We start from the raw sequence: 44806 nt of genomic DNA on the forward strand, positions 1-44806 counted from the left end.
TCACAGGTCAGCGTCCTCAACGCGCTGCAGGCAGCCGCGCTTGGCGGCGACGACCTGACGGCATTTTCCACCGAGCAGATCATCAGCCTGAGTTCGAGCGCGATCTCGGGATTGGGCACCGGTACGCTCGCTGCCCTGACGGCATCCCAGGCGGCAGCCTTCACACCAGGCCAGATCGCCGCCATGACATCGGCGCAGGTTACGGCCTTAAACAGCGCCAAGACCACCAACAGCTCTGTCCAGGATATCGCCTCCCTGATCTCAACCACCAACGAGACGACTTCGACCGAGGACAGCGCGACCAGCACCCCAGTGGCGGCTTCGAGTGAAACGCAGGAGACGTCTGACGTCGCTGCAACCATTTTGTCTTATCTGGACGTCTGATTTTAGCCTGCGAACAGGAAAATAACCGGGCCGGGATAGCTGCCGTCGCCCGATGGCAGCCGCCATTTCACCGGCTCACCAACCCCGCGTCAGGTTGCGATCAGACCGGGGCCGGGCTGCTCGTCGCTGGCGCAAGGTTCCGTGCGATCTCTCCGGCAACGAAGATCGCGTGCTCGGTAACCTGGGGCAGGCCCATCAGCTCACCGAAGGTTCCGCGCGCCAGCGGACCTCCGATCAGCAGCGTTTCAATGGCCTGGCCGCGGCTGTCGATGGCGCGGGATCGCTCGTCGCAGTGGATGCCCAGCCCCGTCGGGCAAAAGGTCAGAAGACCCGCCTGCTCCAGACCGGAAAGAAAAGCCTGCGATTTCAGAATTCCACCATGGGCGGGACCGGTTGTCACGACAATCGCATCGACGTCGAGCCGCGCGATTTCCCTTTTACCGCGAAACCGCAGATCGACATGCAACGAACCGTCTTCGCCAGCCTTTGCGGACACAAGCGACCCGGCGACGATCTGTAGCTGGCCCGAAATTATGGCCGCATCCAGAAGTTTCTCCACCTGCGGCGCGATCCTGAACCGGTGCGCGTCCCAGAAGGGCCGCAGCCACCGCACCACCCTGCGCTTTTCGATCAGCGGAAGGTTCCGCCATATGTCGCGTCCCTGCAGGCGAACGGCGTCCAGAACGCCATGCCAGCTCGCACCGCCCGCTTGCGACACTCGCACAGCCTCTCGAATCCGCCGCAATAGTTCCGACGCGCTTTTGGACGGCGGATCGACGAAATCGCCGTAGGGTTCCTGCGGCAAGGCCGGATGGCCACGCGACCGCAAACCGCGGCGCGACAGCGAAACGACCCGCGCGTGATGGCCGCGCCGGTGGAGCGCGGCAAAGGCATCAGCCGCGGTCAAGCCATTGCCGACGATCAGAATGCGGTCACCCGCGGCGATATTTTCCAGCGCGGCGTCCGCATTCAAGTCCGCCACCAGTTTCGGATGGCCGGCAAGCGGTTTCAACACCTGCGGAAGCGCCGGCGGCGGATGGCTCGTCGCAACCACCACGATGTCCGCGAAGTGGTTGTCGCCCTCTGCGGTTTGCAGCTCCCAGCCATCCGCATGGCGAGCCACATGCTTCACCGTGCTGCGCCTGTGCTCAACAATGCCCGCATCCAGCAAAGGCGCGATCTCGGCCGCGACATAGGCGCCGAAGACCCTGCGTTGCGGATAGGCCTGCCCATCGGGCAAAACCGCTGCTGCATCGCCCGCAAGCGCGTTCGACCTGTCGAGATAGTGGAGGAAATTATCCGGATCATCAGGATAAAGCGTCATGCGCCCGGCCGGCACGTTGATCCGGTTGGCCGGCTCCGGCGTGGAATAGGCAAGCCCCGCGCCCAATGCCGCTCTCGGTTCGAACACCACGATCCGCACATTTTCGAACGCCCCAGCGGCTCGATGGAGATGGAGGGCAATCGCTGCCCCGCTAAATCCACCGCCTATGATGGCGACAATGGCATTCTTCCGGCTCACTGACATTCCAACTCACGCGACCTCGACGGCTCGCCCCGAATAACGTCCAATTTTAGCAGCCCGGACGAAAAATTCACAGCGATGCGTGTCAGGCCGCGCAAGTTCGAACGCATGCGTCCCGTCCGGTCCGGCTGCGGCACTTTCGGCGGATGAGCGGCAAAGGCCGCCGCTCCACCTTTTCTGCCTGCGTTATTCGGCTGCAATCGCCGCGCTCTCCTCGGCCTCTTCGAGTGCGCGCACCAGCGGAATGACGTGCTTGCCGAAATACTCGACCTCCTCCTGGAAATGCAGGAAACCGAGCAGGATGAGGTCCGCGCCGGCGCGCTTCAGGCGCACGATGCGCTCCGCCACCTGTTGGGGGGTGCCGATGAGGTTAGAGCGGAAACCGTCATTGTACTGAACGAGATCCTCGAAGCTGGATTTCGCCCAGTTGCCCTCTCCTTCCGGGGAGGCCTTGCCGGCATTCTTCACTTCATGGCCAAAAGCGTTGACCGCTTCCGGATTGGCCTTCTCGATGATTTCGGCAAGCACGGCCTTTGCCTCTTCCTCCGTCTCACGCACGATGGCGAAGGCATTTACGCCGACCTTGACCGAATGATTGTTCTCAGTCGCCTTGGCACGGATGTCATCGACCTGCCTTGCAATTTCTTCCGGGGTGTTACCGTTGGTGAAGTACCAGTCGGAAACGCGGGCCGCCATATCGCGGGCTGCGCGCGAAGAACCGCCCTGAAAGATTTCAGGCTGCGGATCGATCGGTTTCGGCTTCAGGGAATAATTGTTGAAGCGATAGAAATCGCCGCGGAAGGTGAAGCTGTCTTCCGTCCAGATGCCGCGCAATGCACGGATGAACTCCTCCGAGCGGCGATAGCGCTCGTCGTGGTCGAGCCACGGTTCGCCGATGGCATGGAACTCGCCGCGAAACCAGCCGCTGACAATGTTGACCGCAACGCGGCCATTGGTGAGGTGGTTAATCGTGGCGATCTGTTTTGCAGCGAGCGCCGGGTTCCACGGCCCCGGCAGAATGGCGGCTATGACCTTCAGCGTCTTTGTCGACTCCAGCAGGGAATGGCTGAAAGACACGGATTCATGCTGGAACTCGGCGCCGTAACCGGCCGTGAATCGAATCTGGCTCAGCGCATAGTCAAAACCGCTCGCTTCCGCGATCTGCGCGAGCTTGCGGTTATAGTCGATTGTCCAGCTGGTGCGTTGCTCGATATTCGAGATGACAAGGCCACCGGAAACATTCGGAACCCAATAGGCGAATTTAACGGGCTCGGCTGTGCGTGCGGTCATGATAAATTCCTCTCAATCTCAGTTGGCAGCCGCTTCGCGTGAAACGACGGAAAGGGTCGGATGGTGATCGCCGCCGCCAAGCGCTTTGGCGGGTAAAAGCTCGAACAGATCGGCGACGGCGCGCTCAATGCGCGCTTCGACAGCCGGGTTTGAAAGCGTGTATCCGGTAAAATCCGCCTCGATGGCATAAACCGTCGTCGGCACGGTGACAGCGCCGAAGAAGCCGAACAGCGGACGGAACTGGTGTTCCAGCATCAGGCCATGCAGCGGCGAGCCGCCGGTCGCGGCAAGGATCACGCGTCGACCCTGCAGGGCACGAAAATCGACGAGATCGAATAAATGCTTGAGCGCGCCCGTATAGGACGCGCGATAGACCGGCGAACCGACGACGAGCACATCGGCAGCCTCCACGGCATCAACAATCGCACGCCCGGCCTCGTCGAGCTCATCTGCGCGCAATGCCCGAAATAGAACCGGGGCGGCATCGGCAAGATCGATGAGGTCGGTTTCAACCTTCGCCGTCCGCCCGATCGCGGCAACAATTCGTTCAACGACGTGCGCCGTGCGGGACGGCCGCTTCACACTACCGGAAATGCCAAGGATCTTCATATCCGTTCGCCCTTCTTTTGTGTGTATTTTCTATGTTTTTAATAGGCTATCAAAGGCGCTCATTCCAAAAGCCGCATATTTTGAGAAATGCTTTCGCGTATTTGGGCCGAAGCACGACTGGTTCACACAGGGCAAGGCGGTCGCTGCAAGCGCCGGAGCGGAAAGCCGCTCATGCCCTCAACGGGCGGATATCGCCCAAAAGCAGGACACCGGGGATCTCCGATCCCCGGTGTCAATATCTAGGGCGATGCTTTCAGCGCCTCAACCGAGCGCGACGTAAAGGCAGGGCAAGGATCAAAACTCCTCCCAGTTGTCGGGGGCGGTATTCAACGCGGCATTGCCTGAAAACGCCGCCCTTATCCTGCCGCCAAGCGCACGCGCGGGAGAGGCTGCGGGCCTGTCGGCGACCGATGCCGTGCGCACGGGCGCGGAGGCCTCGCCATAACCGCCTTCGGACAGTTTGAACTGTGCGATCAGCCCGTTCAGCGAAGACGCCTCGCGTGCAAGCCCGTGGCTGGCGGCCGTGCTTTCCTCCACCATGGCGGCGTTCTTCTGGGTGTCCTGATCCATCTGGTTCACGGCCGTATTGATCTGCTGAAGGCCGGAGGATTGCTCCTGTGCTGATTCCGCGATGGCGGCAACGTGCCGGTTGATTTCCTGCACCTCCGTCACGATCAGTTCCAGCGCCTTGCCGGTTTCACCAACCAGCTGCACGCCCTGCTGAACCTGACCGTTGGAAGTCGTGATCAGGTTCTTGATCTCCTTGGCCGCACCGGCAGAGCGTTGCGCCAGTTCGCGAACTTCCTGCGCGACAACGGCAAAGCCCTTGCCCGCCTCACCCGCACGGGCAGCTTCCACGCCGGCATTCAGCGCCAGAAGGTTTGTCTGGAACGCGATCTCGTCGATCACGCCGATGATGTTGGAAATCTCATTGGCGGATGTCGCGATCTGCTCCATTGCAGCGACGGCCTGCTGCACCACCTCTCCGGATTTTTCAGCGCCGACTTTTGCACGGCCGACGAGGTGACCCGCTTCCTGCGCCCGTTTCGTGGCGTCCTTCACCGTCGTGGTGATCTCTTCCAACGCAGCCGCAGTCTCTTCAACGGCGGCAGCCTGCTGCTCCGTACGCCTCGCCAGATCGTCCGCCGCAGACCTTATCTCGTTGGCGCCGGCGTCGATGCCGCGCGCGTTCTGCGCCACCTGGCTCAAGGTCGACTGCAACTGTTCCGCAGCCCGGTTGAAATCGCCGCGGATTCCGTCAAGACCGGAGACGAACGGCTGACCGATCCGGTAAGTAACGTCGCCCTGGGCGATCTTCGAAAGGGCCGTAGCAAGATTGTCGACGGCAAACTGCACGTCGGCAGCTTCCCTGGCCTTCTGTTTCTCGCGCTCGATCCGGTCCTTTTCAGAATTCGACCGGTTGGCCTCCGTTTCATTCTCAAGCCGGAGGCGTTCGATTGCGCTTTCGCGAAACGCCTGAACCGCAGCGGCCATCTGGCCGACTTCATCCCTGCGATCCATTCCGGAAATTTCGCTTACCGTATCACCGGCCGCGAGCGATTCCATACGCGCGCGAAGCCGCGCAATCGGGGTGGTGATGCCCCGGGAGGAAATGAGCAGGCCAAGTGCGATAACGGCCAGCGAAACGAGCGCGAGCGTAATCAGGCCCGTCCAGATCGTCGTATTGGTGCTGGCTGTAAGGCGTTCTCTCCCCTCATTCATCACCTGGATGAGCTGCTCATTGCCGGCGCTGATCTTTGGCGAGACTTCGGCAATTTTCCGAAGCACGTTGAGCGCCATCTGCTGCGCTTCGGCGCGTTGCCCTGCCTGCATGAGGGCGATGACCTGATTGCCGGTCTCCTCGACTTCGACAACACCCTTGAGGATATCGCGGGCGGCATCCGTGCGCGCCGGCACCAGTTCCATGATCTTGTTCTGGCGTTCCTCGAGCTGCTTACGGTCGGCTCGGAAGGTTTTGACGGCAGCTTCGAAATCAGCGCTGGCCGGGTCGTTAAGGCTGGCGCGAAGCATCTGCATGCCAAGTGCATTGAGGTTCCCGCTGGTTCTGGCGTTCAGAACCGCAGCAAGGGCCTCATGGCCGATGAAATCGCTATAGACGCTGTCGGTGCCTTTATATTGCAGGCTGACGTAGCTTATTCCGGAAAGCGACATCAGGCTCATCAACGAGATGACAAAAACGACCTTCGTTTTTATCTTGGTATTGTTCAGGAAAGACATGAATGGCCTCAAGGCAAGCACTCCTCCAGCCGCCCTCTCAGGAGGCCGGGGAATATATAATGAAACATCGCGGGTAGCTGTTGCCCCTCCTCATAGGGCGACAAGCGGATGCCTTTTTCGAGCCGCCGCCGGGCGGGTCGTCATGGGTCCGCTTGTTCTACCGGCTCCGCCGATGAAACCTTGGAACCTGCGTATTTTAGATTTCACAAAATCACTAAATGAAGTGTTACCCGGGATAGGCAAGTGCTGACAATTCGCCACGCCGCAGACCGGTTCGAGCTCGTCGGCAAGGGCGGGAACCTTGTCGGCCTCAAACAATATTCCATCCGAAACCGGTGGGGGCGGTACTGCCGCATAGGCTCGCAAGATCATCAGCCCGTAAAAGACCCATGACAGCGCCGGCAAGGCAAGAAGCACCAGCAACACAAGCAAAAGAGGCGACAGGATATCCACGCCGCCTTCCATCGACGCCTGCCCGCCGGGCCTTGTCGAACAGGGCTGGAAGCGAACGGTGCGCATCGACATCGATGGAGCCGGCGAATTCCAGGCAGCCCGGGTCCGAGGGTATGACGGTGGTGTCGAAATCAGCGTAGTAGATGTCCAGCATGTGCAATTTGTCCAGCGGATGGAAGTATTTGGACGTCCCCATTTCGCTTGCAAGGCTCAGCTATTTAAAAAGGGGCGATCACGGACCGCCCCAACGGAAATGATCTTGTTTCAGTCCGCTTATGCGGGACGCTCCTCGCCTGCATTGGGTCGCCAGGTAATCAACCTCTTCTCCGCAAAATCCAGAATGAGGTCAATAACAAGAACGAACACCGCCAGAATGATGATGCCTGCGAAGACGCCGACCGCATCGAAGTTGCCTTCCGAGCGGGCGATCAGGTAGCCGAGACCGGCGGAAGCTCCCAGATATTCACCGATGATTGCGCCGACCACTGCAAATCCGACGGAGGTGCGCAGCGACGATAGAATCCAGCTCGCCGCCGCCGGGAAATAGACGTGACGCAGCAGATCCGAACGCTTGGCGCCCAGAATGCGGGTATTGGAAAGCACGACCGGGTTCACTTCGCGCACGCCCTGCATGGCGTTGAAGAAGGTGACGAAGAAGACGAGCGTAACCGCAAGCGCAACCTTGGACCACAGGCCAAGACCGAGCCAGAGCACGAAGATCGGAGCCAGAACGACACGCGGAATGGCGTTCACGGCCTTGATGAACGGATCGAGCACCCGCGCGACGAAGGGGCTGAGGCCCAGCCAGACGCCGGCGCCGACACCGAGACCTGTACCGATGAGATAGCCCAGCACGGTTTCGCTCAGCGTGATGCCGACATGTTTGTAAAAACCGGCATCGGCAACCCAGTCAATCACCTGTTTGACGATGTCATAGGGTGCCGGAAAGAAGAAGCGGTCGATGGCGCCCGAGGTCACACCGAGCTGCCACCCGCCCAAAAGCACGACCAGAAGAGCGATCTGGATGATACGAACATTAACGGCTTGCATAGCTTTTCTCCACTTCGCCACGCAGGGACGCCCATATATCGCGATAGAGCGTCATGAATTTTGGATCGAGTTTGATTTCCGCGACGTTGCGGGGCCGCTCGAGATCGACAGGGAAGCTCTCGATGACGCGGCTCTTCGGGCCGGCAGCGAGAACGACAACCCGGTCTCCGAGCGCAATCGCTTCTTCCAGATCATGGGTGATCATGACCACCGCACGGCGGTCCTCCTGCCACAGGCGCAGTAACTCGTTCTGCATGAGGTGGCGGGTGTGGATATCCAATGCGGAGAAGGGTTCATCCATCAGGATGACCTTCGGCTCGGTGATGAGCGCCTGCGCCATCTGCACGCGTTTGCGCTGTCCGCCGGAGAGCTGGTGCGGAAAGCGGTCTCCGAAGCCCTTGAGGCCGACCTTTTCAAGCCAGGCCTGAACCTTGGCGCGCCGCTCATTTTCGGGAACGCCCCGGAACATCAAGCCAAGCTCGACATTCTGAAACGCGGTCTTCCAGGGAAGAAGCGCGTCCTGCTGGAACAGATATCCGATGTTGTTCTGTACGCCCTTAACGAGCGAACCGTCGATGGAAACCTTGCCCTGCGCTGGCTTCAATAGGCCTGCGATGGCGTTGAGAATGGTGGACTTTCCGCATCCCGTCGGCCCAACGATGGAGAGAAACTCGCCATCGCCGACCTTGAGATTGACGTTTTGAACCGCAACAAACGAACCGAACGCCATGGTCACGTCGTCGATTGCCACCATCGGCTGGGGTTCGAGTTGCGTCACGGGTTCTAGCTTTCTGGCTGGCGAAGACATGGCGGCCTCTCAGTTTGCGGCCTTCGAGGCCGCAGCCTCGACGAACTTGTTGGTGTAGGTGGTGTTGAGATCGATCGTCGCCTTGGCGACCGCATCATTGAAGCTTTTCAGAACAGCGAGCGGTGTTTCGAGATCCGCAGGCTCAAACTTGCCATCTTCGGAGAAGATCGCCTTGGCCGCTTCAACGGCCTTGATGTAGGTCTGCTTGTCGCCGGACACGAAATCATCGGGCAGCTTTGCGACGATTTCCTCCGCAGAATGCTGCTTCATCCAGTGCAGCGCCCGAACCGTCGCATTGGTGACCTTCTGGATCACTTCCGGATTGGCGTTGATATAGTCCTGCGTGGCGTAAAGGACCGAGGTGGGATAGATGCCGCCATAGACATCCCTTGCGCCCTGATCGCTACGGGCATCGATGAGGATCTTGCCCAGCCCGCGCTCCACGACGATGGTTGCGGCAGGGTCGTAATTGACGAGCAGATCGATCTTGCCCTGCTGCAGGGCTGCAACGGCCGCAGCGCCCGAACCGACGCCGATGATGGAGATGTCGTTGTCGCTGAGATTATGCTGCTTCATGTAATAGCGAATGAAGAAGTCCGAAGAGGAGCCGGGCGACGTGATGCCGACCTTCTTGCCCTTGATCGTCTCGGGCTTGGCCGGATCGAAATCCGTGTCGTTCTTGCCGGCGAGAACGAGGCCCGAGTTGCGGGCAAGCTGCACAAAGCCTACCACGTGCTTGTTCTGTGACTGCATCTGGATCGTATGATCGTAGAAGCCCACGGCAACGTCCGTGGAACCCGCGACAAGCGCCTGCAGAACCTTCGATCCGCCCTGGGCAAAGTTCTCGGTCGTTACATCAAGGCCCTCCTCCTTGTAGAAGCCAAGGCTCGCCGCCACGGGGAAAGGCAGGTTGTTGAGGTTGTACGAGCCAACGCTCATCCTGACGGATTCGGCATTGGCAGATGCCGCCAGCGCACAGAGCGCCGCGGTTGCAAGCAGATATTTACGCATAAGGGTCTCCTCCCGGTTTGACTATATTTTGCGCCACTATGGCCGCGTCTAGGCTGCGTCTTCAATCGCAGCGGTTGGTTTGGCGAAGGCAAAGCCTTCAAAAAGCCTGCGCGCCGTTCTTACGAGGCCGGCCGTTATTGCGCCGTTTCGCATCTCCAGCTGCACGTCGAGGCGGCCGGCGGGATGTTCGATGCGGATCTGGGTCGGCACCGAAAGGCCTCCGGCCACATCATAAGCGATGGAGCCTTTGGTGACAGCCGCGGTTGCGATGCCAACGGCACCGGTCGTCGCCAGTGCAGGATGACACTCGTTGGGCATGAAATACCGTACCGAAAGAGTGCCGCCTCTGCGGGCAGGTGCAATGAGCACCGGTTTCGGAATGACCATGTCTTTCACATCACCCATTCCCATCAACTTTCCGGCCTCGATGCGGATGCGGGTCATTCGTGCGATGAGATCCTCGTTAGCGCTCAGGGTTTGCGGATCCTCGTACCCCGTCACGCCGAGATCGGCTGCGCGGATGAGAACCATCGGAATGGCGCAGTCTATGGCCGTCACGTTGACGCCATCGATCAGATCGACCGGCTTTCCGGTGGGCAGAAGCTTGCCGGTTTTCGCACCTGCCGCATCCATGAATGTCAATGCGATGGGCGCCGCCAGACCCGGAACTCCGTCGATCGAGGCGTCGCCGAGATAAATAACCTCGCGGCCGCGTGTCGGAACCTTCGCCTCGATCAGCTTGCCGGTATTCACGTTATGGATTCGCACAAGAGTATCCTTGCCCTGCGCTTCGACAAGCCCCGCTTCGATGGCAAAGGGCCCAACGGCGGCCAGCATGTTTCCGCAGTTGGGCGAATAGTCGACATACTGCCTGTCGGTCCGAACCTGCGCAAACAGATAGTCGATGTCAGCGCCCCTGACCGTGGAAGGGCCGATAATCGCAACTTTGGACGTGACCGGATTGCCCCCGCCAATGCCGTCGATCTGCAACGGATGGCCAGACCCCATGATGGAAAGAAGGGCCGCGTCCCGGTCTGCTCGATCACGGGGAAGATCGGATGCGAGAAAGAACGGTCCACGCGACGTTCCACCGCGCATCAGCACACAGGGTATCTTCAGCAGATCGTTCATGGGTTGCCTCAATATTGCATTTGTCGGATCAATGCGCCGTGTTGTTGCAATATGAGCAAAAGAGTCTAATCTGTTAAATGCAATGTTTTGGAGTTTTATTGCGGTATGAGCATCAATTGTGAAATTCTGGATTTGCGGGCGTTTCAAGCGGTGGTTGAACTGGCCAGTTTCCACAGGGCCGCCGAGGCGCTGCATATCTCGCAACCGGCGCTTACCCGCCGTATCCAGAAGCTGGAGCAGGCCATCGGCGCGCCACTTCTGGAAAGAACGACGCGCCACGTTGCCCCCACCGCCATGGGACAGGAAGTCATGCCGCTCGTTCGGCGCATGCTCGAGGAGTTTGACGGATCGCTTTTTGCCATGAAGGACGGCGCGCAACGGCGCGGGCTTATCACCATGGCCTGCGTTCCCACCGCCGCCTTTTACTTTCTTCCCACCGTCATCAAGACCTTCAGCCAGCAGTATCCCCATATAAGGCTGCGGATCAGGGATCTGACAGCCAATGAAGGTCTGCAGGCGGTCGCCAGAGGCGAGGTGGAATTCGGCATCAACCTGATGGGCAATTCTGATCCCGAGCTTTCATTCGAGCCGCTCATCGATGACCCCTTCGTGCTGGCAATGAGGAAAGACCACCCTCTGGCAGCCTTCGAAACGATTGAGTGGGGCCAGCTGGAGGCCTATCCACTGGTCGTCGTGGACCGTTCGAGCGGCAACAGGACGCTTCTCGACAGCGCGCTTGCACGACACAATCTAAAATTGAACTGGTTTTATGAGGTGACGCACCTCAACACGTCGCTCGGTCTCGTCGAAGCCGGACTTGGCATTTCCGTCCTGCCGCGGCTGGCAACACCGCAGGACGATCACCCATTCCTTATCACCCGGCCAATCGTCAACCCGGTGGTCTCCCGTACGATAGGCATCGTGCAAAGGCGAAGCAGCGCTCTTTCCCCAGCCGCCGAAAAATTTGTGCGGATGCTGCTCGAGACCTGGAAAACACAGTGATCGCGCGAAAAAAATGGGCCTGCTACGGCCGGCAGCGGCGCGAACCGCAGGTGCCGGCAAACAGCCTTTGATTTGCAGATCGCTCGAATAAAAGAACTGCGTCAGAAGCTAAAGACGGGCCTCGATATCCAGCACCAGCTTTTTCAGCAGCGCCGCGAGGTTGTCGCGCTCGTCCGGAGTGAGCCCTTGCAGGAAACTCAGTTCGCTTTTCATGTCCTTACGAAACGCCTTTTCCGCCAGCTCTATGCCCGCCGGCATGAGGCAGACAACGACACTGCGCCCATCAAGCTTCGATTTTCTGCGCTCGATAAGCCCGGCCTTTTCCAATCGATCAAGCCGGTGCGTCAGGCCGCCTGAGGAGAGCATCAGCGTCGTATACATTTCCGTCGGCGTCAGCTGGTAGGGCGGTCCTGACCGGCGCAATGTTGCGATGACATCGAACTCGCCGCGGTCGAGACCGAAACCGGCAAATGTCTCCTCGATTGATGGCGCCAGAAGGTTGCTGAGCCGCTTGGCGCGCCCGAAGATGGCCATCGGTTCTGTGTCGATATCAGGCAGTTCCCGCACCCACTGGCCACGGAGACGGTCGACATGATCTTCCCCGTCAGCTTCCATCGTCCGATCGGTCGTTGTCTCCGGCATCGCCTGCTTCATCTCATCACCCCATTGCCACGTCGAAAACCATATACGGCTTTGCCTGCTTCGTGAATATATCTTTGCGAGAAGATAGATATCTTGACAGGAAGATAAATTGCACATATATCTTCTCGCGAAGATAGTTTTGTCTCAGGGAGGAGACCAGATGTTTTTCATACGCCGCCACCAGGAACCGAACCCCGGCCAGAGCCGGACGGTGCGTTATGAAGGATGCGAATACGGAAGCGCCGTATCCATCTTTCTCGTCAATGCCGATCCGGGTCGCGGCCCTGATCTGCATGTTCATCCCTATGCCGAAACCTGGGTGGTGCGCAAAGGCGAGGCCGAGTTCACAATCGGCGATCAACGGGCGCGCGGCTCGTCGGGAGACATCGTCGTTGGGCCTGCCAATATCCCCCATCGCTTCGAAAATATCGGCACTGACCGGCTGGAGATCATCTGCATCCATCCGAGCGAGACCTTTCAGCAGACTTTTCTGTAACCCCGTTCCACCATGAGGAGAAAGACAATGGCCAAGATGATTTTCCTGAACCTGCCGGTGAAAGACCTGACCGTTTCGACCGCCTTCTATGAGGCAATCGGCTGCGTGAAGAACGAAGAGTTTTCCAACGAAGACGCAAGCTCGATGGTGTGGTCGGAGACCATCACCTTCCAGCTTCTGCGGCACGATTATTACAAGACCTTCACCGCCAAACCGCTCGCCGATGCCCATACAACAAGCGGCATGCTGATCGCTCTTTCGCGCGACAGCCGCGAAGAGGTCGACGCCATGGTTGACGCCGCGGCAAAAGCGGGTGGGCAAGCGGATGTCCGCGAACCCCAGGATCTGGGTTTCATGTATCTCCGCACCTTCGCCGATCCCGATGGCCACGAATTTGAACCCGCTTACATGGATTTAAGCAATGCGGGCTGACGTCATCATTCACGCACGTGGCGAGGGGTTGTTCCCATGAGAACGGCCTCCCGTCACAAGCTTGTCCTTGGCTTTCTCGCGATCCTGCCGCTTACGGGATATGCAAACGAGAATTCACTGACGGCCCGGCAGATGCGGGAGGATTTGTCGGCGCTTAAACAACAATGGGCGCCCCTCGATAAAAGCTTCAGCCCGGATCAACGGCAGGCATTCGAGCGCCATGTCAGCTCTATCGAAAGCGAAGTTGATCGCTTGAGCCCGGAAGCTTTCGCAATGGAGATCATGCGATCTGTCGCGATTGCCCGGAACGGCCATACGAACGCCAATATCGGCGCTTTTCTGGGCGGCGACCTGCCCATTCGCCTGTGGTGGTTCGCCGACGGCCTCTATGTCGTAAAGGCCCATCCGTACTATGCGCATCTGCTCGGTGCACGTATAGAAAAGATCGGCTCGCTCACGGCAGCAGAGGCGGAAAACCGACTCAAGCCCTATCTTGCGGGCACAGATCAGAGAATCCACTTTCTCAGTCCCGGTTATCTGGTAACGCCGAGGGTGCTGCGGCATATAGGCGCCATTGACGACACCGCGAAAACACCGCTGACGCTGAATCTGGGCTCCGGAACGCTGGAGACGGTGGATTTGCCTGTTGTAGCGAAAGACCCGGGCGATGAGCGCAGCACCGGGCTAAACAGAGGCTATGCGGTTCTCGTCCCGGATGCGGAAGGGACCGCAGGACGCTGGCCGCATGTGCTCGATCAGCTAAAAGAAAGGCCTCGCTTATACAGCAAACGAAGCGATGTAACCGCGTCTTTTCTCGATGACGGAAAAACCACGCTCTACATTCGAAACGATACGGCGCGGAGTGTCGACGATAAGCCGCTCGTCGAAAAATTCGGCGGCATCATTCACAAAGACATCCTGCCTTTCCAGCCGAGGCACATCGTCGTCGATCTCCGTTTCAACAACGGCGGCGACTTCTTCAACAGCATTCTCTTTGCACAGGCACTGCCACGACTTCTCCCTGATAAGGGGCGGATTTCTGTCCTTGTGGGACGCGCGACCTTCTCCGCCGGCATCGTCACCGCAGCCTTGATAAAGGGAAGCGGAGGCGAGCGGGTATCTCTGATCGGCGAAAAAATGGGGGATGGCGGCAGGTTCTGGGCGGAAGGCAATAAAATAACGCTGCCAAACTCAGGGATAAGCGTCCGATATAGCTCCGAATTCGAAGACTACGAGCAAGGCTGCAGCGATGTCCGAACCTGCTACTGGGCGACCGTCGCATTTGGGCCCCGCAATATCTCCCTTTCACCCGAAATCTCTGTTGATCTCAGCTTCGACGATTATATGCGCGGTCGTGATCCGGTGCTGGAAAAGGCATTGGAGCCAACGCGATAGGTAGCCGGCGAACTTAATGACGGGCTGGAGCGGAAATACCTAAAAGCGGCGGAGAACCGCTCCTCAACCTAGTCGCCGGTGCCCGATACGGCTGCGGCCAGGGCTCTGATCGCCGATGCATGCGCGGGCGTTCTTGCGCGGGAAAGAAGAACGATATCGGAAGGCGGCAACGAAGGCAGCCCCAGTTCCACGCCCCTGTCAGGCAGGCCACGGGCGCTAATATCGCCCATCGGCGCGACGCCCGCACCTGCAAGAATTCCTTCATGGAGCACCGAACAGCTTCCGGCGGTGAAAGCATCGCGCCACTCCACGCCGGCTCTTCTAAGCTCCGACACCGCAATTTCCCGGACACCACACCCGGACCCCAGCGACACGAGCGGAATGGCGCTGTTTGAGCGTGGCCGCCAGCCCGGGGCGACCCGCCATCCCAGCCTGTCGGTCCGCAGGATTTCGCCGTCTGAGCCGCCGCCGTTACGCCGGATAATGGCCGCGTCAGCCTGTCCGGACGCGAAACTTTCCTTCACGTGAAGGGAAAAGCCAATATTCACGTCAATCACCGCATTGGCGGGGAGTGCCGCCCGCATCGCCCGTATGGCCGTCGAAAGGCGGCCCCCGATCGCGTGGTCACTGGCGGCCAGGCTAAAGTGCAGCGGCGATTCATGACCGAAGGTCAGTGCTTCCTCGTGTTTGGCGAGTAGCTCGCGAGCCTTCGGTAGGAACACCTGGCCATCCTCCGTGAGCCGCAGATGCCGTGGCGAACGGTCGATCAGCCGCCGGCCGACACGCTGCTCCAGCATCTTCAATTTTTGGCTGACGACCGGTTGCACGGTTCCTGCCGCCTCCGCCGCCTTTGTCAGGCTGCCGAGCTCTACGGAGAAAATGAACAGGCGAACGCTTTCGAGATCAATCATATAAAATCGCTATGTATGGAATATTCAATACCATATTCTCATTATGAATAAATTTGCGCAAGGTGTCTCGGCAACAAGGAGACAAGACCATGCCCATGATCAAAGCGCGCTACACCAAACCCCGGAATGGACGCGACCCAAAGCTGGAAGTCGCGGCTCTTCTTTCTCGCCTCACGGCGGAAATCCTGCAAAAGGACCCGGCTGTCACCGCGGTTCTCGTCGAGAGCGCCGATCCCGATGACTGGATCATCGCCGGATCGAGCGTCGCCGACCAGAAGGTCGGAAGCTTCTATGTCGAGGTTTCGATTACGGAACACACCAACATAAAGGACGAGACGACCGAATGGGTCCGGCGGGTCTATAGCGAGATGAACGCCCTGCTGGGCCCCGTGCACGAGGCGAGTTATGTGCTGGTTCACGCCGTCGATGGCGATGCCTATGGTTATGGCGGGCAAACCCAGAATCTGCGGTGGGCAGGCAAGCGCGGCTAGTATCTATCGGCAGGCGTCAGGCGAAACCGCCCGACGCCGCTCGCCCAGGGATATTTGCTATGCCTGGATCAAATCCGCGCACCGCCTGTCGCATCAATCATCTGTCCAGTCGTCCAGCGGGCATCGTTCGAGGCAAGGAATGTGATGACGTCCGCAATATCGTCGGCGCGTCCGACGCGCGAGAAGACAGAGAGGGCTTCAGCACCGGCACGGGCCTCCGGCGCTGCCAGCCATTCGGCGTTCATGTCGGTTTCAGTGACACCCGGCAGCACCGAATTGACCGTAATTCCGCGTCGGCCGAATTCCGGGGCGAGCGCCAGCGTCAATGTCTCAAGCGCACCCTTGGACGCCGCATAGGCGGGGTGCGTCGGCGCCGCGATGCGCGTGAAACCGGTCGAGACATTGATGATGCGGCCATTGTCGCGGAGATGATCGGCAACGGCTTGAATGAGAAAGAATGGCGCCTTGAAGTTGATCGTCATCAACGCGTCGAACGCGGCTTCCGTTGTTTCTTTCAACGATGTCGCCGGGGCAATGCCCGCATTATTGACGAGAATATCAAGCGATGGCGAGCCGGTGAAAGCGACCGCGGCTTCCCTGAACTGCTCCCACAAGCTGTCCGTCGCCGCTTTCCCGGCCCGCAGATCGGCATTGAGAGCGACCGCCTTCGAACCGAGAGCCTCGATCTCGCGGATCGTTGCCTGCGCCGCATCGGGGTTCGCACCATAATGGACGCCGATAAGACCGGCGCCCTCTTTCGCAAACGCCAGGGCCGCCGCACGGCCGATACCGCGGGAACTGCCCGTTATGAGGGCGACTTTGTTCGATAGTTTCTGAGACATGGATCACTCCGTTGCGATTTAACTAGCGATCGTTATAATAAAATCCGACCATGATCTGTCAATATTTTTATAGTGATCGATACAAAAATGTCTGAAACGACGCGAAAACAACGCGGTAGACCGCGCCTGCTTGATCGGAATGCCGGGCTCGATGTCGCAGCCCGGCTGTTCTGGGAACACGGCTATGAGGGAACCTCGATAGCGGACCTCACCCAGGCGATGGGCATCACCCCGCCGTCCCTCTACGCGACCTTCGGTTCAAAAGAAGAATTATTCCGGCTGGCGCTCGATCATAGCATTGCGCAGCAAAGCGAACGCCGCGCCGAGGTGCTGCAGGCGCAAATACCCGCCTACGAGGCGCTCGCCTCTTACCTTTACGATATTGCTGAAGGACATACCCAGCCCGACAAACCGCGCGGATGCATCGTTTCCACCGCCGTTCTCCAGCATTCAGAAGCAAACGCCTCTGTCGCCCGCACAACGGCAGGACTGCGCGAGGCGGCAATACAGATTCTCAAGACGCGGTTCGACCGCGCCGTCAGCGAGGGCGAACTACCCACGCAAACCGACACGGATACGCTCGCCCGCTTTTACGGCGCCATCATTCAGGGCATGTCTGCGCAGGCTTGCGACGGCGCATGTACGGCCAGGTTAAAGGCTTTGGTCGACGTCGCGCTGACAGCCTGGCCCGGAAAGCGTGGGGCCGCCGGCCCTTAAGGTTAAATCGGAAGCTCTTGAACAGGGCCGTCCGAGGACCGCCTGCCCCGCAAGCTTCAAGGAACGAAGGGCCGGGCGAGTAAAACTCCTGACCTGAGCTGGCGACCGCCAACTGCCGTCACAATCTGTCTCATGGTGGTTATGGGACGAAAGAATTCTTGATGTACGTGCCCACAAAATCCGACACGAACGGTGCTGCTTTCGTCCCTTTCCGGATAGCAACAGTTTGCGGAATCTCAAGAAACGTGTCCTCTAATGTGCGCAATCGCTCACCTTGCACTGCAGCGTCCTGGAGGAAATCTCTTAATCCCGCAGCCGCATCGCATCCTCCAGCCTTCAGCATTTCAATCGCAGCGGTTGGGCTTTCAGTATAAACGATTGCGGCATGCCTAAGCAGCCTTTCAAGCTGCTTGGTATACGCCGCCTCCCCTGCCGCCGAGATTCGGCAGCCGGGAACGTCGACTTCAGCGACCGAGTAAATATGAGAATCTCGTAGGACAAGATAGGTTGCGGCGACGAACGCGTACGGCGGCGAGAAATCAAAGCGGTCTGCGCGCGATGGATCAGCCGCAATGAATGCTATATCCCAGTCATTCCGTTCGTATGCCGCCATGATCGCCGCGGCAGACGGGTATGCTTTGACCAAAAGCTGGCAGCCGATTTCGGCCGCCAACGATTTCGCAAGATCGACGCTTGGTCCTGTCAGTTCGCCGGTTCGCTCCTCGAAACGAACCAGAGCGGCATTTGCGATGTTCACAGCCGCGCGTATCGACCCCGTCGGGGCGATCTCGCCGATATCGAAGGCGAGAGCGGGCATATTTACGTTGTCCCCACAAACCGGCCCGCCAGCTTCTCCGCACCGCGAGCAAGGAGGGCGACGTCGACCCCGACTGCGGTGAACAGCGTTCCCAACTCAATGCAGCGGGCTGCAAAGGTCTCATCAGGCGTGAGAATACCGGCCGGGACCCCGAGGCGCTTCAGCTTGGCGATCGTCGCTTCGATCGCAGCGACCACTTCCGGGTGACCGGGTTGGCCCGGGTACCCAAAGCTCGCCGCGAGATCGGCCGGGCCGATGAACACGCCATCGACGCCGTCAACCGAGGCTATGGCCTCGACGTGCGCCAAGGCTTCCCGTGTTTCAACCTGCACAAGAACACACAGCTCCTGGACGGCATTCTGCGCGTAGTTCTTGACCCGCCCAAAACGCGTTGCTCGCGTTAGAGCCGAGACGCCGCGAATACCCGCAGGCGGATAGCGCGTGCTATCCACGGCGGCTCTAGCTTCCTCCGCGTTCTGAATATAAGGGATCAGGAGCGTCTGGACGCCGATATCGAGGAAGCGCTTGATCAGCACCGGATCGTTGACCGCGGGCCGCACCACCGGCGACACCTGATAGGGTGCCACCGCCTGCAACTGGGGAAGCACCGTCAGTACGTCGCTGGGGGAGTGCTCGGTATCGAAGAGGAGCCAGTCGAAGCCGGCCGGTGCGACGATCTCTGCCGCGTAGCTTCCTGGGAGCCCGCACCACAGTCCGATTTGACTTTTGCCTGCGCGCAGCTTCGCCTTGAACTGATTGACAGGAAGTTCCATTTTCAACCTCACACGAAAGAAACACCGATTGAGCCAACAGGACCATAGTCGGCCTGGATGACATCGCCCTTGAGGATATCGACCGGCCGGGTAAACGAACCCGCAAGGACGATTTGCCCCTTTTTCAAGCCGCCGCCAACGGCGTGCAATTTGTTGACCAGCCAAGCGACACCCGCGGCAGGATGACCCATGATCGCCGCCGACACTCCGGACTCTTCAATGATCCCGTTTTTTGAAAGCGTTGCCCCGACCCAACGGATATCGATATCCATGGGGCGTATCACGCGCCCGCCGACGACAATTGCTCCAAAGGCGGCATTGTCGGCGATCGTATCGGTGATGGCGCGCGGCACCTCAGTCCGGTAGTCGATAATCTCAAGCGCCGGCACGATGAACTCCGTTGCCCGCATGACGTCGTAGATACGGGTGCCCGTGCCTTCAAGGTCTTCACCCATGATGAACGCCAGCTCGACCTCCAGACGCGGCTTGATGAACAGGTCGGACCTGATTTGAGATCCGTCGTTGTAAAGCGCGTCGTCTAGAATGACACCATAATCGGGTTCGGTCATCTTCGACGCCATCTGCATGGCGCGCGAAGTCAGACCTATCTTATGACCAATAATGCGTGCGCCGCGAGAGACACGCGACTGTGCCCAGAGCGCCTGGATGCGGTAAGCATCTTCCAGATCGAGGTCAGGATAGGACTTGCTCGGCTGGACGATCGGCTTGCGATCGGTCTCTGCCTTCAATATGGCATCTGCCGCCGCCTGGCGCAGGTCTTCGCTGATCATGATGAGACTCCAGAAACAATATCTATTTGATCGGTGGGCGCGGCAAGACACCTTCACCGGGCTCCATCACATAGGTGTAGTCGAGCGAGAACCACGGCCTCTCAATGTCTTCATCCGTGGGATGCGGTTCGTCATGGCGGACGAAATCACCTGTCAGCGCCGAGGTGACCCCGAACTGAACGTCGGACTCGATGTTGGGGTCGCTCGGATCGAAGACCTGCGAGATCAGCGTTTTGTAACCGTGCTTGAAAATCAGTGCATGCAGATGCGCCGGTCGATAAGGATGGCGACCCTGAGCCTTGAGAAGACGCCCGACGACGCCGTCCACCGGGATCGGATAACCGACCATCTTCACGGTTCTGAACCAGAACCGTCCTCGTTCGTCGGTCATAAACTTTCCGCGAAGATTCATCTCCGCCTGGTCGGGATCCTGGTTTTCATAGAGGCCGACTGGAGACGCATGCCACACATCGACCTCCGCTCCCGGAATCGGCCTGCCTTCGCGATCAATCACGTTCGCTCTGACAAACAGCGGTGCGCCGGGCGTGTCGGAGCGAATAATGGTCCCGCCATTTTCGACCCGAGGAGAATTAAGGCGCCAGAACGGGCCGAGAAGCGATTGCGAGGTTTCGGTCTGCCCCCTGTCGCCGTTGTTAAGAAGGCAAACAAGAGAAGACACGCCAAGAGAGCCGGACATCAAAACGAATTCGTTATGGCTGTCGGTCTGCAGCTGGCCGATCTCGTTCAGGATGGCGGTTGCCTCCCGGAATTCAACTTCGGTCAGCCGCACTTCCCGCACAAACGCATGGAGATGTTTCACCAGCGCCGTCAGGATTTCCCGGGCCCGCGGATCGGATGTCTGTTCCATTACTGCCAGCACGGCAGGAGTCACGTCGCTCTCAGTCTTGATTACCATTGGCGCACCTCCACGACGGCATCGATACTTTGATAATCGATTATCCGTCAAGACACTTTTGTCTTTGGTGAGAGATCTCCACCAATCTGAATGAGATGAGTATATGTAACTATATGGTATAGCAGATAAAAAATTTCGACACCGCCTCACTTCCGAGGCGTAGGCAGAAATACAGCTCGCTATCGTTGACATAAATAATCGTTTATCGTAACGATCGTCGATGACGCGCGAATGTGTCTGGGAGGTTTTATGACGCAGGCTGAGGCCCCAAATTCGCTAAACGAGCAGTCCGGAAACGGTGGCTTCTCCGATGACGGGAAGAACACGATCGGCAGCCAGCTGGCATTTCGATTGCGGGAAGCGATCATCTCGGGTGAACTTGAAGCCGGCAGCAAGATCCATCTCGACAAGGCTCGACAGTCGTTCAATGTCAGTCTCAGCCCTCTGCGCGAAGGTCTTGCCCGGTTGATTTCCGACGGCCTTGTCGAGTTCGAGGACAATCGCGGTTATCGCGTGTCGCCGATTTCGCTGGCCAATCTCGAGGAGATCACCAGCCTGCGCGAAGAGCTGGAGGTGTTCGCCCTGAGGGAATCTATCCGGGTCGGCGACGTGGAGTGGGAAAGCAATGTCATGCGTGTGCTCCACAAGCTCAACCGCACGGAACGAGATGCCAGCAGACCGGAGACGCTGGAGCATTGGGAGGCGGCCCATCGCGATTTCCACCTCGCCCTTATTTCAGGGTGCGGGAAGCCTCTTCTGCTGCACTTCTGCAAAACGCTCCTCAACCTTAACGACCGCTATCGCCGAATATTCCTGACGCAGACGTCGGGCGACCGAAACGTCGGCCAGGAACACAGCGAAATCGCCCAGGGCGCGGTCGCGAGGGACCTCGATTATGCCACGGACAAGCTCCGCCAGCACATCCATCGCACCGGTAAAAACCTGCTTGAGCATCTCGCGCGGACAGGGGTCGTGCGATGAACAATCTTTCCGACATGGAAAGAGCTCCAATCGGGGTCGCGCACTTTTCCGCGATTCAACTGCCTCCGGTGCAATTCGTGGAGCAGGCTGCAGCAGCAGGTTTCAACGCGGTCGGGCTTCGGCTTCACCCCGCCTTTCCCGGGGCACCTTTTTATGAATTGCCGCAAGGCAGTAGGGCCGCATCAGAATTTCGGGCCGTACTCGACGGCGAAGGCATGAAAGTCTTCGATATCGAATTCTTTATTCTCGGGGCGGATTTTAACGCGGCCTCGGTCGAACACATCGTTGCGGCTGCGGCCGATATCGGAGCCAAGCGCTTGAGTGCTTGTGGCGACGATGGTGACCACGAACGTTTGATCGGCAACCTCGTCGCGTTGTGCCAACTGGCCGCCCGTTACGGCATGGGGGTCGATATCGAAAACATGGGCTGGCGCACGATCAATACATATGCTCGCAGCGCTGCACTGGTCGACGGTTGCAAGCAAGCAAACGCAGGAGCTTTGGTTGATGCCATCCACTTTTTCCGGAACAGTGGGAACGTCAGCGAAATCAATGCTGACATCGTGAACCACCTGCAGCTCTGCGACGTGACGGGTCCAGTCCCCTCGCGGCCCGAAGACATGGTGAATGAAGCACGGGCAGGTCGGTTGGCCCCAGGCGACGGCATTCTTGCGCTCAAAGACCTGCTTGCCAAACTTGCCGGCAAAGCTGCGATATCAGTGGAGGTTCCGCTCGTGGGCGACGTCACTCCGCTGGCACATCTGAGAGATCTGAACTTGAAGACGCGGAGAGTTCTGCAGTCGGCAAGTGGTTGTCGTGATGCTGGTCGGCGGGCCCGAGCAAAGAACGCTTCCCCGCGAAATGTTTTCCGCCGTTCGTGAGAACTTGTCGCCCACGATTGCAGCCGCCGCAACTGTCATGACCGTACTTGCGATCATACTTGTAATTTGGGTCCAAATTCTTCGCCGTAAACATGAATAGAAATTCTGTTCAACCGAAGCAATGATCCGTTATCAATGGTCTTTTTTGAACCCTATTGAACCTGTAATAAGTAGTCTTCCTACACCCAATCCAAGGCAAAGTTCCGACGGCAACCTTCACCAGCGCGAGCAATTGGTTGATGCTGGCAAACTTGCCCACTTCGCGACGAAGTGGCCTACGGCCTCACGACATGAGGTCATGTACAAAGGCCTTCTGTTCGAGCGTAACAAGGCCGAGCAGTACGGACTCATAAAACTCCAGTGATCCACCACCTCATTCCCGGTCACGCATCCGGGGATACGGCAAGCCGTGTCTTTAATTGCTCACACCATGAACCGATCCATCAGCAAATCGGGACGAACACCATATCCGGCGGCAATCTCAGCCAGATCGACCTCGGAGTTTTCTGCCAGGATGCCGGTCCTGACAAGGCAAGAGGTAAGGCTCGCACCGGAGGCTCCGGCAATGTCGTGTTCAAGGCTGTCACCAATACACACAATGCGACCAGGAGACAGGTCACCTAGAAGCCCCTGCGCATGTTCGTAAATCGTGGGATAAGGCTTGCCGAACCAGCGAACTGAACCGCCAAGCTCCTGATAGGCAAGCGCGATACTACCGGCGCCCGGCGCAACACGTCCGCCAGCCGTGAGCTTGTGGCGATCAGGATTGGTGCAGTAGCACGGCACATCGCGCCGTGCGGCCGGTTCGAGCCTTGCGCGGTAAGCCGAAAGCGGGATCGTTTCGGCTTCGCTTCCGGAAATAACCACAATGTCGGCGATTTCAGCATCCTCGACACTTTCGAAACCGAGACGGTCAGCGAGATTGCGGTCGAAGCCACTGGAAATGGTAAGGCAGCTTATGCGCCCGGACCGCCCCGCGGCTTCCCGGGCCAGAACATTATGGGCGACATCGCCAGAGGTCAGGAAATGATCGAAACCCGCGCGATCAAAACCAAGTCTGACCAGCCGCTCCGCGTTGTAATCTCCGCTCCGGCCGGAATTCGAAAGAATGACGACGGCCTTCCCCAAAGATTTCAGGTAAAGCAGTGCATCGTTGGCACCCGGATAAGCGCGCTCGTCATCCCGCAACACGCCGAACTGATCGATGAGGAATGCATCGTAGCGGGCAGCCAGTGCAGCGAGAGTCGTATATGGCGCAATGCTCATGACCAGCGGGCCTTTCCGGCGAGGACCAGCGAAGCGGTGCCGACGGCAGCCTCCGCCGAGCGAGAGGGGAGAAAGGGCACGCCGAGCGCATTTTCCCGCAGGCGGGTCCAAGCCGGGTTTACCGCGCCGCCGCCAACCGAGCGCACGGATCGCACGGCGGGGCCGCCAAGCGCCGCCAGCCGATCGTAGCCCGACTTTTCGATGGCGGTGATGCCTTCCAGGATAGCCTGAAAGAAAACGAGATCATCGCCCGGGCGCGGTTCCAGTCTTGGCGGATGGGCGGCATCGTTTACCGGGAAACGTTCCCCCGGCTTCAAAAGCGGATAGTAACCGAGACCCGTCGGCTCATCCGGCCGAAGATGCGGCGTCATCACTTTCAGCTGCGCATTATCGAAGAAGCTTCTGATGACCGCACCACCGGAATTGGAAGCGCCGCCCGCAAGCCAGAAGTCGAGAATGCGATGCGAATAGATGCCATACTCCGCAGCATTGATGGGCCGGGAGGAGGCAAGCTTGACAACCAGGGTCGAACCGAGCGCGGTGACACCATCGCCCGTTGCGGCAGCACCCGTCGCAAGGAAGGAAGCACAACCGTCCGTCGTGCCCGCATGATAACGGCAGCCAGAGGGTAGACCGAGGGATCGCCCCGTCGCGCCGACCTCCGACAGCACCGCGCCCGCGCGCCGGACCGTCGGCAGAAGGGCGATATCCATACCACAGGCTTCCAGCCATTGAGGCCAGACCTCGGCAGTGAGGTCGTAACCGGTTTTGAGCGCATTGTTCTCGTCGCTCGATGGCACATGGAGGCCGAGTTGCATGAGAATCCAGTCGGCTTGATGCACGATCGCGCACGCGCCCGGTCGCCGCGAAAGGTGAATGGCGCGAGCAAGCGCCGATGTCGCTCCCCGCGCAGGGCTGTCGTCCGGCGCATACCTTGCAATTCTGTCCACGATACTAGCATCCGGACAAGCGTCGTTATACATCAGGACATCGCCGACAGGCGCGCCCCTGGCATCCACCGCAAGCACTGTGCCCGAGGTGCCGTCAACCGCAATTCCCTCCACATCAACAAGGGAGAGGCGTGAAACAAGTTCGGTCAGACAGGTCCTTACGCCGTACCACCAGACAGACGGCAAGCGGGCAGCCACGGCGTCGGGAAAGGCAAAGGTAACCATCTCCAACGGCGTTCCATCGGCTGCGAGCGCCGCAACGCGCACCCCGGATGTGCCGATGTCGATCCCCAGAGCAACGGCGGATTTCAGCGCTCGGATCATGCCGTCCGACTCGCCTTGCGGTCGAGCGCCTGACGGTACTGCTCGGCCTCCCAGTGGGTCAGTTCATGCTCCTGGGCGGAATCCAGATACACGACAGGCGCACCCTCAGGGATACGGGAAACCACTTCGGCGAGACAACGCGCCATCACACGTCCGCCATTCGTCAACGCGTTGGATAGCAACACCCCCTGCCCCGGCGCGAGCAACATCTTGGGAACGGCAAGGCCCCGCAAACGGCGTTGACCGACATAGATAGCGACGGTCTCACTCTCGGCAAGAACGCCAATTTCCGTACCGAGAAAAATGATATGGTCAGGGTAAAGCGAGCCGGCGGTCGCGATCGTCACGCTTGCCGGATTGAGCGCCGTCTTGTGGCTCCCGGCATCCTCGGCCGCGTGAAAATCAGACCCGGCGGCCATTGCTTCAAGTCTCACCGTGTCGACTGGCGTCGAGGGTCGCTCTTCCACGCGAAGCGCCGCCATCACCCTTTCGACGCGATCCCGCACCTCCGCCACCGTCTCTCCCGTGACGATAATGCCATGGTTGAACAGGATCAGTACATCCGGCCTGCTTGCGGCAACACGGTCGATCTCATGGGCGAGCGGAGTGCCTGGGCGGCGGTAGGGTATTGTGACGAAGGTGAGATCGGGCAAGGCCGCCATCCGCTCCGCAACAACACGCTCGCGGTCCTCCAGCACGGAAAGCGCAATCGCCTCTACGCAATGATAATGGGCAATCACTGTCTGCGGCAGCACAGCGTGAAAACTCGTCTCGATCGATGGACGCAGGCCCGATGTATTGAGTTCCGCCACAACAAAATCGGTTGCCTTCTCGGCGGCCGGATTGCCTGACCGTAGTGCTTCCACCAGGGGGGCTACCCTGACAGGCACCATGATATCCCGCTGCCCTGCTTGGGCGAGCCACGTACCGGAAGCCTTAACCCACATCACCCCATCGCGTTTGAAGGACGTGTTGCCGCCGGCCCCTTGCGTTTTCAAAATATCGCTGCCTATCGCCCTTGAAAGCGCGAGAAATGCTTCAAAGGCAGAAACATCTCCCGGCGATATATCGGAATCCATGGCTGCATCCTCCAAATGCCTCTTCAGCTCGCTACATTTCGCGAAAGAGATGAGCTAACTTTTACAAAAAATGTATTACCATGATTAAATTACGTCAATAATGAAAATTTATTCTCGTTATATTGACATAAATTGCGCATCATGAGCATTCTTCCTCATCGGCACGGGAGAGCCGGAAGAGGAGCAGAGATGAACGACACCGAGCGCCAGAAGGCCATTGTCGAGCTTTTGCGCGAAACGCCATTCGCATCGGTTCGCGATCTTCAGCAGCGCCTCGAGGCATCTCCGGCCACCATTCGCCGTGATATCGAAAAGCTGCATGAGTTCGGCCAGGCCAGAAAGGTCTATGGCGGCGTTTCGGCGCTCGAGACTGGCGACAGCGCGCGGCTTTCAGCGCGCCCCTATGACGAGAACCGCGACATCGCCGTCGAGGCCAAACGGGCGATTGCCGCGAGGGCGGCTGAACTGGTGCGGGACGGCGACGCCATCATCGTCAATGGCGGCTCCACCTGCTACCAGCTCGGCACGCTGCTGGCCCGGCGAAATGTTCGCATCTGGACCAACTCCATGCCGCTCGCCGCCTATCTTGGCGAACACGGCACCTGTCAGCTTTCATTGGCCGGTGGCGCGCTCCATCGCGAGCCCGGCATCATTCACGATATTGCGGCCAGTTCGCCCGGCTTCTTTGCCTCGCGCTTCTTTGTCGGTACGCAGGGCATCAGCGGCAAGGGACTGCTCGAGTCCCATCCCCTGCTCGTCAAGGTCATCGGTGAACTTGCGGCCTGCGCCGACGAAATTGTGCTGTTGGCCGATAGCCGGAAGTTTTCCATCCAGCCGCGCAATATTGCCCTGACGTTGTCACGCGTCGGTACCATTATCACCGATGACGGGTTGACCGACGCCAACGCCAGGATGCTGGAAGAGGCAGGCGTCACCATCACCATCGCCACCGTGGGAGGAGAAAAATGACTCACTCCCCGATTGCCGTCTTCGATCTCGGCAAGACCAATTCAAAACTCTTTGTTCTTTCGCCGGAAGGCAGGCTCATCGACGAAGCGCGAACCCGGCCGGCATGGCTGTGGAATGGGGACCTTCAGGTTCTCAACGATGAAGCCCTCTTTGCGTGGACGAAGGCCGAACTCGTTCGCGTGGTGTCAGCGCACAGCGTCGGTCGCATCGTTTTTTCCGGACATGGCTGCACCTTCGCACTGACGGCCGGCGACACCCTCGTTCATCCGATTCTGGACTACGAACAGGAACCACCTGCCGAAATCGCCGCCCGCATTGACCTTCTGGCGCCCGACTTTCGCGAGACCTTTTCGCCGCCGCTCCCATTCGGATTCAACTACGGTCGCCATCTTCTTTGGCTGAACGAGCGCGATCCGGCACTTCTCGGGCGGACCGAGGCCATCCTCGCCTATCCGCAATTCTGGAGCTGGAGGTTCTCAGGCCGCAAGGTTTCCGAAGTTTCCTATCTCGGCTGCCATTCTCATCTCTGGGCGCCAGTGGATGACGACTATAGCAGTCTTGTCGATCGTATGGGTTGGCGCAACAAGATGCCGGCGTTCGAGCGGGCAGGCAGCGTGATCGGGACGCACGGCATGTCGCTTGCCGACGGACGGACCGTGGATATCGCCGTTCACAATGGCGTGCACGATAGCAATGCCGCTCTCTATTTCTACCGCTCGCTCGGGTTCTCCGATTTCACGCTTATCTCGACTGGCACCTGGGTGATCATCTTCAATCCTGCAAGCCCGCTTGGAAGCCTCGATGCCGGACGCGACATGCTGGCCAACGTCACCGTAGATCGCCAGCCGGTCGCGACCATCCGCTTCATGGGCGGCCGGGAATACGACCTTGCAAGCGGCGACTGGAGCATGCCCGTTTCCGCACAGGCGATTGCTGCAGTCATCGCCAAAGGCAGCTTTGCCTTACCATCCTTCGCCGCGGGCGGCCCGATGCAAGGCTATGTAGGGCGTTTCGTCGGACCGATGGTCACCGGCGAGGAGCGTGCCGCAGTGGCCCTGCTTTATGTTACATTGATGACCGATTTCTCACTCGACCTCATCGGCTCGCAAAACACGATCGTCATCGATGGTGGCCTGGTGAAGACAGGCTTTTATGCCTCGATACTCGCAGCGCTGCGACCCAGCCAGACGATCCATACCAGCGCCAATGCCGAAGGCAGCGCCTTCGGTGCTGCGGCACTCGTTTTCGATGAAACGGGTGGCAACCCGTTTGTCAACGATTGCTCGATAGCGCAACCGGCAATCATTGCCGGGCTAGATACCTACAGGAACGCGTGGCGACAACAGGTGGACACGATGGCATCAACAAATAGCGAATATGGGGAGGCGGTTTGATGCAGCCGGTTGTTCAGCTCAGCGGTCTTGGCAAGTCTTTCGGTGGCGTCAGGGCATTGAAAAATGTGGGCCTGGAAATCTACCCGGGCGAGGTGCACGCGCTGATGGGGGAAAACGGTGCCGGCAAATCGACGCTGATCAAAATTCTCTCCGGCCTCTACGCCCCGGACGAGGGCACGATCACCGTCAACGGCGGAGCAGTCACGTTTTCCTCGACGCGAGACGCCAATGCCGCCGGCATCGCGACCGTTTACCAGGAGCTTCTGCTGTTCCCGGAGCTTACCGTCGCCGAAAACATTTTTCTCGGCAATTATCCCCGGCGGGCAGGCGGCATGATCGACTGGCCGGCAGTCCGCGCGGGCAGCCGCAAGCTTCTCAAAGAACTCGACACGCATGACCTCGATGTCGATGAGAAAGTGGCCAACCTGTCGGTCGCGCAGCGCCAGTGCGTGGAGATCGCCAAGGCACTGTCAAAAAACGCCAAGGTTCTGATCATGGACGAGCCGACCGCGTCGCTGGTCGAATCGGATGTGCAGCGCCTGCTCGATATCGTCAGGCAATTGCGCGCGCGCGGCGTCGGCATTCTCTATGTCAGCCATCGCATGCCGGAGATTTTCGCTGTATGCGACCGCGTGACCGTTTTGCGCGATGGAGCCTACATCGCAACCAAAAACATCGATGAGGTCGATGAAGCCGCCTTGGTATCCCTGATGGTAGGTCGCGCCATCGAGAATCTTTTTCCCAAGGTTGACGTACCGATCGGCAAACCTGTCCTTGAGGTTGCAGGTTTGAACCACGGCAAGCGCGTCAGGGACATTTCATTTACCGTACGGCAGGGCGAAATTCTCGGCATTGCCGGGCTTGTCGGCAGCGGGCGAACCGAACTTGCGCTCACACTTTTCGGCATGACGCCGGCCACATCTGGCGAAATCCGCATCGACGGCAAGGCGGTTGCAATCACATCGCCTTCGCAGGCGCGCAACCTCGGCATTGCCTATGTGCCCGAAGATCGCGGGTTGCAAGGCCTCATCAAATCGATGGCCATCCGCAAAAACGTCACCATGGCCACGCTCGGCAAGGTATCGAACGGCATCTTTATTCGCGCTGCGGCAGAAATGAGCCGGGCGACCGACGCAATCAAACGTTTTGGCGTGCGCTGCCGCGATCCCGACCAGCCGATCGGCCAGCTTTCCGGCGGGAACCAGCAGAAGGTGGTGATCGCCAAATGGCTCGAAATCAAACCCCGCGTGCTGATCCTCGACGAGCCGACACGCGGTGTCGATGTCGGCGCGAAATCGGAAATCCACGCGATCATGGGCGAGCTTGCCCGCGAGGGCGTCGCCATCATCATGATTTCGAGCGAACTGCCTGAGGTGCTGGGTATGAGCGACCGGGTGATGGTCATGGCAGAAGGCCGGATCACCGAAATTGTCGAGCGTAGTGACGCGACACCCGAGCGGGTCGGTGCGGCGATGACGGCACATCGCAGAGAGGAGAACGCGGCATGAGCAACCTCGGCAATGCACCGGCGCTACGCACGACAAGCGCGCACCTTATCCAAAGCGGCTACCGCAGATTCCTTTCGGATTATGGGCAGGAAATATTCGTCCTTGCGGCAATCGTTGCGCTTTTCGTTTGCGTGACCCTGGTCAATCCGCGTTTCATCGCCGTCAACAATCTCAACACGATTCTTTCCGGAAATGCCTATATTGCCGTCGCGGCAATCGGCATGGCGATGGTGATAATCACCGGCAATATCGACGTTTCCGTTGGCGCGCTGATCGGTGTGCTGGCAACGGTTGCGGGAACATTGGCGACATCAGGCTATCCGGTATGGGTCGCCTGGACGGTCCCTATTCTCGTCGGCATGTCAATCAACACCGTCATCGGCCTGCTCGTCGCCTATGCCCGCATTCCGTCGATCGTCGTGACGCTGGGCGCTCTCTCGATCCTGCGCGGCGGCCTCATCAGCGTCACCGGCGGAGCCTGGATCTCTAACCTGCCACCTAACTTCCTGCTCGCGCAGCAGAAACTGCTCGGCCTTCCGGTTCCGTTGGTCGCGATGATCATTCTCACTGTGCTGACCGCCTTCTGGATGCGCAATTCGGCCTTTGGACGTTCGCTTTATGCGCTCGGCGGCAACCCCGAAGCAGCCGTTGCCAGCGGCATTCCCGCCGAGCGGCGCATCGTTCAGGTTTTTGCCATCCACGGCATGTTCGCCGGACTTGCCGCCATCTTGTTCGCAACCCAGTTGCAGGTCATCCAGTCGACGGTTCCGCCCAATCTGGAGCTCACGATCATCACGGCCGCAGTCATTGGCGGCGTATCGATCCTGGGCGGCACAGGCACAGTGATCGGCTCGACGCTGGCGACAATCCTGTTTGCTACCATCGGCTCGGCCCTGATCTTCATCAATGTCTCCGCCTACTGGCTGAGGGCGGTCATCGGTTTGCTGATCCTCATCACGGTGCTTGCCGATATGCTGCGTCGCCGCCGCAGGAGTGTTTGAAAACCATGATTACGAAGTCACTCATCCGGCACGAAACATTTCTGGCCGCGCTGCTGGTCATCATTCTGGCGGTATTGTCCTTCCAGTCGGACAAGTTCCTCACTGTCTCCAACCTGCTCAATCAGGGCCGCCTGATGACGGAAATCGGCCTCGTCGCTTTGGCGATGACCTTTGTCATCGCCACCGGCGGGATCGACCTTTCCGTCGGCTCGATCCTCGGCCTCACAGCCATTCTGCTCGGCGTGTTCTGGCAAAAGCTCGGCATGCCGCTGCCACTGGCAATGGCGGCGGCTGTGGCCGCAGGCACCTTCGCGGGCTTCGTCAACGGGCTTATCATCACCCGTTTCAACGTTCCGCCGCTGATTGCGACCCTTGGGACACTCGCTCTTTATCGCGGCCTCGCCGAAGGCATCAGCCAGGCACGATCCGTGCGCGGCTATCCGGAATGGTTCTTCATCTTCGGTCAGGGTGCGGTTCTCGGCATACCAACCCAGCTCTGGATTTTCCTTGTCAGCGCCGTCATCGCCGCCGTCATTCTGGCCTATACGACCTGGGGTCGCAGCACCTATGCAATCGGCGCCAACGAGACCGGGGCGCGGTTCTCCGGCCTTGCCGTCGAGAAGACCAAGCTTGCCGTCTACACGGCCTCGGGTCTTGCCGCAGCCCTCGCCGCCGTGATCTTCGTCTCCCGTGTTTCAACGACGCGCTCGGACATGGGGACGGGCATCGAACTCGACGCCATTACGGCAGTCGTTCTCGGGGGCACATCCATTTTCGGCGGTCGCGGCACGATCGTCGGCACCATTCTCGGTCTTTGCGTCATTCAGGCGCTGAAAAACGGACTTTCGCTCGCTGGCGTCACCGGTGACGGCACGATCATGCTGATCGGCATCGTGCTTATCCTCGCCATCCTTGCGAGCAATCTCTTCGAGAAGAGCGGCTCTCGATAGTTCGATGTCTCGTCCCGCACCGCCGCTTAAAGGTTTCTGGACGATTTGGAGGAGAAAGACATGCGCAAATATCTACTGCCCGCCCTGCTGACGCTCTCGTTTTCGACCAGCCTCAGCCACGCGGCATCACCCTGGACCGGCGGCGACGACCTGCCGACCAATCCGCTCGCCTGCGACGCCACGCCCGCCAAAATCGAGGCCAAGGCCTATGACGGCGGTTCGCCAACCAATGCCCCGGATCGCAAGGGCAAACCCATAACGGTCGTTGACGTGCCCAAACTGGTCGGCATCGGCTACTTCGCGGCGACCGCCAAAGGCATTGCAGACGCGGCGACCGAACTGGGCAATGTCAAGGCAAAGACCGACGGCCCGAGCAAGGCCAATATCGATGATCAGATCACATTGATCGATAATTACATCACATCCGGTGTGGACGGCATTCTCTATGCCGCCAACGATCCGGTTGCGATTGCCCCGGTGCTGAAGAAGGCTCTCGCAGCCGGCATCAATGTTGTCGGCTATGATGCGAATTCCACGCCGGATTCCCGCCAATGGTTCGTCAACCAGGCGGAGTTTAACGGCATCGCCAAAGCGACAATTGACGCGCTTGCCGCCGAAGCGGGCGCAGAGGGCAAATTCGCAATCGTAACCTCCACATTCACCACGCCAAACCAGGCGCGCTGGATCGCCGAGATGGCAGCCTATCAGGCAAAATGCCACCCGAAGATGGAATGGCTGGAAACCGTCGAGGCGCAGGAAGACAACATTCTCTCATTCAACCAGGCCAACACGCTGATCAACAAATATGGCGACGACCTGAAGGGGATCGTCGGCATGACATCGGTCGCTACTCCTGCCGCGGCCGACGCCGTTACACAGGCCGGCAAATGCGGCCAAGTCGCGGTCGTGGGCCTTGCGACGCCGAATGCCATGAAGCCTTATGTCGGGGCCGGCTGCGTCAAGTCGGTGGTTCTGTGGAACCCGGTTGATCTCGGCTATGCAGCAATGCATGTTCTGCGTTCGGTGGCCGATGGCACGCTTCAGCCTGGCGCCGCCTCCGTCAGGGCTGGCAAACTTGGCGACCTTAAGGTGATCAACGGTTCGGAAATCCTGCTTGGCGCCCCGACGGTCTTCACCAAGGACACCATCAACAACTTCGATTTCTGATCGGAAACGAATACGAGGGAAGGTCGTTGCCATCTTCCCTCATATTGCGAGCATCGGCGATGTTGCCGTTGCGCGTTGATGGGCCAACGCAGGATGCGCGAACTGGCGAGCGTTCGATACGCTGCTCGTCGTAGAGAATTTCGCGACGCAGATAAAGCAGCCAGACGCAGGCGCGACATTGAGGACGGAGGGCATCGACTTCGATGAGCGAACGCATTTCCCCCTCACGCTGTGGGCGACACCGCACTCGGCTGGCCTGACGCTGATGGCGGGCTTCAGCCGCGATGTCCTCTCACCAGAAACCGCCATGGCCCTGCTTGAACGCTTGGGTAACATTGTCTCCATCGTGATCCGTTCGTCCTCTTCCGATATGTGCGCACTTCTCGAGGAACTTCCTTCGCCCGTGATAAGTGACGGATTGCTCGGGCACGGTTCCAATGAAACGCCGCATTCGGAAGCGCCGGAAAAGGCGCCCTTGAACACGCCGCGATCCGGGACGCACCCCGAGACGGAAGCAACGCTTACGCGCATCTGGGCAGAGGTGCTCAAACGCACGCCCCTTGACGGCCGCGCCAATTTCTTCGAACTTGGCGGCCATTCGCTGCTTGCCGCGCGTGTCGTCAGCCGGCTTCGCGCAGAGCTTGGCGTGCCGCTGCCGGTGCGCGCCCTTTTCGAACGCCCCGTCCTTGCAGAGCTTGCCGCCCATATTGATGGGATGCGCGTGCGGGAAACCCCAGCCCCTGGCCATGTAGAGATCGAAATATGAATGCAACGCCATCCCGACCCGTTCTTCTCTGCCTGCCGCCGGCCGGCACCGGAGCAGGTCTTTTCCGCAACTGGGCGCGGATTGTGCCCAACACGATGACGGTGCATCCGGTCGCGCTGCCGGGCCGCGAAAAGCGTTACAACGAACCGCCGCCGCGATCGATCGACGCGCTTGCCGACCAGCTTGCAATAGAACTGGAACCCTATGTCGGCAGTCGGTACGCGATCTTCGGTTACTCGATGGGCGCCCTCCTCGGCTATGAAATCGCCCGTCGCTTTTCGGGCGCTGGTCTGCGACAACCGGACGCGTTTTTCGTGCTCGGCTGCAATGCGCCGGATCGCATGGTCTATGAGCGCGAGCCCTTTCACACGATGGAGCCCGCCGCCTTTCACCAGGCGCTTGTCGATCTCGGTGGAACAGATGCCGAAATCCTCAACAATCCCGAGGCGATGGAGCTTTTCGAGCCGGTGCTGCGCAATGATTTCCGCATCTGTGAGACCCATGTGCACGACGCCGCACGCGGCACACTGGATTGTCCCGCGCACGTCTTTCTCTCCGATGCGGACGCTTTCGTGAACGAATACGCAGCCGCCGCCTGGTCCGATTTCGTGACGGGTGGCACGAGCCTGCATCGGGTCTCGGGACCGCATATGCTTGAACGCCCCGTTCTGGACACTCTGCCGGCAAGACTTGAGGCGCTCTGGTTTGGAGCGGCCGAAAGCCGCCCGCGTCGTCAGGCTTGAAGCGATGACCGCTAGGACAGAAATGCCAAGGGCGGAAGAAGAAGCGATCCAGCGCGCGCTCGAAGGGCAGGCGGCCTACATGCCGGATGTGCGCGCGGACGTCGGCCCAGCCGAGGAGGATTGGACGACAGTTCAGGATTTCTTTTCCAGCGAGGCGGCCACTGGCGAATTTCTTGCATTTGAGCAATCACTGAACAAAGGCACTGATCTCAAGACCGCCGGGGCCCTGATGATGACCGACTATGGCTACATCCTGGCTGCAGCGGCCGTTCCGTTGTTTGCCGGTTTTGGCATCATTCCGGAACTATCGCCAGCCTCCCTCGCGCTTTCCTTCTATGTGACCGAGGAGCTGCATGACGGGAAGATGCACCGAGTGAGGCGCGCCCATGTCCGTTTTCTGGAACCGGTATTCTGGCAAGGCCAACTGGACGATGCCGCCGCCGGAGAACGGTTTCGAACCGAAATCGAGCAGCATTTCCACCCCGTCATCGATACGATCCACGCACAAACACGTCTCTCCCGCGCAGCGCTCTGGAGACTGGCGGCCGATGCGATCGCCAGCCGCTTTCTGGATTCCGGCCGCCGGTTCGGCACGGTCGAGGCGGCAAAGGCGGCGGCGATGCGGATTCTCAAAGTTGCCGGCTCGCCGCTTGCCAATCGCGAACTTCACTATTTCGACCTGATGGTTCTCGACAAACATCGGAAGGAGTTTTCCTACACCTTCCGCCAGCGCGGCGGCTGCTGCCGGTTTTATCTGGTCGAAGGCGGCGAATACTGTCCCACCTGTGTGCTGGAGGCGCCCGCAGACAGGGATGAAAAACTCCGTCTCGCCATGCGCAAACACCTCGGCGTTGCCTGAGCGATCTTTTCATTAAATTTTTCTGAAGACCGGAGTCCCAAATCCGAACAATCAATCGTCTAGATCAGGAGTTGAATGTGTTGCCATTCCTCATGGTGAACTTGCGGCTCCTTGAACGCCGTACGATTGGGGGTTTTTATGACTAAGACTAAATCCGTCTCGCGCGGGGCTGGGGCGAGCCTCAAGGCGGCATTTCTGGCGGGGACAGCGCTCATAATGCTGAGCCCCATGTTGCCGGTGATGGTGCGGCAGGCTGCAGCACAGACGTCCGAGCGGGCGATCTCGGTGCGACCGGGCCCGCTAGCGACGGCGCTGAACAACCTTGCAGCCCAGACCGGCCTGCAAATCCTGTTCGATGCATCGGTCGCCGAGGGGAAGACGACCCGGGGGGTGAACGGGACGCTGACGCCAGAACAGGCGCTGAGGACCGTGCTTGCCGGCACCGGTGTTGACGCCCGCTTCGCAGGAAGTAACCAGGTGACGCTTCAGAACGGCCCTGCCGCTTCCGGCGCGACAGCTGACGGCACCACGCAACTTGAGGCTATAACGATTTACGGCGCCCGCAACGCGTCGACGTTGGGCGCCACGACCAGCAGTGTTGCCATCGTGAACGCCGAAACCCTCGCAGAAAGCCAGATCCGCACGACGCAGGACACCTACCGCCGCATGGCAAACGTGCTGGATAGCGCCACAGTCAATGCCGGTTTCGTCATCCGCGGCATGAGTTCCGAGGGCCTTGTCCCGTCCGGCGGGCCCGCCGGCTCGGTCTATGTCGACGGCATCGTCCAGACACGTTACAATGCCCGCTTCGGCGCACGCAATCTCTGGGACGTAGAACAGGTCGAGGTATATCGCGGCCCCCAATCGACGCTTTCCGGCCGTGCGGCCATGACGGGCGCCATCTATATCAAGTCGAAAGATCCGACCTTCGACAAGGAAGTCGAAGTTTCCGGCACCGTCGGCAGCGACGATCTCGCCGGCACGGCCTTCATGGTGAATACGCCTGTCGTTGAGGATCAGATTGCATTGCGCCTCTCAGGCGCTTTCGAGCGCTCGCATGCCCAGCCCAATTATTCAAATTTCAGTATTTTTGACAATTTTGATGACCTGACAACTGACATTAGCGGCGTGCTTCGCGCCAAGGTGCTGATCACGCCTTCGGAAATGCCGGACACCCGCGCACTGCTCACCTACTCCTACTCGAAGGACCGGCCCAACGACGCGCTTGTCGGCCTCGACACACTCCGCGGTGACTTCAACGATTCCCCGGTTACCTATACGGAATATCGCTGGACGGAAGCTCACAATGTAGGCCTGGAGATCACACATGATTTCTCCAATGCGTTGCGCTTCACGTCGCAGACCGGTTATCAATATGGCATCAATAACCGGCGCTCTATCGACTACGGCACGCCCGGCACCATCTATGGAAGCGCTGGCGAAGACGACAATTCTATCTTCACGCAGGAGTTCCGACTCAATTACGAGGAGGACCGCTGGAAATGGGTTGCCGGCCTTTATGGCAGCCGTGAGGTCTGGGACGGCGCGACAACCTTTATCGTGGACTATCCTGGCTACGGACCGGTGCAACTTAGCGACACCCAGAATCGCAAAACCTCAAACTTTGCCATCTTCGGTGAGGCGACCTATGAATTTGCACCTACGTGGTTCGCAACGGCCGGTGGTCGTCTCGACTACCTTAAAGACAGAGACGACCAGCGAAACTATTTTGGCCTGATCGATCCGTCTGCCGTCCTGACGGGCGACCCGACATCTTTGAGCGAATTGAACTTCGTACCCAAGCTTGCTCTTTCCAAGGAGCTCAGCGATACCCAGACGGTCGCCCTGACCTATACGCAGGGATTCCGCTCAGGAGGTTCTTATATAGACCGTCTGGACCCCAAGAATTACAAGGTGGCCACATACGACCCGGAGTTTTCACAGAACGTAGAATTATCCTACAAGGGTACGCTGCTCGACGACCGGCTGACGCTCAATGCAAATGTGTTTTATACAAAATATGACGATCAACAGATAGAAATTCGGCCGATCGCGACCATTCCAGGCTATCGCATCACCTCTAATGCTGCAACGTCGAGAGCCTGGGGTTTCGAGATCGAACCTACCTTCCAGGTTACGGATCAATTCACCGCGTTCACGTCTATCGGGTACCTCAATACGCGGTTCTTGGAATTCAACCACGCCGCTATCGGCGATCAGTCAGGCAAAGCCTTCCCTGAAGCACCGGAATTGAGCTGGGCCTTTGGTGGACGCTACGAGTTTGACAACGGCGTCTTCGTCGGCGCCGACGCAAAATATACGACAAGCTACAATTCGCGCTTCGGTACGAAGGGTATGTACAATATCGACCCACGCTTCATCGTGAATGCGCAGACGGGCTTCAAAAAGGACAACTGGGAAGTGACCGCTTTCGTGGAAAATCTGACGGACGAGCAGTATTTCACGATCGTGGATCGCGACGCGGCAAAGCCGTTTGGCCAGCTGGGCAAAGGTCGGTCCTACGGCCTGAACGTCCGTGTGAAGTTCTGACAAACTCGGCTGTGCGGTGTCCTTCCGCACAGCTTTTTCCACCTCAACGACGAAATGATATCTCTCTTGCGCTTCTGTCTCGCTCTTCTCGCTTTCCTTCTTCCAGCATCTTTTTCGCAGGCCGCCTGCGAAGGAAAGGCTATAACCGAGGGGGTCTACAATCCGCCCTTCTGTATTCCGGCAAAAGCAAAACGGATCGTGACCCTCGATCCGCTGATCACGCTTGGACTGCTGATCGAACTCAAGGCGCCCGTCGTTGCGACGCCCTATATGGCGATTACGGAGGACGAGGTACTCAGCGTGGTGAAGGCCCAGAAGATGGTCGATCTCGGCAATCCCAAGGAACCAAGCCTCGAGCGCGTGGCGGCACTGAAGCCGGATCTCATCATCGGATCGGCGGAAGTTCATTCGGCGATTTACGAGCAAGCTGCACAGATCGCGCCGACTGTGCTCTTCAAGCATATGGACTGGAAGGCATATCTTCAGCGCCTTTCAGAAGTGACCGGCAAGGAAGGCGTGGCAAACGATGCACTCAAGGCTTACGACAGCCGCGTCGCCGGGATCCGCGCGCGGATGAAGGACCAGAACCTGACGGTCTCGACCGTCCGTTTCGCCCCAGATCGTTTTGTCGTCTTTGTGGATGGCCCCAACGCCTATGCCCCCTTTTCCGTGCTGCGCGAGGCAGGTGTGAAGCGCTCCGCTTACGAGACTGTCACCGACGGAACGATCGTCAAACGGCCGGACTGGGAGGAACTCGCCAATCTCGATGGTAACGTGCTGCTCTACGTTTCCGCCAGCGGTTTTGAAAGCGGCCCGGACGATGCGCTCGAAAAGCAGGTGACCGAGAACCCGCTATGGCAATTGCTGCCAGCCGTTCAGGCCGGACGCGCCCATCGGGTCGATCGCGGTCACTGGCAGAGCTTCCACGGTATCGGTTCGGCAAATCGCATACTCGACGACGTCGAACGTTACGTGCTGGCAGGGCAATGATCGACCGAAACGCCGCCCGGCCATCCACGGCCTATAGCCTGCGGCCGCTCGCGCTCGCTGTACTCCTCTGTCTGCTCGTTCTTGCCGCCATGAACGCGGTTGCACTCGGCACATCTGCCATATCGTTTTCCACGATAACGGCCGCGATCTTCCAGTTCGATGGCTCTCGCGACCATCTTCTCGTCACCACCCTCCGTCTGCCCCGCGTCATTGCCGCACTGCTTTCCGGTGGTTCACTCGCTGTTTCCGGCGCCATCATGCAGGCGGTCACCAACAACCCGCTCGCCTCTCCCGGCCTGCTCGGCATCAACGCCGGCGCGTCATTTGCCGTCGTTTTGGTGATGACACTCTTCGGCACGGGCGTCGGCGATCTCTATATCTGGTTCGCCTTCATCGGCGCAGGTATCGCCGCGATCGTGGTCTATGGGCTGGGTTCAATTGGCGCTGTCAGACACTCCCCGCTCGGGCTCGTGCTGGCGGGGGCGATCGTTGCAACCTTCCTGACCTCGCTCACCACCGCGATCCTGATCTTCGACCAGAGCACACTCGATGCAGTTCGCCTGTGGACCGCAGGCTCGGTGACGGGGAGAACCATGGCGCAGGCCAAAACCGTTGCGCCCTATATCCTCACCGGCCTCGTCGCCGCTCTCTTTCTTGGCCGTCATCTCACGACGCTCAGCCTCGGCGCGGATGCCTCGCGTGCACTCGGGCAGAACCCGGTGATTTGGCGCGGCGCATCTGTGGTCACTGTCATCTTGCTTGCGGGCGGTGCCGTGGCACTTGCCGGACCGATTGGGTTCGTCGGCCTCGTCGTTCCGCATATGGTGCGAATGATTGCCGGTGTTGACTATCGCTGGGTTATCCCTTTTTCGGCACTCGGCGGCGCGCTATTGGTTGTCGTCTCCGATACGGCCGGACGGCTTGTGTTCGGAAGCCAAAGTTTTCCCGTCGGCGTGACGATCGCGCTCATCGGTGCGCCGTTCTTCCTGTATCTCGCCCGAACGCGGCTGAGAGGCGCGGCATGATCCGGCTTCTCATCATCCTCACCCTTCTGCTCGCCATCCTTGTCGCAGCAAGTCTCGCTTTTGGCGATGTTCCTTTGACCTGGCAGGAACTCTACAATGTCATCGCCGGAATGGGCGAGCCTGCTCCACAGAGCACGATGATCGTCTTCGATCTGCGTTTGCCGCGCGCACTTCTCGCGCTTCTCGTCGGCGTGGCGCTTGCGACCGCAGGCACGATCACGCTCGCAATAATGCGCAATCCTTTGGCCGAGCCCGGCGTTCTCGGCATAAACAGTGGCGCTGCAGCGGCGGCCATGGCCATCATCGTTCTGGTGCAGGACCCGTCTATCGCGCTTATACAGACAGCCAGTTTCCTGGGCGCCGCGGTGATGGCGCTGGCGGTCTATGCTCTTTCATGGCGCGGCGGAACCTCCTCTCTCCGCATCATCCTCATCGGCATCGGCCTCTCCTCGCTCGCAACGGCGGGAACGACCTTTCTATCCGCATTCGGCGACATCGGCGATGTACAACGCGCCATGATCTGGCTTGCCGGAAGCGTCTACGATGCCAACATGATGAAGGTACAATTTCTGGGCTTCTCACTCGTCGTTCCCATTGCACTTGCCTTTCTCGCCGCGCGCGAACTCGATCTGATCCGCTTCGGCGATCACTCGGCTAAGAGCCTTGGCCAGCCGGTCGATCGCATCCGAGGCCTGATGATCGTGCTCGTTACCGTGCTTTCGGGTGCAGCCGTGGCCGCCTCCGGCCTCATCGGCTTCGTCGGCCTCGTCGCGCCGCACATCGCCCGGCGGCTGACCGGGGCGTCGTCGCATGCCCGGATATTACCTGTCGCTGTACTGGTCGGCGCATGCCTGGTCGTTGCCGCCGATCTCATTGGTCGCATCATCCTGCCGCCGGTGCAACTTCCGGCCGGCATTGTGACCAGTCTCATTGGTGCACCTTTCTTTGCCTATCTTCTCTGGGGACGCCGCCGTGACCGAGGATAATCAACGGCCTGCCAAGATCGCAGGCAAGGGCATAGACATCGCCTACGGCCAGCGCCGCATCATAGAGCGGCTCGACCTCGCCATCCCCAAACGATGCTTCACGGCCCTGATCGGCCCGAACGGCAGCGGCAAATCCACGCTCCTGCGCACTTTCGCCGGACTTATGAAGCCCTCCGGCGGCAGCATTCTTCTCGACGGCAAGGATCTGAACGGCCTCTCGCCCCGTGATGTCGCCCGCAAGGTAGGCGTTCTGCTCCAGGGTCCCGTTGCGCCAGAGGGTCTCACGGTCGGCGATCTCGTGCGGCAGGGCCGCTATCCGCATCGCTCGCTTTTCAGCCGCTGGTCGGCGCAGGATCAGGAGGCATGCGACGAGGCGCTCATGCTGACAGGCACGACGGATCTTTCCGACCGGGCGCTGGACAGCCTTTCCGGCGGTCAGCGCCAGCGCGCGTGGATCGCAATGACGCTGGCGCAGCAAGGCGAAGCGATCCTTCTTGATGAGCCCACGACATATCTCGATCTGGAACACCAGGTCGAACTGATGAACCTTATCACCACGTTGGTCTCCAGGCACGGAAAGACGGTCGTCGCCGTCCTGCACGATATCAACCAGGCGGCGCGCTACGCCCAGCATATCGTTATACTCCATGACGGCAGGGTGACGGCGGCCGGGACGCCCGATATGGTGATCTCCTCGCAGACGATCGCTGATGTCTTCAAGGTGAAGACGGTCGTGATCCGCGATCCCGTAGCCGGAACGCCGCTCTGCATTCCGCTTTAAGGCGCCCGCAGCCGTTACTGAAATATCACACGTCGGCTCCATCTGAACATGCGGCCTGCCTAATGCGCACTCCCTAGCCGAAACAGGGAAAACGGAATCGGGCAACGAAATCAGACATAAAGATGAGTTTTTAACTCTTGATTTATCAAGGAGCTGTGCATCAGTTTTGAATCTTTCTAACCTATTGCACTTGCATGGGTTTTATAGATTCGCTAGCCATCGGTCATCGCGGTTCCGCCGTCCTGGTGCTGAACCTGACTGTTGGTTTGGAAACTGTTTGCCAATGTCGAGCTCTTCGCCCTCACCCCTTGTATGGGACAGTCTTGACAGCAACGAATTGCTGAACCGGGCTATGGAAGCGCACTACGCCGACATTACGAGCGCGGTGCGCAGGCGCGGCCATCCATCCTCCACCGCCCGGGATGTGGTGCACGATCTCTATCTGAAACTTGCTTCCAAGCCTGAGGTACTGCAGAAAAAGCGTTCGATAAAATCGTTTCTCTGCCGGGCCGCCATCAATCTAGGCATTGACCGGCAGCGCCGGGAGACGAAAGAAGCTCGGCTCTTCTCCGGCTCGGAGCGTGAAGCCCTCTGCGTGGCAAGCAGCGGGCCCGCGCCGGATCAGGCGTTGGAAATCGAGGCGCGGCTTGCGGCCCTGCGCGAGGCGATCGCCGAACTACCGGAACGGCGTCGTCTCGTTTTCATCCTGCACCGTCTGCACGGTCTGACACCGGACCAGATCTGCGTCAGGCTCAACATCTCCAGGAACATGGTGGACCGGCACCTGCGTCGCGCCTTCGCCCACTGCCTTGATCGTATTCTCTAGAACGACAAGAGATTCTCGCGTTCCATCCGGAAAAGCGCTACCGACTTTTGCTTGAATTAGTCTAAAAGGTCCTAAATTAGCGGCGTCGAACGTCTAAGGGTCAAGGGACAAATCTGGAGATGCCTATGTCGGCCCAAGGAGCGGGGAACGCTCAGAAAAAACGCAACCGCGAAGCGGCCAACTGGATTCTGCGCAATAGGGACCCAAACCAATCACCGAGCGACAAGGCACGCTTTCAGGAGTGGCTTGACCGCGACCCGGAAAACCGTCGGACCTACACGGCCGCAGAACGCCTGTTGGATGATGCCAGCCGCGCTATACAATCCGATTCCGTGCTCTCCGACATCAAGGTCAGGCCCAGGAGCCTAGTCAAACCAGTCATCGCAACTTTAATGGTCTTAGCGCTCGCAACGGGCAGCTTCTTTGCGCTAGACGGCCCAATGCGCCTGCAGGCTGATGTCATAGCCGGAACTGGCGAGATGCGAACGATTTCGCTTGAGGACGGATCCGAGGTGCAACTGAATTCGTCTTCAGCAATCGCTGTGGACTTTACCGACAGCCACCGCACTATCCGCCTTCTTCAAGGCCAAGCTTTTTTTCAGGTCGCTCACGACGCCGAACGACACTTCACGGTTGTTGCGGGGGCGGCCAAGGTTACCGCACTCGGCACGGCATTCGCTATTCGCTACGGCAATGACAACACTGAAGTGGCCGTCAACGAAAATGCGGTCCAGATCGACATCGACGGAAGCCGCACAGGCCCTGTCCGCGTCAGTGAAGGAGAGCAAGCAATCTATGACTACGCGAAAGGGCAAATGGCCATCGCGCCGGTCGATAGTCTCGTCGCATTTGCTTGGAGGCGCGGCCAGATCGTCCTCGACAATACACCGCTTTCCTACGTTATCGAGGAGATGAACAGGCATTTTTACGGCCGCATCATGGTTGCGGATTCTCGTATCGCCAATCGACGGGTCAGCGGCACGATGAAGATCACCGATACCGATGTTGCGCTTGCTTTCGTAACGCAGGCCCTACATGTGAAAGCAATGCACTTCGGCCCACTGATCGTCATTCGCGAGTGACGATACCAGCCTCTCGCTTGCTTGCTTTCGAAGAAACCTCTCGCTCTGACCTCAAAAGTGCAGAGCGCCAAGGTCTTAAGCTCTGCGTTTTGTTTGTTCTGCTCTGGTTGCTCTGAGCCCCAAAATGGAGGGAAATTGGGTCTCGGGCCATCATGTTGGCATTCATCGACTACCCGACGACACGGCGTGTGAACAGGTCAATGACGACTACGACATACAGCCAGCCTTCTGCGGTCCAGATGTAAGTGAAGTCGGCCACCCATTTCTGGTTCGGACGGTCTGCCATGAACTGGCGGTCGAGGACGTTCGGCATGATGACTGCACGGTCACCGGCATCCTTTGGCAAACCACGCCGTCTTGGCCTGGCCCTGAGCGCATTCAGGCGCATCAGTCGCTCGATACGATGGAGACCACACGCTTCGCAGAGCCATGCCACCCTCTGCCCGGCAGTCGTTGCAAAGCAACGACGATAGGGGCCAGATCGAACGGTGCTTTGCAATGAATGCGAACTTCATATCGCGTCCCTGGCAAAGTAGGCTGTGGCCTTTTTTAGGATATCGCGCTCCGCTTTCAGCTTGGCGACTTCACGGCGTAACCGCTAAATCTCAAGCTGCTCCGGCTTCATCTGGCCTTTTCCAGGAAACGACTGGCTGGGATCGTCGCCGTATTACCGAACCCATTTGCGCAGGACATTCTCGGGAACATCAAGATCACGAGCAGCCTGCGCAACAATGACCCCACGTTCCCTGACCAACTTCACTGCTTCAAGCTTATACTCGCGGCTGAATATTCGTCTTTGCATTCATGCTCTCCGGTTTCAGGAGGAACACCTTAACTCGATGTCCATGAAACCGGCAGCTGGCCACTTCGATATGGGAACAGGGAATCACGCCGACAAGGACGCGTCAAATCAGGGACCTGATTTGTACTTGCGTTGTGCTAGGGGTAAAAACGACTTCGGCCTCCAGAAGGAGGCCGATAAAGTCTTGATAGTCTTGAAGATA

The 44806-nt window shown here is 59.1% G+C and carries 44 protein-coding genes and 1 pseudogene (1 of these 45 running past the window's edge); 25 read left to right on the plus strand and 20 right to left on the minus strand.

The window, feature by feature from the left end; genetic code table 11:
• On the plus strand, positions 1 to 384 hold the final stretch of the coding sequence (locus RAC79_RS16215; RefSeq protein WP_374997287.1) for a beta strand repeat-containing protein. It extends 4803 nt beyond the left edge of the window; only the last 384 of its 5187 coding nucleotides appear in the window; its start codon lies off the left edge, out of view; the stop codon is at positions 382 to 384.
• Between the two features lie 100 nt (positions 385 to 484).
• Here the strand turns inward: RAC79_RS16215 and RAC79_RS16220 are convergent, their stop codons facing one another.
• The 9 genes from RAC79_RS16220 to RAC79_RS16260 all read right to left on the minus strand — a co-directional run bounded on the left by RAC79_RS16220 (position 485) and on the right by RAC79_RS16260 (position 10499).
• Complete coding sequence (locus tag RAC79_RS16220; protein WP_174040146.1) at positions 485 to 1912, minus strand: FAD/NAD(P)-binding protein; 1428 nt, start codon at positions 1910 to 1912, stop codon at positions 485 to 487.
• Positions 1913 to 2095: 183 nt separating this feature from the next.
• On the minus strand, positions 2096 to 3199 hold the full coding sequence (gene sfnG, locus RAC79_RS16225) for a dimethylsulfone monooxygenase SfnG (protein WP_174040145.1): 1104 nt from the start codon (positions 3197 to 3199) through the stop codon (positions 2096 to 2098).
• 18 nt (positions 3200 to 3217) lie between these two features.
• Complete coding sequence (msuE, locus tag RAC79_RS16230) at positions 3218 to 3808, minus strand: FMN reductase (protein WP_174040144.1); 591 nt, start codon at positions 3806 to 3808, stop codon at positions 3218 to 3220.
• 294 nt (positions 3809 to 4102) lie between these two features.
• Positions 4103 to 6046 (minus strand): methyl-accepting chemotaxis protein, encoded by a 1944-nt coding sequence (locus tag RAC79_RS16235; RefSeq protein ID WP_174040143.1) that lies wholly within the window; start codon positions 6044 to 6046, stop codon positions 4103 to 4105.
• A 90-nt stretch (positions 6047 to 6136) separates the two neighbouring features.
• Entirely contained in the window at positions 6137 to 6571 is a 435-nt protein-coding gene (locus tag RAC79_RS16240) for a hypothetical protein (protein ID WP_236781202.1), read from the minus strand.
• 201 nt (positions 6572 to 6772) lie between these two features.
• Complete coding sequence (locus RAC79_RS16245) at positions 6773 to 7549, minus strand: ABC transporter permease (protein WP_003523941.1); 777 nt, start codon at positions 7547 to 7549, stop codon at positions 6773 to 6775.
• Complete coding sequence (locus RAC79_RS16250; RefSeq protein ID WP_003510194.1) at positions 7536 to 8303, minus strand: ABC transporter ATP-binding protein; 768 nt, start codon at positions 8301 to 8303, stop codon at positions 7536 to 7538. Before RAC79_RS16250 ends, RAC79_RS16245 begins: the two co-directional genes overlap by 14 nt.
• 63 nt (positions 8304 to 8366) lie before the next feature.
• The gene (locus RAC79_RS16255) at positions 8367 to 9368 is read right to left on the minus strand and encodes an ABC transporter substrate-binding protein (protein WP_003523942.1); all 1002 of its coding nucleotides are present in this window, start codon (positions 9366 to 9368) and stop codon (positions 8367 to 8369) included.
• Positions 9369 to 9416: 48 nt separating this feature from the next.
• Positions 9417 to 10499 (minus strand): 4-oxalomesaconate tautomerase, encoded by a 1083-nt coding sequence (locus RAC79_RS16260; RefSeq protein ID WP_125146116.1) that lies wholly within the window; start codon positions 10497 to 10499, stop codon positions 9417 to 9419.
• Between the two features lie 105 nt (positions 10500 to 10604).
• Between RAC79_RS16260 and RAC79_RS16265 the strand changes: the two genes are divergently transcribed.
• Positions 10605 to 11501, plus strand: coding sequence for a LysR family transcriptional regulator (locus RAC79_RS16265; protein ID WP_065657468.1), 897 nt, complete (start codon positions 10605 to 10607; stop codon positions 11499 to 11501).
• Between the two features lie 108 nt (positions 11502 to 11609).
• Here the strand turns inward: RAC79_RS16265 and RAC79_RS16270 are convergent, their stop codons facing one another.
• The gene (locus tag RAC79_RS16270; protein ID WP_142845938.1) at positions 11610 to 12155 is read right to left on the minus strand and encodes a MarR family winged helix-turn-helix transcriptional regulator; all 546 of its coding nucleotides are present in this window, start codon (positions 12153 to 12155) and stop codon (positions 11610 to 11612) included.
• Positions 12156 to 12303: 148 nt separating this feature from the next.
• Here RAC79_RS16270 and RAC79_RS16275 point away from each other — a divergent pair, with 148 nt between their 5' ends.
• Genes RAC79_RS16275 through RAC79_RS16285 form a run of 3 tightly spaced genes read left to right on the plus strand, consistent with a single transcriptional unit; the run spans position 12304 to position 14466 of the window.
• Positions 12304 to 12639, plus strand: a complete 336-nt coding sequence (locus tag RAC79_RS16275; protein ID WP_142845937.1) for a cupin domain-containing protein — start codon at positions 12304 to 12306, stop codon at positions 12637 to 12639.
• Between the two features lie 27 nt (positions 12640 to 12666).
• Positions 12667 to 13071, plus strand: a complete 405-nt coding sequence (locus RAC79_RS16280) for a VOC family protein (RefSeq protein WP_174037179.1) — start codon at positions 12667 to 12669, stop codon at positions 13069 to 13071.
• A 36-nt stretch (positions 13072 to 13107) separates the two neighbouring features.
• Positions 13108 to 14466 (plus strand): peptidase S41, encoded by a 1359-nt coding sequence (locus RAC79_RS16285; protein WP_142845936.1) that lies wholly within the window; start codon positions 13108 to 13110, stop codon positions 14464 to 14466.
• A 68-nt stretch (positions 14467 to 14534) separates the two neighbouring features.
• On the opposite strand, the gene RAC79_RS16290 is transcribed toward RAC79_RS16285, so the two are convergent.
• On the minus strand, positions 14535 to 15377 hold the full coding sequence (locus RAC79_RS16290) for a LysR family transcriptional regulator (protein ID WP_142845935.1): 843 nt from the start codon (positions 15375 to 15377) through the stop codon (positions 14535 to 14537).
• Between the two features lie 89 nt (positions 15378 to 15466).
• Between RAC79_RS16290 and RAC79_RS16295 the strand changes: the two genes are divergently transcribed.
• Positions 15467 to 15868 carry a 4-oxalocrotonate tautomerase family protein gene (locus RAC79_RS16295; RefSeq protein ID WP_374997288.1) on the plus strand — a complete coding sequence of 134 codons (402 nt, stop codon included), beginning with the start codon at positions 15467 to 15469 and terminating at the stop codon, positions 15866 to 15868.
• A 68-nt stretch (positions 15869 to 15936) separates the two neighbouring features.
• Here RAC79_RS16295 and RAC79_RS16300 read toward each other — a convergent pair whose 3' ends face one another.
• Positions 15937 to 16710 (minus strand): SDR family NAD(P)-dependent oxidoreductase, encoded by a 774-nt coding sequence (locus RAC79_RS16300; protein ID WP_065657474.1) that lies wholly within the window; start codon positions 16708 to 16710, stop codon positions 15937 to 15939.
• An 87-nt stretch (positions 16711 to 16797) separates the two neighbouring features.
• On the opposite strand from RAC79_RS16300, the gene RAC79_RS16305 reads away from it, so the two are divergent.
• The gene (locus tag RAC79_RS16305; protein ID WP_078053732.1) at positions 16798 to 17427 is read left to right on the plus strand and encodes a TetR/AcrR family transcriptional regulator; all 630 of its coding nucleotides are present in this window, start codon (positions 16798 to 16800) and stop codon (positions 17425 to 17427) included.
• A gap of 139 nt (positions 17428 to 17566) precedes the next feature.
• Here the strand turns inward: RAC79_RS16305 and RAC79_RS16310 are convergent, their stop codons facing one another.
• From RAC79_RS16310 to RAC79_RS16325, 4 genes are read right to left on the minus strand one after another with little or no spacing between them, the layout of a single operon-like run.
• Positions 17567 to 18244: a transporter substrate-binding domain-containing protein gene (locus RAC79_RS16310; protein ID WP_078053733.1), complete on the minus strand. Its 678-nt coding sequence runs from the start codon at positions 18242 to 18244 to the stop codon at positions 17567 to 17569.
• Between the two features lie 2 nt (positions 18245 to 18246).
• A complete protein-coding gene (hpaI, locus tag RAC79_RS16315) occupies positions 18247 to 19017 on the minus strand; it encodes a 4-hydroxy-2-oxoheptanedioate aldolase (RefSeq protein ID WP_174037174.1) in 771 nt (256 codons plus the stop codon).
• Between the two features lie 8 nt (positions 19018 to 19025).
• On the minus strand, positions 19026 to 19808 hold the full coding sequence (gene hpaH, locus RAC79_RS16320; RefSeq protein WP_374997289.1) for a 2-oxo-hept-4-ene-1,7-dioate hydratase: 783 nt from the start codon (positions 19806 to 19808) through the stop codon (positions 19026 to 19028).
• Between the two features lie 22 nt (positions 19809 to 19830).
• Positions 19831 to 20724, minus strand: a complete 894-nt coding sequence (locus tag RAC79_RS16325; RefSeq protein WP_078053736.1) for an intradiol ring-cleavage dioxygenase — start codon at positions 20722 to 20724, stop codon at positions 19831 to 19833.
• Between the two features lie 249 nt (positions 20725 to 20973).
• On the opposite strand from RAC79_RS16325, the gene RAC79_RS16330 reads away from it, so the two are divergent.
• Positions 20974 to 21705, plus strand: a complete 732-nt coding sequence (locus RAC79_RS16330) for a GntR family transcriptional regulator (RefSeq protein WP_078053737.1) — start codon at positions 20974 to 20976, stop codon at positions 21703 to 21705.
• The gene (locus RAC79_RS16335) at positions 21702 to 22586 is read left to right on the plus strand and encodes a sugar phosphate isomerase/epimerase family protein (protein WP_374997290.1); all 885 of its coding nucleotides are present in this window, start codon (positions 21702 to 21704) and stop codon (positions 22584 to 22586) included. The genes RAC79_RS16330 and RAC79_RS16335 overlap by 4 nt, the downstream gene beginning before the upstream one ends.
• 423 nt (positions 22587 to 23009) lie before the next feature.
• Here the strand turns inward: RAC79_RS16335 and RAC79_RS16340 are convergent, their stop codons facing one another.
• The 3 genes from RAC79_RS16340 to RAC79_RS16350 are packed head-to-tail and all read right to left on the minus strand — an operon-like array spanning position 23010 to position 26205.
• Entirely contained in the window at positions 23010 to 23852 is an 843-nt protein-coding gene (locus RAC79_RS16340; RefSeq protein ID WP_125146106.1) for a TIGR01459 family HAD-type hydrolase, read from the minus strand.
• A complete protein-coding gene (locus tag RAC79_RS16345) occupies positions 23849 to 25126 on the minus strand; it encodes an FGGY-family carbohydrate kinase (protein WP_125146105.1) in 1278 nt (425 codons plus the stop codon). Before RAC79_RS16345 ends, RAC79_RS16340 begins: the two co-directional genes overlap by 4 nt.
• Positions 25123 to 26205: a class II aldolase/adducin family protein gene (locus RAC79_RS16350; protein ID WP_125146104.1), complete on the minus strand. Its 1083-nt coding sequence runs from the start codon at positions 26203 to 26205 to the stop codon at positions 25123 to 25125. Before RAC79_RS16350 ends, RAC79_RS16345 begins: the two co-directional genes overlap by 4 nt.
• Positions 26206 to 26394: 189 nt before the next feature.
• On the opposite strand from RAC79_RS16350, the gene RAC79_RS16355 reads away from it, so the two are divergent.
• The 16 genes from RAC79_RS16355 (at position 26395) to RAC79_RS16430 (ending at position 43802) form a co-directional block, all read left to right on the plus strand.
• A complete protein-coding gene (locus tag RAC79_RS16355; RefSeq protein ID WP_125146103.1) occupies positions 26395 to 27174 on the plus strand; it encodes a DeoR/GlpR family DNA-binding transcription regulator in 780 nt (259 codons plus the stop codon).
• Complete coding sequence (locus RAC79_RS16360) at positions 27171 to 28568, plus strand: FGGY-family carbohydrate kinase (protein WP_142845927.1); 1398 nt, start codon at positions 27171 to 27173, stop codon at positions 28566 to 28568. The genes RAC79_RS16355 and RAC79_RS16360 overlap by 4 nt, the downstream gene beginning before the upstream one ends.
• A complete protein-coding gene (locus RAC79_RS16365) occupies positions 28568 to 30076 on the plus strand; it encodes a sugar ABC transporter ATP-binding protein (protein ID WP_162856865.1) in 1509 nt (502 codons plus the stop codon). Before RAC79_RS16360 ends, RAC79_RS16365 begins: the two co-directional genes overlap by 1 nt.
• The gene (locus RAC79_RS16370; RefSeq protein ID WP_125146101.1) at positions 30073 to 31077 is read left to right on the plus strand and encodes an ABC transporter permease; all 1005 of its coding nucleotides are present in this window, start codon (positions 30073 to 30075) and stop codon (positions 31075 to 31077) included. The genes RAC79_RS16365 and RAC79_RS16370 overlap by 4 nt, the downstream gene beginning before the upstream one ends.
• 5 nt (positions 31078 to 31082) lie before the next feature.
• A complete protein-coding gene (locus RAC79_RS16375) occupies positions 31083 to 32027 on the plus strand; it encodes an ABC transporter permease (RefSeq protein ID WP_125146100.1) in 945 nt (314 codons plus the stop codon).
• Between the two features lie 60 nt (positions 32028 to 32087).
• The gene (locus tag RAC79_RS16380; RefSeq protein WP_125146099.1) at positions 32088 to 33194 is read left to right on the plus strand and encodes a substrate-binding domain-containing protein; all 1107 of its coding nucleotides are present in this window, start codon (positions 32088 to 32090) and stop codon (positions 33192 to 33194) included.
• Between the two features lie 178 nt (positions 33195 to 33372).
• A complete protein-coding gene (locus tag RAC79_RS16385; protein ID WP_236781201.1) occupies positions 33373 to 33960 on the plus strand; it encodes a phosphopantetheine-binding protein in 588 nt (195 codons plus the stop codon).
• On the plus strand, positions 33957 to 34703 hold the full coding sequence (locus tag RAC79_RS16390; RefSeq protein WP_065657498.1) for a thioesterase II family protein: 747 nt from the start codon (positions 33957 to 33959) through the stop codon (positions 34701 to 34703). Before RAC79_RS16385 ends, RAC79_RS16390 begins: the two co-directional genes overlap by 4 nt.
• A gap of 4 nt (positions 34704 to 34707) precedes the next feature.
• Complete coding sequence (locus tag RAC79_RS16395) at positions 34708 to 35562, plus strand: (2Fe-2S)-binding protein (protein WP_125146179.1); 855 nt, start codon at positions 34708 to 34710, stop codon at positions 35560 to 35562.
• A 138-nt stretch (positions 35563 to 35700) separates the two neighbouring features.
• Positions 35701 to 38112, plus strand: a complete 2412-nt coding sequence (locus RAC79_RS16400; RefSeq protein WP_236781200.1) for a TonB-dependent receptor — start codon at positions 35701 to 35703, stop codon at positions 38110 to 38112.
• Positions 38113 to 38310: 198 nt separating this feature from the next.
• Entirely contained in the window at positions 38311 to 39102 is a 792-nt protein-coding gene (locus RAC79_RS16405; protein ID WP_237680949.1) for an iron-siderophore ABC transporter substrate-binding protein, read from the plus strand.
• Positions 39099 to 40127 carry an iron ABC transporter permease gene (locus RAC79_RS16410; RefSeq protein WP_174040142.1) on the plus strand — a complete coding sequence of 343 codons (1029 nt, stop codon included), beginning with the start codon at positions 39099 to 39101 and terminating at the stop codon, positions 40125 to 40127. Before RAC79_RS16405 ends, RAC79_RS16410 begins: the two co-directional genes overlap by 4 nt.
• Positions 40124 to 41113 (plus strand): iron ABC transporter permease, encoded by a 990-nt coding sequence (locus RAC79_RS16415; protein ID WP_174040141.1) that lies wholly within the window; start codon positions 40124 to 40126, stop codon positions 41111 to 41113. Before RAC79_RS16410 ends, RAC79_RS16415 begins: the two co-directional genes overlap by 4 nt.
• Positions 41100 to 41894, plus strand: a complete 795-nt coding sequence (locus tag RAC79_RS16420; protein ID WP_174040140.1) for an ABC transporter ATP-binding protein — start codon at positions 41100 to 41102, stop codon at positions 41892 to 41894. The genes RAC79_RS16415 and RAC79_RS16420 overlap by 14 nt, the downstream gene beginning before the upstream one ends.
• Positions 41895 to 42177: 283 nt before the next feature.
• The gene (locus RAC79_RS16425) at positions 42178 to 42720 is read left to right on the plus strand and encodes an RNA polymerase sigma factor (RefSeq protein ID WP_065657505.1); all 543 of its coding nucleotides are present in this window, start codon (positions 42178 to 42180) and stop codon (positions 42718 to 42720) included.
• Between the two features lie 125 nt (positions 42721 to 42845).
• Entirely contained in the window at positions 42846 to 43802 is a 957-nt protein-coding gene (locus RAC79_RS16430) for a FecR family protein (RefSeq protein WP_142845924.1), read from the plus strand.
• Between the two features lie 172 nt (positions 43803 to 43974).
• Here RAC79_RS16430 and RAC79_RS16435 read toward each other — a convergent pair.
• Positions 43975 to 44604: pseudogene (locus RAC79_RS16435) on the minus strand (transposase); the annotation flags it as partial.
• Positions 44605 to 44806 lie beyond the last annotated feature (202 nt).

Source organism: Agrobacterium sp. LR_9, from assembly GCF_041954855.1.
GTDB classification, from domain to species: domain Bacteria; phylum Pseudomonadota; class Alphaproteobacteria; order Rhizobiales; family Rhizobiaceae; genus Agrobacterium; species Agrobacterium leguminum.

Excerpts from the sequence above, each read along its gene's own strand:
- RAC79_RS16330 (WP_078053737.1), top strand. The coding sequence starts at position 20,974 with ATGACGCAGGCTGAGGCCCCAAATTCGCTAAACGAGCAGTCCGGAAAC.
- RAC79_RS16400 (WP_236781200.1), top strand. The coding sequence starts at position 35,701 with ATGACTAAGACTAAATCCGTCTCGCGCGGGGCTGGGGCGAGCCTCAAG.
- RAC79_RS16220 (WP_174040146.1), bottom strand. The coding sequence starts at position 1,912 with ATGTCAGTGAGCCGGAAGAATGCCATTGTCGCCATCATAGGCGGTGGA.
- RAC79_RS16305 (WP_078053732.1), top strand. The coding sequence starts at position 16,798 with ATGTCTGAAACGACGCGAAAACAACGCGGTAGACCGCGCCTGCTTGAT.
- sfnG (WP_174040145.1), bottom strand. The coding sequence starts at position 3,199 with ATGACCGCACGCACAGCCGAGCCCGTTAAATTCGCCTATTGGGTTCCG.
- RAC79_RS16360 (WP_142845927.1), top strand. The coding sequence starts at position 27,171 with ATGACTCACTCCCCGATTGCCGTCTTCGATCTCGGCAAGACCAATTCA.
- RAC79_RS16335 (WP_374997290.1), top strand. The coding sequence starts at position 21,702 with ATGAACAATCTTTCCGACATGGAAAGAGCTCCAATCGGGGTCGCGCAC.
- RAC79_RS16370 (WP_125146101.1), top strand. The coding sequence starts at position 30,073 with ATGAGCAACCTCGGCAATGCACCGGCGCTACGCACGACAAGCGCGCAC.
- RAC79_RS16285 (WP_142845936.1), top strand. The coding sequence starts at position 13,108 with ATGAGAACGGCCTCCCGTCACAAGCTTGTCCTTGGCTTTCTCGCGATC.
- RAC79_RS16375 (WP_125146100.1), top strand. The coding sequence starts at position 31,083 with ATGATTACGAAGTCACTCATCCGGCACGAAACATTTCTGGCCGCGCTG.
- RAC79_RS16270 (WP_142845938.1), bottom strand. The coding sequence starts at position 12,155 with ATGAAGCAGGCGATGCCGGAGACAACGACCGATCGGACGATGGAAGCT.
- hpaI (WP_174037174.1), bottom strand. The coding sequence starts at position 19,017 with ATGGAACTTCCTGTCAATCAGTTCAAGGCGAAGCTGCGCGCAGGCAAA.
- RAC79_RS16275 (WP_142845937.1), top strand. The coding sequence starts at position 12,304 with ATGTTTTTCATACGCCGCCACCAGGAACCGAACCCCGGCCAGAGCCGG.
- RAC79_RS16255 (WP_003523942.1), bottom strand. The coding sequence starts at position 9,368 with ATGCGTAAATATCTGCTTGCAACCGCGGCGCTCTGTGCGCTGGCGGCA.
- RAC79_RS16390 (WP_065657498.1), top strand. The coding sequence starts at position 33,957 with ATGAATGCAACGCCATCCCGACCCGTTCTTCTCTGCCTGCCGCCGGCC.
- RAC79_RS16235 (WP_174040143.1), bottom strand. The coding sequence starts at position 6,046 with ATGTCTTTCCTGAACAATACCAAGATAAAAACGAAGGTCGTTTTTGTC.
- RAC79_RS16380 (WP_125146099.1), top strand. The coding sequence starts at position 32,088 with ATGCGCAAATATCTACTGCCCGCCCTGCTGACGCTCTCGTTTTCGACC.
- RAC79_RS16295 (WP_374997288.1), top strand. The coding sequence starts at position 15,467 with ATGCCCATGATCAAAGCGCGCTACACCAAACCCCGGAATGGACGCGAC.
- RAC79_RS16300 (WP_065657474.1), bottom strand. The coding sequence starts at position 16,710 with ATGTCTCAGAAACTATCGAACAAAGTCGCCCTCATAACGGGCAGTTCC.
- RAC79_RS16265 (WP_065657468.1), top strand. The coding sequence starts at position 10,605 with ATGAGCATCAATTGTGAAATTCTGGATTTGCGGGCGTTTCAAGCGGTG.
- RAC79_RS16395 (WP_125146179.1), top strand. The coding sequence starts at position 34,708 with ATGACCGCTAGGACAGAAATGCCAAGGGCGGAAGAAGAAGCGATCCAG.
- msuE (WP_174040144.1), bottom strand. The coding sequence starts at position 3,808 with ATGAAGATCCTTGGCATTTCCGGTAGTGTGAAGCGGCCGTCCCGCACG.
- RAC79_RS16280 (WP_174037179.1), top strand. The coding sequence starts at position 12,667 with ATGGCCAAGATGATTTTCCTGAACCTGCCGGTGAAAGACCTGACCGTT.
- RAC79_RS16310 (WP_078053733.1), bottom strand. The coding sequence starts at position 18,244 with ATGCCCGCTCTCGCCTTCGATATCGGCGAGATCGCCCCGACGGGGTCG.
- RAC79_RS16250 (WP_003510194.1), bottom strand. The coding sequence starts at position 8,303 with ATGGTGGCAATCGACGACGTGACCATGGCGTTCGGTTCGTTTGTTGCG.
- RAC79_RS16430 (WP_142845924.1), top strand. The coding sequence starts at position 42,846 with ATGTCGGCCCAAGGAGCGGGGAACGCTCAGAAAAAACGCAACCGCGAA.
- RAC79_RS16240 (WP_236781202.1), bottom strand. The coding sequence starts at position 6,571 with ATGTCGATGCGCACCGTTCGCTTCCAGCCCTGTTCGACAAGGCCCGGC.
- RAC79_RS16345 (WP_125146105.1), bottom strand. The coding sequence starts at position 25,126 with ATGATCCGAGCGCTGAAATCCGCCGTTGCTCTGGGGATCGACATCGGC.
- RAC79_RS16355 (WP_125146103.1), top strand. The coding sequence starts at position 26,395 with ATGAACGACACCGAGCGCCAGAAGGCCATTGTCGAGCTTTTGCGCGAA.
- RAC79_RS16245 (WP_003523941.1), bottom strand. The coding sequence starts at position 7,549 with ATGCAAGCCGTTAATGTTCGTATCATCCAGATCGCTCTTCTGGTCGTG.
- RAC79_RS16415 (WP_174040141.1), top strand. The coding sequence starts at position 40,124 with ATGATCCGGCTTCTCATCATCCTCACCCTTCTGCTCGCCATCCTTGTC.
- hpaH (WP_374997289.1), bottom strand. The coding sequence starts at position 19,808 with ATGATCAGCGAAGACCTGCGCCAGGCGGCGGCAGATGCCATATTGAAG.
- RAC79_RS16350 (WP_125146104.1), bottom strand. The coding sequence starts at position 26,205 with ATGGATTCCGATATATCGCCGGGAGATGTTTCTGCCTTTGAAGCATTT.
- RAC79_RS16410 (WP_174040142.1), top strand. The coding sequence starts at position 39,099 with ATGATCGACCGAAACGCCGCCCGGCCATCCACGGCCTATAGCCTGCGG.
- RAC79_RS16260 (WP_125146116.1), bottom strand. The coding sequence starts at position 10,499 with ATGAACGATCTGCTGAAGATACCCTGTGTGCTGATGCGCGGTGGAACG.
- RAC79_RS16325 (WP_078053736.1), bottom strand. The coding sequence starts at position 20,724 with ATGGTAATCAAGACTGAGAGCGACGTGACTCCTGCCGTGCTGGCAGTA.
- RAC79_RS16290 (WP_142845935.1), bottom strand. The coding sequence starts at position 15,377 with ATGATTGATCTCGAAAGCGTTCGCCTGTTCATTTTCTCCGTAGAGCTC.
- RAC79_RS16365 (WP_162856865.1), top strand. The coding sequence starts at position 28,568 with ATGCAGCCGGTTGTTCAGCTCAGCGGTCTTGGCAAGTCTTTCGGTGGC.
- RAC79_RS16425 (WP_065657505.1), top strand. The coding sequence starts at position 42,178 with ATGTCGAGCTCTTCGCCCTCACCCCTTGTATGGGACAGTCTTGACAGC.
- RAC79_RS16340 (WP_125146106.1), bottom strand. The coding sequence starts at position 23,852 with ATGAGCATTGCGCCATATACGACTCTCGCTGCACTGGCTGCCCGCTAC.